We start from the raw sequence: 57,671 nt of genomic DNA on the forward strand, positions 1-57,671 counted from the left end.
TTTCTAGGACGAGTATTCAGTGACATGGCAACTTGATTTAAATAATGCTGATCTGCCTGATTTAAATCAATCCCTTTAGGTAAATATTGCCTAATTAAACCATTCATATTTTCGCATGTGCCTTTTTGCCAAGGTGAATGTGGGTCACAGAAATATACATCTATGCCTAAATCTTCTTCGAGTATTTTATGTTCTGACATCTCGCGTCCACGGTCATAGGTCAACGTTTTACGCAGTTCTGCAGGTAAATATTTCAGAGCTTCAGTTAAAGCCTTGCGCACTGATTCTGCCTTTGCATCAGGTAATGTTGCCAAGATACAGAGCCGTGTATTTCGTTCAATAAGTGTTGCTATCGAACTTTTATTGTCTTTACCTTTAATTAAATCAGCTTCCCAATGACCCGGTATTTTTCTTTCTTGAACTTCGGCTGGGCGCTCATGAATAGTTTTAATATCCTGTAATATAGAATCTTTTTTAGGTTCACCGTTAGCTTTTCGCTTTTTATTTTCATGACGCAGACAGGATAATAAGTCTTTTTTCAACTCACCCTTTGGTAATGCTCGTATCGTTGAATAAATCGTTGTATGGCTTACATTCATTGTTTGATCCAAATCAGGAAATGTCTTTAAACGCTTTGCTATTTGCTGAGGAGACCATAAACAACGGATCGCTTCAACAATAAATTTCCAGAGGATTGAATCGATTTTGAGTTTTCTGTGACCACGTCTACGTCTAGCGAAGGTGTTATCAGAAGCATATCGAGCTTGATAAACGTCATTGATGCTATTTCTTTTAAGCTCACGATAGATCGTACTAGGATGTCTTTTAATGAGTTCAGCAAATTTTCTGGCTGAAAAGCCTTCTTTTCTTGACTCAAGCATTAATGCAGTACGATCTTCAAAGTTAAGATGATGGTATGACAATTTTATATACTCCATAAACCCTTTAAATTAATTAGGTGGTTTATGTCGCACTTCAAGTTTTACTCTGCCAGTTATTGCTAATTATAAAAAGAACCGATTTTACTCATCTGAGTAAAGTTATTGATTAGCGTGCATGGGGCACAAGTACAAAAAGAGCGGAAGATAATGAAAGAAAAAAAGACCTTTAAAACCGGATTCAAAACACTGATGGGGATGCTGTGTGCGGGTGGCCTGATGGCGGCATCAATGACTCAAGCACAGGATAAAGCAGCATTTGTATATATTGGCCCAACCAGTGACCATGGCTGGACCTATTCACATGATCAGGGCCGGATCAAGACTGAAAAAGCGCTGGCCGGCAAATATAAAACCTCCTATATCGAAAATGTTCCAGAAACTGCCGACGCAGAGCGTGTTATCCGTAACCTGGCGCAGCAGGGGAATAAAGTCGTTTTTGCCACCTCATTTGGCTATATGAATGCCATGGAGAAAGTCTCCAAGCAGTTCCCGAATACTGTATTTATGCACGCCACTGGTTATAAGCAGGGCAAAAACCTGGGCGTATATGACGTTCGTACCTATGAGGGTGCCTATATGCTCGGTGTGGTTGCTGGACAGAAAACCAAAAACAATGTTTTAGGTGTCGTGGCATCATTCCCGATTCCTGAAGTGGTGCGCAACATCAATGCTTATACTCTGGGTGCACAAAGCGTGAATCCAAAAGTGAAAACCAAAGTGATCTGGGTCAATTCATGGTTTAACCCAGGCAAGGAACGGGATGCTGCATTGGCATTGATTGCTCAAGGTGCCGATGTGTTGATGCAAAATACTGATTCTCCAGCAGTCGTTCAGGCAGCTGAACAGAAAGGGGTCTATGCATTTGGCTGGGACTCGGACATGAGCAAATTCGGTCCTAAAGCCCATCTGGCGGCTTCTGTACTCCATTGGGAAAAAATCTACACCCCAGTGATGACTCAGGTCAGCAATAAAACATGGAAGCCAAGTGCACTGTGGTATGGGGTAAAACAGAAAGCAGTCGATATTGAGAGCTTCGGACCAATGGTAACCGCAGGTGAGAAAAAGAAAGCACTTGCTGTTCGGGATGCGATCCTGAAAGGTACCTTGCACCCATTTACTGGCCCGCTCTATAAACAGGATGGTTCAATGGTCATTGCTAAAGGTAAAACACTGGATGATGCCACCTTGAGCAAAATGAACTATTACGTAAAAGGTGTAGAAGGTTCACTTCCGAAATAAAAAACAAAATAACAGCCATCACATCATTCTAAACACAGGCTCATGATTCATCTGGCCTTTAGCAAAAGGCAGATGAATCAACCAGCTGCATAAAACAGGGCACTTATGATGAATCCAACACATGATCTGTCTACACCTATGCCCAAGATGAATACAGGTTCAGGCAAGGATATTCCGCGACTGGAGCTGGTCAATATCTGCAAAAGTTACAATTCACTCAAGGCAAATGACCAGATTCATTTGACTGTATATCCTGGACAGATTCACGCTATTTTGGGTGAAAATGGTGCTGGGAAAAGCACCCTGATGAAAATTATTTATGGTGCAGTCAAAGCCAATCAGGGACAAATTCTGTGGAATGGTAAAGAAGTCCGAATAGACAGTCCATCAATGGCAAGAAAACTCGGGATCGGTATGGTCTATCAGCATTTTTCCCTGTTTGAGACCCTGACTGTTGCTGAAAATATTTTATTGGGACTGGATGAAAAAGTAGATTTACCAAACCTGAGCAAGAAAATTATTGCCGTTTCTGAACAGTATGGTTTACCTGTCGATCCTCGAAGGGAAGTTCATTCCTTATCGGTAGGTGAGCGGCAGCGTGTAGAAATTATTCGTTGCCTGTTACAACATCCAGCGCTGATTATTCTGGATGAGCCGACTTCAGTTTTGACACCCCAAGCGGTACGGCAGTTATTTAAAACTCTGCGCATGCTGGCATCTCAGGGAGTTTCTATTTTATATATCAGTCATAAGCTGCATGAAATTAAAGAACTCTGTGATGAAGCCACGATTTTGCGTAATGGAAAAGTCACCGGAAACGTCGATCCACGAGAAAAATCGACCAGTGATTTGGCCCGCCTGATGATTGGCCGTGATTTACCCACTTATATACGTGCAGAATATCAGGGCATACCAGAAACCTGTTTTCAGGTTGAAAATCTTGGCTATCAGTCTGATGATCCTTTTGGTGTGTCCTTACAAAATATCAATCTTAGCGTTCAGGCAGGTGAAATTGTCGGTATTGCCGGTATTTCCGGAAATGGACAGGCTGAACTGCTGTCTTTACTGTCCGGCGAAGCGCTGACCAAAACTGGCAAGCTTTATCTGGAACAACAGGAGATTACTGCATTAACTGCTGGCCAGCGGCGTAATGTGGGACTTGGCTTTGTACCGGAAGAACGTTTAGGTCGTGGTGCCGTCCCCAATATGACATTGGCTCAAAATGCGCTATTGACCGCCTATCGTCAGAAATTCACCCGTTGGGGCTTAATTAAATTCTCAGATATCCAGACTTTTGCTGAAAAAATTATCAAAAAATTTGGGGTTAAGGCCAGTGGTGCGAACGCAGAAGCCCGTTCTTTATCGGGTGGGAATTTGCAAAAATTTATTGTCGGCCGTGAAATTCTGCAGAATCCAAAATTCCTGATCGTGGCTCAGCCCACATGGGGCGTAGATGTAGGTGCTTCCATGTTTATCCGCCAGACGCTGATCGATCTGTCACGTCAAGGGGTCGGTATTTTGGTGATTTCTGAAGAACTGGAAGAACTGTTTGAGATGAGCGATCGCATTTGTGTACTCGCCAATGGCGAGTTGTCGAATCCAGTTCCAACCCAACAAACCAATGCAGAAAGTATTGGCTTACTCATGTCTGGCATTCAACGCCATGAAGCGACCTCGACCACGGCAGAGGAGCAACACGCGCATGCTTAAGACTTTATTAAAACAACAAATGATCTGGGGAGGATGAGCACATGCATTTACTCGAACCACGTGAACATCCGTCACAACTGATGAAATGGCTGTCACCAGTTATTGCCCTGGCAGCCATGCTGGTCGTTGGCAGTATTTTATTTTTAATGTTGGGGATTAGCCCTGCACAGGCCATGTATGTATTTTTTATTGAACCGCTGATGACCTCCTATGGCTGGAGCGAGTTGGCCGTTAAAGCAGGTCCTTTGATTCTGATTGCCCTGGGTTTAGCTGTTGGGTTTCGTGCCAAACTGTTCAATATCGGTGCCGAAGGTCAGCTGATCATGGGTGCCATTTTTGGTGGTGGTATCGCACTGCTGTTCCATGAACAGGCAGGTTGGTGGATTTTACCTCTTATGATTTTTATGGGTGCAATTGGCGGTGCCTTATGGGGCGCAATTCCTGCATTACTGAAAACCCATTTTAATGCCGAAGAAACTCTGACCACCTTGATGATGAACTATGTCGCACTGTTTGTATTGCTCTATCTGGTCAATGGTCCTTGGCGTGATTCAGAGGGCATGAATTTTCCGCAAACTGTCATGTTTAGTGAAAGTGCAACCTTACCGATGATTCTGGAAGGAACACGGGTTAATGCTTCAATCTTTATCATCGCTGTGGCTGTGCTTCTGTTCTGGCTCTTTATGCGTAAAAGTATGACTGCTTTTAAACTGGAAGTCAGCGGACAAGCACCTCTAGCTGCTAAATATGCTGGTTTCTCATCTTCCAAAGCGATCTGGCTGAGTCTGGTGATTTCCGGAATGATGGCGGGGATTGCCGGGATATGTGAAGTAGCAGGCCCAATCGGTCAGCTGAATCCGAGCCTGTCACCGGGTTATGGCTATGCCGCAATTATTGTCGCTTATCTGGGTCGTCTGAATCCGATTGGTATCGTACTTTCCGGATCGTTAATGGCATTGATTTATCTCGGTGGGGAAATGGCACAAATGCAATTACAGCTTCCGGTCGCAATTACCGGGATATTCCAAGGCTTGCTGCTGTTTTTCCTGTTGGGATCGGATGCCTTGATTGAAAACCGTTACCGCTTTGCCAAAAAACGTGTAGTGCCTACAGCTGAACCTGCTTCGGCAAATGCTTAACAAGATCGGAGGAAAAACAATATGGCTATAGAAATGACCGCAATTCTAGCCGGCACAATCGCCGCAGCAACGCCTCTAATCTTTGCCGGTTTAGGTGAGTTGGTGTCACAGCGCACTGGGGTAATTAATTTAGGCGTAGAAGGCATGATGCTGGTCGGTGCCATTGCCGGTTTTGCCTTTGCTGCCCAATATGAAGCCAGTGTATTTAGTGCCTTATTGATCGGTGGGCTGGCAGGTATGCTGATGGCATTGATCTTTGCTTTCTTCACCTTATCACTTAGTACTAATCAGTCGGCCTGTGGTTTGGCTTTAACTATTTTTGGGCTGGGTATTTCTGCATTTTTAGGTCAGAACTATGTCAGCATGGCTCTACCGGGTTTAAGTAGCTGGAATATACCTGTACTGGCAGATATTCCCTTTATTGGTCCAATCCTGTTTCAGCAAAACTATGTGGTCTATCTGTCCATACTGGCATTTTTTGCTGTGTGGTTTGTACTGGCGAAAACCCGTCTGGGCTTGCTGTTAAAAGCAGTAGGAGAGTCACCTGAAAGTGCACATGCCATGGGTTACCACGTACTGGCTATTCGCTACGGCGCTGTCCTGTTTGGCGGCTTGATGGCAGGTATTGGGGGAGCATTCTTATCCACTGTATATACCCCAATGTGGATTGAAAATATGGTCGCAGGTCGGGGCTGGATTGCAATTGCTCTGGTGGTCTTTGCTGTCTGGAAACCATCCCGACTGATGCTGGGTGCTTATTTGTTCGGTGGTGTGACCATTCTGCAGTTTCATGCACAGGCATTGGGGATCAAAGTACCCAATGAGTTTTTAGCAGCTCTGCCTTATCTGGCGACGATTGTAGTACTAGTCGTGATTTCCCGAGACAAGAAACTTTTGAAGATGAATCTGCCAGCGTCATTAGGCAAAACGTTTGTGCCTTAAACCTATCAATTAAAAAGATGATATAGAACAAAATGAAAATATTAGCAGCAGCCTATGTGCTGACCATGAATAGTCAAAATGAATGCATCAAAAATGGGGCGATATTGATTGAGGGAGACCGAATCAAGGCCATAGGAACCAAGACCGAACTTACCCAAAAATATCCCAATGTCATCGTGCGTGATTATCCTGAAGCTCTATTAATGCCAGGCTTAATCAATACGCACTGTCATTCCGGACTATTAAGAGGCACTGCTGAAGGACTGCCAGTATGGGATTGGCTGGAACAGTTTATTGATCCCATGCATCGTGTACTTCAACCTGAAGATGCCAAGGCTGCCTCGTATTTGTGTTATGCAGAAGCATTATTATCCGGTACCACGACCATTGTCGATATGTGGCGCTACATGGATGGTAGTGCAGAAGCCGCACAACAGCTTGGTATCCGTGCTATCTTGGTACCTTATGTCGCCGAGCACCCTGATCATGACTATTTTGAAACCCTAAAAACGAATGAAGCCCTGATTAATCGTTGGCATCAGCAAAGTCATGGCCAAATTCAGGTCTGGGTGGGCTTAGAACATCTGTTTTATGCTGAACCTCATGCACTCAAACGTATTCAAAGCTTATGCCAGGATTATCAGACCGGTTTTCACACCCATAGCAATGAAAGCCAGTTTGATGTCCAGGAAAACTTGCGCCGTCATGGTGTACGTCCAATCCAGACACTGGAACAGCTGGGTCTTTTAGATTTGCCACATACCTTACTTGCACATTGTGTGTGGGCAGATTCTAATGAAATTCAAATTTTGAAAGAACACAATGTTGGAGTTGCCCATAATCCAGTTTCAAACATGAAACTGGCCTCAGGTGCTGCGCCTGTACTGGATATGCTCAAACAGGGGATTGCTGTCGGTTTAGGCACAGATGGAGAAAAAGAAAATAACAATCTGGATATGTTTGAGGAAATGAAGACGGCTTCTTTATTGGCCAAGTTTTCTTCTTTGGATGCAGCAGCCCTAGATGCATGGTCTGTTTGCCAGATGGCCACCTGCTTAGGTGCAAAGGCATTGGGCATGCAGGATCAGATTGGTAGCCTGCAAGTGGGGAAGCTAGCTGACATTATTGCTGTAGATATTGCGACCCCACGTATGACGCCGCTGGTGGATGAAGGCCGATTATTTAATTTATATACTAATCTTGTACATGCTGTTCAGGGACAGGATGTCATTATGACCATGGTTGGCGGTAAAATTGTCACTGAAGGTGGGCAATTGCTGAATGCAGATCTACAAAGTTTAATCGATGAAGTCAATCGGGTTACACCTTTACTCTTTAAACGACGTGATGCATGGATGGCACACAAAGGTAAAGCTATCAATGAATTAAATCGAAATTCAGCTGAGGAAACTGAATAAATACTAGCTTAGCAATGAGCTATATTGCAGACTGTATAAACCAGTAACCCAAATTTAAACCTGTATACCTATCCTAATCGCATCGTCCTATTTTAGTGATTTCAAAGATTCCACATATCATGATGACGCTAAGCAGAAATATTCGAGGAGCAGATTATGCTGCCATTTATGTGGTCGGAGATCTGCATGGTTGCTATCGCCTTCTGATGCAAGAATTGGAAAAAATCCGGTTTAATTTTGAGCAAGATTTGCTGATATGTACCGGTGATCTAGTGGATCGAGGCAGTGAAAATCTGGAATGTATTTCTTTATTAGATCAGCCATGGTTCTCGAGCGTCCGAGGCAATCACGAGGAAATGTGCATCAAAGGGCGTGATGATGTATGGGTTCAGGATATGCATGCACGAAATGGTGGCGAATGGTTCTATCTGTTGTCCACCGAAAAACAGGATGAACTCAGCGAAATCTTCTCTCAGCTTCCATTGGTCATTGAAATTCAACTTGAAGATAAAAAGATTGGCATTTTGCATGCGGATATTGATATCCATGACTGGAATCAGTTTAAGACAAACATTGCCAAAGGCGAACGAAAAATTCCGGGTTTAACTTCAGCTTATACTAATGCGTTATGGGGAAGAGGCCGTATCCGGCATCATTCCAAGCGCTATGGAACCGTTAAAAACATTGATGAGATCTATTTAGGGCATACCATTGTGAAAAAACATATCCGGATTGATAACTGTCACTATATTGATATCGGTTCCTCTTATACGCAGAAGCTGTGTATTGTCAAAATTAAATGAGGATAAGGGCGGTAGTATAAAAGATCTCCTTACGAAGAAATAAAAAGCCATCAATATGATGGCTTGATTAAACGATTAATTAATAGGTTTTATAAGGTAAAAACTTGCCAGACAATACGACATCTACCCGGTCACCGTTCGGGTTTTCCTCACGCTGAATATCCATGCTGAAGTCGATGGCACTCATAATGCCATCACCAAATTCTTCATGGATCAGCTCTTTAATAGTCGAACCATATACATTCACCACTTCATACCAACGGTAAATTAAAGGATCCGTAGGCACACTGGTTGGCAAAGAGCCTTTATAAGGTACAATTTGCAGCCATGCCACCGCCTCATCACTAAGGTCAAAAATCTGACCAACTTTCTCTGCCTGCTGTTTATTAAATGCCATTTGTCCCAGGCAGGCAGCCGTTACCCATTCTTTAGAAAGACTAATTTCCTTGGCGACATCTGCCCATTTAATTGACTTTAAAACTTTCGCTGAAATGATCATGTCAGTTACTTGTTGACGATGGGTAATCATAAAAATCTCCAGATTATTTTTGAAATACATTTATATGAATTTTCATTAATGCAGTTCTCATGCCAACTAGAGGACCAAATTAGTTTTAAATAGAGCGTAAAAAATTGAATGATTTTTAAGTAATTTATGGCACAGCTTTTGCTTCATTTATAACAAGCATGGCAATGGCGCCATAACAAAATTACCTGTTCTGATATTTAAGGCAATGACGCCTAAGGTTTTAAAGACCTTAGGCGTCTTTTTGTTTAAAAACAGGTCCAGATATTAAAAATGAGGACGATGACATGGCATATCTTGCTCCTGCAGAGTTTGCAAAAAAAGTGGTAGATGCGGGTGAATCCAAATTACATATGGCAACCCGTGATGTATTGATTCGTGCCTTTATGGCAGGTGCGATTTTGGCACTGGCAGCGGTATTTGCCATTACCATAGCCGTGCAAACAGGATCACCACTGATTGGTGCGCTCCTGTTTCCAGTTGGTTTTTGTATGTTGTATTTATTAGGCTATGACCTGTTAACTGGGGTATTTGTACTTACACCGTTGGCATGGCTAGATAAACGCCCAGGGGTGACATGGGGACGTATTCTAAAAAACTGGGGCTTGGTATTTGTAGGGAACTTTACAGGTTGTTTAGTCGTCGCGGTGCTCATGGCAGCGGTTTATACCATGGGTTTTGCAGCAGATCCAAACCCAGTCGGCGTGAAAATTGCGCATATTGGCGAGGAGCGGACATTAGGTTATGCCGAATACGGATTCGCCGGCTGGATGACTATTTTTATCCGTGGCATGCTGTGTAACTGGATGGTGTCTTTAGGTGTCATTGGTGCGATGATGTCTACTACCGTGAGTGGCAAATTTATTGCCATGTGGATGCCAATTATGCTGTTCTTTGCCATGGGCTTTGAGCACTCTGTCGTGAACATGTTCCTGTTCCCATTTGCCATGATGATGGGCGGTGACTTCTCGATTGCTGACTACTTCCTATGGAATGAACTGCCGGTTGCTTTAGGTAATCTGGTGGGTGGTTTGGCATTAACAGGTCTGGCACTTTATACCACCCATGTCCGTACTGGTGTTAAAAAAGAATTTTAATATTCACCATTTTATAAAGGGATCATATAGATCCCTTTTTGAGCTTTCAGCATGAAAAAAACATTAAAAGTCAGTATTGGGCAATATTCTACTGCCGGAATTAAACAACAGAACCAGGATTTCCATGGAGTGTATCTGCCCGAAGGACATGTGCTGAAACAGAAAGGTATTGCCTGTGTTATAGCGGATGGAATCGGTAGCAGTAATGTCAGTCATCTTGCAGCAGAAACCGCCGTTGGCAGTTTTTTATCTGATTATTATTCTACCTCAGATGCCTGGAGTACACAGACTTCAGCAGAACGGGTGATCCGCGCGACCAATTCATGGCTTTATGCACAGACTCAACAAAGTCAAGGACGTTTTGATAAAGACCGAGGTTATGTCTGTACCTTATCTGCACTGATTTTAAAACAGCAACAAGCCCATGTTTTTCATGTTGGTGATAGTCGTATTTACCGCATTCGCGATCATGAAATTGAATTACTGACCCATGATCATCGTGTCTGGTTGTCATCCAGAGAGCATTATCTCAGCCGAGCCTTAGGTGCCGATTATCGTATTGAAATTGATTATCGAAATATTGAGCTCAAAGAAAAAGATATTTTTTTACTGATGACCGATGGGGTCTATGAATTTGTCACAGATCAACAATTATTAGATTTAACTTTAATAGATGCAGATTTAAATCAACTTGCCAAAGCATTAGTTGAAAAAGCCTTAGAACAGGGCAGTGATGATAACTTAAGTCTCCAGGTGATCCGTGTAGAACAGTTGCCTGAACTGAATCAGTTTCATATTCAGCAGGATTATGTATTTCCACAACAGCTCAGTAAAGGTGAAGTTTTTGAAGGCTATGTGATTGATAAAATTTTGCACCAAAATCATCGCAGTTGCCTATATTTGGCACACGATACTCAGCAGCAGCCTTTGGTCATAAAAACTTTGGGAGTAGATTTACAGCAAGATAAGCATGCCGTAGAGCAGTTTCAACTCGAAGATTGGGTATCAAAACGTCTGAAGCATGACAACCTAATGCAGTGTTATCCACATAACACTGAGAAAAAATATTTATTCCAATGTTATGAATATTTGCAGGGTGAAACCTTGGCTCAATGGCTGCATCGCCAGGAAAAGCCTTTAAAGCTCGATGATATTTTACCAATTTTGCAACAAACGGCCTTGGCTTTAAATGCAATGCATCGGCTGGAGATGCTGCATCAGGATATACGGCCAAAAAACATCATGGTTTTAAATACAGAAAGTGCCATGAAAATTAAACTGATTGATTATGGTTCAACAGCAGTAAGAGGTCTGGTCGAAATTAATCCTAAAAATGCGAATCGACCACTCGGAACCTTGGCATTTATGGCACCGGAGTATTTTATTGATCATTCGCCATCTGTACATTCAGACCAGTTTTCTTTGGCGGTAATGGCCTATTATTTACTCACCAAACAATTACCTTATGGGACAGATTTAGCTCGCTGTAACAGTTTAAAGCAGCTTAAAAAAGTTCAATATCATTCCATCAGGAAATATCGGCCTGATTTACCTATATGGTTAGATAAAATTTTAGGCCAAGCGCTGAGTATTGAACCGACACATCGTTTTGAGGCCTTGTCTGAACTCATTCATAATCTAACGCATCCTTCCAAAGAATTATTAAACTCTAAACCACCAGCAATCATTGAACGTGATCCTTTACGTTTTTGGCAAATGAGTTGCGCCGTATTAGGGCTATTATTTTTACTGAGTATTGCATGGCCATTTATTTGAAAAGACAGGATCAAACCATGCTTAAAATTAGAGGGATATAGATAAGTTTTTATTCAAACTAGACCATAAGATTAAATGTCAAAAGCACAGCAATCAATCAACAACCAGATAAAACAAGAACCCTATAGTTGTCATTTGAACAGACTTCTAAGATAAGCAGATAACAACAAAAAGCAGGGAACCAAAATGTCTGCTCAAATTTTATCGTCTATCCTGAGTACTGCCATGATATTGGCATTCGCTGGATGTACATCGTCATCCAAGTCTCCGATTACAGACAGTTATGGTTCTCAACCTGAGCTGCCTGAACCCAAATCCAGTTTGTTCCCTGTCGTTAATATCGCACCAGCCAAAGGTTGGCCGGTAAATACCATGCCTACACCGGCTGCGGGATTAAAAGTGCAGGCATTTGCCAAAGGTCTTCAGCATCCACGTTGGCTCTATGTTCTGCCGAATGGAGATGTATTGGTGGCGGAAACCGATGCGCCGCCCAAGCCTGAAGATAGTCAGGGGATTAAGGGTAAAATCATGAAAGTGGTCATGAAAAGGGCGGGATCTTCTCATCCAAGTCCTAACCGTATTAGTCTACTTCGTGATAATAACCATGACGGCGTTGCTGATCAGAAAACAGTATTTTTGCAGAATTTAAACTCACCATTTGGCATGACCCTAGTTGGAAATACACTATATGTAGCGAATACAGATGCTTTAGTAGGTTTTCCTTATCAGCCAGGTATCACTCAAATCGAAGAAAGTGGTCGCAAAGTATTGGCTTTACCGGCAGGTCCCTTAAACCATCATTGGACCAAAAACGTGATTGCCAATCCTGAAGGAACCAAACTCTACATTACAGTTGGCTCCAACAGCAATGTAGCTGAAAATGGCCTAGACCAAGAAAAAGGACGAGCTCTGATCATGGAATTTGATATGGCTAGTTCTAAGGCACGGCCATTTGCAACTGGCTTACGTAATCCTAATGGTATGGATTGGCAGCCTCAAAGTGGAGCATTATGGACGGTAGTCAATGAGCGGGATGAAATCGGGAATGATTTGGTACCTGACTATATGACCTCAGTGAAAGACGGCGCTTTTTATGGCTGGCCTTATAGTTATTATGGTCAACATATAGATACACGGGTAAAACCACAAAATCCCGGACTGGTAGCACGGGCGATTAAACCGGATTATGCATTGGGCAACCACACGGCATCATTAGGTTTGAGTTTTTATAAAGCTGAGTTAATGCCTCAATATCGCGGTGGTGCACTAATTGGTCAGCATGGTTCTTGGAACAGAAAACCACATAGTGGCTATAAAGTAATTTTTGTACCATTTAGTAATGGTCAGCCTTCCGGTACCCCACAAGATGTCCTGACAGGCTTTTTAAGCAAAAATGGAGAGGCATTAGGAAGGCCAGTGGGTGTAACAGTAGATTTATCAGGCGCAATATTGGTTGCTGATGATGTAGGAGATACAATTTGGCGTGTGTCACCAGATGAACAGGTCCGTTAATCAGCAAGAAAAGAGATAGGAATGTTTATATTCAAAAACTTAGATACCAGTATGCTATAGTTTTACTTGAGAAAATATTCAAAAAAAAAATAAAAGCCTTATAGTCTCTCCCAAAACTATAAGGCTTAGCGGCTGTAGTCTCTTCTTTTATCACTTACTATCCCGGTAAGTTCGCTGTCTTGGCGACTTTATTATCGTTATAATGCGATTATTATCAGCTTTCCTTGCTGACTCTTTATGTGAAATATAATGTCAAAAATTTTGACGATAGAAAATAGGGTAATTACTCTAATTTGTGTAAGCAATTTCCTACAAAAAATAACACTTTTATACAAAATAAAACATTATATGAAAATTCTTGTAAATACATTCACTTCTAATACGCTCAAACCAATGTATTTTAATGTTTTTTTATTAATAAATAATTAATACAGTACATCCCCTTTAGGTATCATTGCTTAACCAAATAACTATAATTAACCTCTTCTAAGAAGCCAATTTAACAAATTAATAGCAATCTATATTCTCCATCATTTTCAACAGGAGCTCTATGCACACAGGGTAAAACTTGCTGTGCTGGATGATCAACAGCGAGTCGCCAGAGATTTCCCGTGTCTAAATTGACAGGCTTTACATCAGCTTTAGCCCGATAATGCAGATCGAAGAAATATTCTTCCAGAAACGTCTCAAACTCAGTTTCTGATCCGTCATGTAACTGCTTGAGTTGTTCCCTGATTTCAGGAATCAAGATTTTTTGCTCAACCTGGTCATTGGGCAAAATCTCACTTGCAGCACCGTGATAGGTGCATAAAAATGTATCCGTTTCGATAGGGGAGCGATCCACATGGTAGGAATAGACATCGGTCGAAATAAAATCAAACTCATCATCCCGTTCATAGCATTTCAGCAAATTCAGGCAAGGAGAAGCGCCGTAGTCAGTCAATAGCTGCATATCTTTTAATATGATTTCTCTAGCCACATGACCCTGTTCAGAAAGCTGAAGCGCCAAAAGATCTTCAACAGAAACTTCAGTCATATTTCCTTTTAAATCAAGTTTAGCAACGATTTCTTTAAAATCACCAGACAAATTTCTAGACCAGCAGATGGCATTCGCCTCGCCCAAAAAATCCGAATATACAAGTTCAGAAAAAGTTGAAACCACTCGAACTTGAGGATTGCCAGAAAAGATATTGGTCATTTCAAAATGAAGTCGCTATTTATAAACCGTGCTCAATAATACACTTTGATGTTTAGAAATAAATAATGATCGGCAATATAAACTAGAATCTTAATTTCCTTATTGGAGTATAGATCATTATTTATACATTACACTTGTTAAGATGAATTTAACTCATCTTTTACTGAATTTATATCGTTTTACTCATGTTTGGATTCACGCTTAAATACAGCCATACAGAAATTTGCTTTTTTTATAAAAATTTAGGTGGCATATCTCCATGAGTACAGCATTCCAATGTTCAATTAAACGTATTCGTTTTGATGAGAACTACGAACCAGCAAACAATACACGTCTAACCACCAACTTTGCCAATCTGGCACGTGGTGAAAGCCGTCAGGAGAATCTTCGTCGTACACTTGCGATGATTAACAACCGCTTTAACAGCTTGGCGACTGCCGATAATCCTAGAGGTGATCGTTATTCACTGGAGATCGATATCATCTCTGCTGAAATTGATATTGAGGGCAATGGTCAAACCTTTCCCTTTATTGAAACCTTGAAAAGTACCATTATCGACCATCATACCAATGAACGCATTGAAGGCATGATCGGGAATAGCTTCTCATCTTATGTACGTGATTATGACTTCAGTGTGGTATTGCCATCACTCGGCTGTAAGGCCAATGAAAAACCCGAAGACTTTGGTGACCTGCACGGCAAGCTGTACCAGCATCTTGTGAATTCAGCAGTCTTTAAAGCTGAATTTAATAAACAGCCTGTGATTTGTCTGAGTGTTTCAACCACGAAAACCTATTACCGCAGTGCCAATGTGCATCCTGTTCTAGGCGTGGAATACACCAATGATGAATATTCACGTACTGATGAATATTTCAAAAAAATGGGCTTAAGTGTTCGCTACTTTAAACCTGAAAATGGCAATGCGCCGTTGGCATTCTACTTTGCTGGTGACTTGCTGCATGATTACACCGATTTTGAACTGATCAGTGCGATCAGCACCATGGAAAGCTTCCAGAAAATCTATCGTCCTGAAATTTACAACACCAATTCACCCGCAGGTGTGGTGTATCAGCCTAGCTTGAGCTATGGCGACTATTCATTAACTCGCATTGTCTATGATCGTGTTGAACGTGGGGAACTAGCAGTCAAACAAGGTAAATGGACAGAGGAAAACTTCATTAAGCCATATAAAGACATTCTGGATGAATGGGCTGCCAATTTTAAAGTAGCAACGGCTCAGCAAGACAACGCTGCCTGATAGATCACATATATAAACGAATTTAGAGAAAGAAGATTAGACATGGCACTTTTACAACCTGAAAAGTTACTCCCGACCTCTACAGCAGGCAGCTTGCCAAAACCGTCCTGGCTGGCAGAACCTGAAAAGCTCTGGTCAGCTTGGAAACTTGAAGGTAAAGAACTACTAGAAGCGAAACGTGATGCCTTAAAACTGTCTTTGCATGAACAAGTCCATGCTGGCATTGATATTGTCAGTGATGGTGAACAGACCCGTCAGCACTTTGTGACCACGTTTATCGAGCATCTTGAAGGGGTGGATTTTGAAAAACGTGAAACCATGCGTATCCGTAACCGTTATGATGCCAGCGTACCTTCAGTAGTCGGTGAAGTTTCCCGTAAAAAAGCAGTGTTTGTGGATGATGCAAAATTTTTGCGTAGCCAAACCACGCAGCCGATCAAATGGGCACTGCCTGGCCCAATGACCATGATTGATACGCTGTACGATGGTCACTACAAGAGCCGTGAAAAACTGGCATGGGAATTTGCCAAAATTCTGAATCAGGAAGCACTTGAGTTAGAGGCAGCAGGGGTTGATATCATTCAGTTTGATGAGCCAGCATTCAATGTGTTTTTCGATGAAGTGAATGACTGGGGCGTAGCAACTTTAGAACGTGCGCTTGAAGGTCTGCAATGTGAAACTGCGGTACACATTTGTTATGGTTATGGCATTAAAGCCAATACCGATTGGAAAAAGACCCTCGGTAATGAATGGCGTCAGTACGAAGCAGCCTTCCCTAAACTGCAACAATCTAAAATTGATATCGTGTCACTCGAGTGTCAAAACTCGCGTGTACCGATGGATCTGATTGAGCTGATTCGGGGTAAAAAAGTCATGGTTGGTGCGATTGATGTTGCAACCAATCAAATCGAAACGCCTGAGGAAGTAGCTAATACACTGCGTAAAGCCTTGCAATTTGTGGATGCAGACAAATTGTATCCATCAACCAACTGCGGGATGACACCGTTGTCTCGTCAAGTGGCTCGGGGCAAACTCGAAGCACTAAGTGCAGGGGCAGCGATTGTTCGTCAAGAGCTGGGCGCTTAGCACGAAATGGTCTTCACCAGAGGAGGGTAAATGATCCATAAATTATTTGCCTGACTTTGAGTAAAGGCAGGTTACATATACATTTGAGACAAAAGAGATGATTGAAGCAACTGACTTTAGAAATGCAATGTCCTTGTTAACCACGGCTGTAAATGTGATTACAACCGAAGGTATAGCAGGAACACATGGCTTTACCGCATCTGCCGTTTGTAGTGTGACGGATACACCGCCGACATTGCTGGTGTGTATGAATCAATCTTCTCGCTCGCATGCACATTTTATGAGAAATAACGTGCTGGCAGTAAATGTACTCAGCACGCAGCATGAATACATCTCAAATGCATTTGCATCTAGTAAATTCAGCTCAGAAGAGCGATTTAAGATAGGCGAGTGGACAACTCTTAAGACAGGTGCTCCAATTTTAGAAGATGCTTTGGTGAGCTTTGATTGCCAGATTGAAGAAATTCAAAAAGTGGGTACACACAGTATTTTCTTATGTCGAGTCATCGCGATTAGACGCAGTCAGCAAGAGGAAAGCCTAGTGTACTTCAACCGCGCATATCATCAGGTTGGTCAACTAGAAACTGCGTAAATGTTCATTACTTTAATATTGAATTCTTTTAAAGTGTGTAGTCGAGACCAGAATCCTCAGCCTGGTTTATAAAAATTGGGCTAATCAAAGTTTAGTAATTTGATTTTTAGCTTTAATTTCTTCGGAAAATTTCAAAATTAACTTTGATGAACATCAATATTGGAATTACATATTTAACTGACGTCTACCTAAAGTCTGCTGCACACTTTTTTAGTTTTTTAGCTAAAAGGGTTCAAGATTCAGTTTCATTAAGAATAGGAAATTAATTTTTTTAGTTTCTTTTACTACTAGATTTTAAAATATCTATTTTATCGTAATCTTGAATCAGTACGCCTTTATCTACTAAAAGCTCTTTTACCCTGTTGTTTTAATAAAATACTTTATACTGCTAAAGCCATCTCATGACATGCGGGACAGCTCATGCGTTTCCTCCAATCTATAAGAACAGCGCTTCAGTCCCGACTTTATTTCTTTATTATCTTTCCATCTCTCCTGATTTGGTATTTTATTTTCTATTCAGCAACTCATTTAAGCTGGTCTACCTGCATTTTGATGAGCTGGAACATTACCATTTATGCCTACTTACTTTTTACTATCAAAAAGCTCTGGCCCATAGACCATCACCATATCCTACAACGTGCCATACAACAGGATGCCAGCAAATGGGTCATTCTGGTGCTTGTCATCATCACTTTAGTGATGTGTTTTATTGCCATAATTATTGAAATTCATCATTTACCTAAAGATGCTGCCATCAGAACCGGCCATTTAGGGCTATCCATCCTGACTATTATTTCGGCCTGGTTCCTGATGCACACCATTTTTGCAATTCATTATGCCCATGACTTTTATTTAGCCCTAGAAAAGCATAAACATGGCGGACTGGCTTTTCCAAGTACGCCAAATCCAACCTATCCCGATTTTCTGTATTTTAGCTATATTATTGGCACTTCTGCGCAAACGGCCGATGTATCAATTACCCGCCAACCCATGAGAGTACTCAATACTTTACATTTGCTTCTGGCCTATGGATTCAATACCACGATTTTGGCCATCGCTATTAATGTAACAGCAACCTTTATCAGTACTTGAACACACAGCATTTAATAATAAATAAACTGTAGTGCCAAGACTGTGACTTGTAAATTTCTCAGATGTTCAAATGAGTGCAACTGGAAAAATGCAATCCATGCAATAAAAATTGGTAAATCAGAGCGCTCACCCATTCATGAGCTGCTCTGAACAAGAGTTTATTAAATAAAGAGTTGTTTCTTCAAGCGAAATAAATATACGATCATGATGTTGAGAACAAAAAAGAGACTATACCGTGCGTCATTCTTATCATCTTGAAAAACATTATTTTGAACGGGCGAGCTGGTTGCGCGCAGCTGTACTCGGGGCAAATGACGGAATTATTTCTGTCACCAGTCTGGTGGTGGGAATGGCAGCCAGTGGCGCGTCCTCACATATCTTGTTGGTGACTTGTGTAGCCGGATTAATTTCCGGAGCTGCGTCGATGGCTGCTGGAGAATATATCTCGGTCAAATCCCAGCAGGATATTGAAAAGAATGATCTGAATATGGAGGCACGTGAGCTTAAACGTCATCCAGAACATGAACTGAAAGAACTGGAAAATATTTATATCCAGCGTGGCTTAACCCCTGAGGTGGCCCAGCAAGTTGCCTTGCAGCTCACCGCACACAATGCTTTAGACGCACATGCCCGCGATGAAATTGGTATATCAGAAAACACTTCGGCTCAGCCTTTTCGGGCTGCATTTTCGTCCGCTATCGCTTTTACTATAGGCTCACTATTTCCTCTACTTTCTATTTTGTTACTGCCTGAACAGTACCTGGATAAAGGCGTGATGCTGATCGGTGTGCTTAGCCTCGGGATTATGGGCGCACTGGCAAGTTATACGGGAGGGGTGAGTATCTGGAAAGGTTCGGCTCGAGTCATGCTTTGGGGGGTGATTGCTATGCTATTTAGCTCCTGGATTGGTTCATTATTTAATGTGGCTGTAGCTTAAATATACTCAGGATGTGCTTTTCAAATTCGCACTAGCCAGGGAAACATCCTTTTTAAAATAATAAGTCTAAACAAGGTTGGAACAGTAGCATTGAAAATTTTATGAAGTTCGCAAAGAAAGTATTTTAAGTCATTTTTAAGCTTCAGATTTTAGGCTAAAGCATCTTAAAGTCTTTGAACTAAAAAAATGCTTAAGCTGCTTTCTTTTCCCGGTCTACGCCAGATCAAACCCATCAGCCTTGCACGCTTCAACCTGTTACTTGCCACTTGGCTGGGGCTGGTCTTAAACTTTGCTTTCTATCAGAAAATCCATCAACTGACGCCCTATACCAATCTCAAGGCAGGCGCATTATTGGCGGCTACAGTCCTGGTGGTTATCGGCTTGTACAATCTGGTCTTGCAATGGCTGAACTGGAAATGGAATGCCAAAATACTCGCCAGCGTGTTGATCATTCTGGGCGGTTTTAGTGCTTATTTTGTCAATAGTCTGGGTGTGGTGATTACCCCGGAGCAGATCCAGAATATGCTGCAGACCGATGCCCGTGAAGTCCGTGATCTCTGGTCAATACGACTGGTGATATGGACGCTGGTCTTTGTGGTTTTTCCGCTGTGTATCGTCTGGACGCTAAAAATTCAGCCTGCATCTTTTGGGCGTCAATTGTTGCATAAAAGCCTGAGCAGTGTGCTTTCGGCCGTATTGATCCTAGGACTGTTATTCTGTTTTTATGTCGATTATGCAGCCATCTTCCGCGAGCATCGTGATCTGAAGGGCATGATTTCCCCGCAAAACAGCATTGCGTCCACCGTATCTTATTATAAAAAGAAAGCACCTAAAGCCAATTTGCCTTTAATCACTTATGGTGAAGATGCCCATCTGCTACAGCAGGCTCAAATGCAGAAGCAACCCAAATTGATGGTGCTGGTGGTTGGGGAGACTGCACGTGCCGAGAGTTTTGCTTTAAATGGCTATGCACGTAATACCAATCCTGAACTGGGCGAGTTAGCGGTGATTAATTTTAGTCAGGTCAGTTCCTGTGGTACAGCAACCGCCGTTTCAGTCCCGTGCATGTTTTCGGGCATGTCCCGTCAGCATTATGACGAACAGTTAGCCAGCCACCGTGAAGGTTTACTGGATATCGCTCAGCGTGCCGGTTATCAGGTGACCTGGATCGACAATAATTCTGGCTGTAAAGGGGCCTGTGACCGGGTGCAGCAATATCAGATTCCTGCCCAACTGAAACAGAAGTGGTGTGATGCTGCTGGTGAATGTTTTGATGAAATTCTGGTGGATAGCCTGAAAGATTATCTGGCACATCTGGACAAAAATAACTTGAAACCGCAATTAATCGTGCTACATCAGATGGGCAGTCACGGGCCAGCATATTTCAAGCGTTCCAAAGCGCCGTATCAACCGTTCCAGCCGACCTGTAACAGCAATGCCATTCAGGGCTGCAGTGCTGAAGAATTAAAGAACAGCTATGATAATTCGATTGTCTATACAGATCATGTGCTCGCTCAAATTATCGAGACCCTAAAACATCAAAGCCAGTATCAGACCGGTTTATGGTACGTGTCTGATCACGGAGAATCCACTGGAGAGCATGGTTTATATCTGCATGGCGCACCTTATAGTATGGCACCGACCCAGCAAACCCATGTTCCGATGCTGATGTGGTTCTCAGAGCTCTGGACGCAGCAGAATGCCCAGCAGGTGAGCTGTCTTAAAGCACAGACCAAACAGGCACGCAGTCAGGATCATCTTTTCCCAAGCTTATTGAGTCTGCTGGATATAAAAACGCAAGTGACTGAAGCTAAAAATGATATGCTTGCACAATGCTCATCATCATTAAAGAACAGAGCTTGAAATGCATAAAATACTGATTATCGAAGACGACTTTATGATTGCCGAGTCGACTGAAACCTTGCTCAAGCTGCATCAATTTGATGTGCATTGGGTCAATAATGGCCTGGATGGTTTAAAACAGTTACAGCAGCAGGCCTATGATATTGTCCTGCTGGATCTGGGCCTGCCGATGATGGATGGCATGCAGGTACTCAAACATATCCGGCAGAAGTTCCCCAATTTGCCGGTGCTGATTATCTCTGCCCGGGATCAGTTACAGAACCGGGTCGATGGGCTAAATCAGGGGGCAGATGATTACTTGATTAAACCCTATGAATTTGATGAACTGCTGGCCCGTATTCATGCTTTGATCCGACGCAGTAGTCCCCCAAATACCGGGGCAGAGAGCCATAAAAAGTTATCACACAGTGGTCTGGAACTGGATCTGGAGCAGCATATCGCATGCTTTAACAGTCAGCCGATCGAGTTGTCTAATCGGGAATGGTCGATTCTCACCGCATTACTCACTCATCCCAGCAAAATTTTTTCTAAAAATGATCTAGAAGACAAGCTTTATGACTTCGATAGTGATGTCAGCAGTAATACCGTTGAAGTGTATGTGCATCATCTGCGGGCGAAATTAGGCAAAGACTTCATCCGTACCATACGTGGTCTAGGATATCGCTTAGGATAGAGCCTTATGCAGAAACGTTATTCTTTGCAAAAACGCCTGATTATCTACATTTCGTTGTTTAGCCTGGTACTGGGCTGTATCCTGATTTTTGCTGCCTACCGGATTGCCCTCGAAGAAATTAATGAAGTGCTGGATAAACAGATGCAAAGTCTGGCCGAGCGCATTGCAGAAAATCATCCGCGACCACTACAAAGCCAAATTGATCTGGAAAAACAGTACAGTGAAGAAGATTTGTTTGTAGATATCTGGTCTTACGCAGAGACAGCTACTCCCTTGCATCCACAGAATGTGCTGGTTGCACCGGTCAAAAAAGCTGGTTTTTACAAGCATCAAACGCCGTATGGAACCTGGCTCACCTATATCATTCCAAGTGACCAGTTGCAGATTCAGGTGAGTCAGCAGCAAAATGTCCGGCAGGAGCTGGCGCTGGAACTGGCCGGCAATATGTTTCTGCCTTATGTGCTTTTCTTACCTTTTGCCGTGTTCGGTTTAGGCTGGATGATCCGGAAAAATTTTCAGCCTTTGCATGATTTTAAAACGGAACTGGCCAGCCGTAAGGCGCAAGAATTAAAGCCGATTGAAATGAAAGATTATCCCCTGGAGCTGGAACCGACCATTCAGGAAATGAATCATCTGTTTGGTCGAATTTCCCTGGCCCAACAAGAACAACGTCAATTTGTCGCAGATTCTGCCCATGAATTACGCACGCCACTGACCGCACTCAACTTGCAGCTGCAAATTTTATTGCAGCAGTTTCCGCAGAGCGACTCGCTCCATAATCTGAGTCAGGGCGTTTTGCGCATGCAGCATCTGGTCAACCAGTTATTGAGTCTGGCCAAACAGGATGCCTCCGACAGCTTAACCGAGTCGGCACAAATGCTTTCGCTCAATCAGATGACCGTGGCCTGCATTGAGCAGCTGATTCAGCTGGCCTTACAGAAAGAGATTGATCTGGGCGTAGAACAGCAACAGGAATTGCGAATTCAAGGACAAGCTTCGACCTTGCACTCGATTATTTATAATTTAATTGATAACGCGATTAAATACACTCCGAAAGGCGGCGTGATTAATGTATCGATTTTTCAGCAAGACCAGCAGGCAGTTTTACAGATTGAAGATAGTGGAGCCGGGATTGATCCTACTCAATTCGCCCAGATCCGGCAGCGTTTCTACCGGATTCATAACCATGCCGAAATTGGTAGCGGTTTAGGTTTGTCAATTGTAGATAAAGCCACCGAGCGCTTGGGCGGCACGCTGGAATTTTCGCAAAGTAGCAGTCTTGGCGGCCTGTGTGTACAAGTTAAATTTCCTGTAGTCGAAGCCTAAGTGGATAGGCTTTGATTTTTAGGCATTAAGGCTGTCTGATGTTCATGTGCATGGGATGATTTGCCAGTGGCAGTTTGTGGCTAAACAGCGCATAGCCCATGACATTCATGCACCAAGTAATCCAACCGGTCCACAGGTTATGACTCAGGAAATGCGCACCGCGCATCATTTGTGCCCAGCCCATGGCGAAGCCTAAAATCAGTGCCGCGGTCAGGAAAAAATAAGCCCGCTTGCGGTTAGCAATCCGATAGACAAAATAACCAGCCATCAAGGCAAAACCGCTGGATGCATGTCCGCCGGGAAAACAGTGTCCGGCAGTAGCACTCAAATCCCACAAAATACCCTCATGGGTGGGAATGATCATATCCCAGGGGCAAGCATGCGCCGACTGGGATTTTAAAATACCAATCGAGACCGTGGTCAGCACCACCATGCTAAAGAAATAGCCAAATTCCCAGCGCCGTTGATGCCAGTTCTGCCATTTCAGTGAAGCCAGCCAACCGGCTAACAATGTTATGTACACCAGAATCAGCAGATTTTTGACATAGCGGTGATTGAGCTCGGCCAGTGCCCAGTGTTGCCGCAAGGGAAATTGTCCCTGATCGTCAATGAACGGATAAATCAGCTGTAAATCAATTGCTCCACCTACATCAAAAAAATTCCAGAGCATCAGAAAACTGAAAATCAGCAGCAATATTTGTGTCAGTAAAAACCGGGAATGCTCGGATATCATTTTAAATCTTCCATTTTTCTTGCTGTAGCAGGCGAGGGATCAAATCAAGTAACCCGCTAAAATAAGACCCCAGGTCACGGTAATTAAACTGAGTGCTACAAACTGGGCAGCGCTGCCCATATCCTTGGCATTTTTAGACAGTTCATGCTGCTCCATGGATATACGGTCTACCACCGCCTCAATCGCCGAGTTAAGCAGTTCAACGATTAGCGCCAACAGACACACGGCCATCATCAGTGCTTGCTCAACCCGGCTCACCGGCATGACAAAGCTCAGAGGAATCAAAATCAGGTTGATGAGCAGGATTTGCCTGAAGGCCGCTTCATTTTGAAAAGCTGTTTTAAAGCCGGCCAAGGAATAACGGGTCGCATTCAGAATACGCTGTATTCCCGAGGTGCCTTTATAGGGTGAACGGTAGGAAGACATAGCTGTCATGAGTCAATAAAAGGAAACTCTAATTTAAGATTACAGGCTTAAAACTCTCTTAAAAAAAATGGTCTCTATGTGTTTTTTTAATAAAAATAATATTTAAATTTATGTGCAGAATTAAGAATTTTTTAAGTTTGGAGTTTTATCTTAAGTACTAAATTATTTTTCGTGATGTGATCCACATGACCTGCGGCAGATTCGATCTTGAATCATTCTGTTAAGAACAAGAGAAAGTATTTATGCCTAATTTAACTGCAACAATTATGGATGCTACTTCTGGTATTGGTCAGGCTATTGCAAAGGTTCTGGGCCAAAACGGGGTCAATCTGGTTCTTGTTGGGCAGAATCAACAGATTCTGCAAAGAGTACATGACAATATAGCCCAATGTTATCCACAGCTACAACTGGATTTAATTCATTGCAACTTTGCCGATCAGCAAAGCAGGGAAGAGCTGGTAAAAGCTCTTGCTACGCTGAATAAACCCATTCACTACTACATTAACAACATCAGTATCAGTGATTTCAAGCTATTTACACAGCAGCCACAAGAAATCATGGAACAAATGATGCTGATTAATGCAGTTTATCCAATGCAGCTGATACAAAAGATCCTGCCATTGATATCTATCAGTCCGCCTGGCCAGGTCATTAATATAGGTTCAACCTTTGGCAGTATTGGCTATCCTGGATATGCGAGTTATTGTGCCAGCCAATTTGCCTTGCGTGGTGCAACCGAAGCACTAGCCCGTGAATACAGCAAAAGTTCAATCAGATTCAGATACTTATCATTACGGGTTACCGAAACCAATATTCATCATTCAAATGCAATAGAAATGAATATCATACTGGGAAAAAATATTGACAGTCCCGAATTTGTTGCTGAAGAACTGTATCAGTTTTTACATCGAGATTGTCAGTCGTATCAGGTCGGCTATCCTGAAAAAATTTCGATAGCTGTTAACCAGATTTTACCAGACTTAATATCAGCATCGATTAATAGAGAGTTACCAACGATTTGTGAATGTGCAGAAAAAGTTGCTAGTTTCTAACTGTGATTCACAGACTAAAGAAGCAGGATATTAATATAGTCCCCTTAGAGTGGCAGGTATCAATCCCTCCTTGGATACCTGCTTTTTTTTAGAAAAATACTCAAAAATAAAGCTGTAAATTACAAGTCTTCCAAGTAGAAGATAGCTGAACCTATGATTAGTTGTATTGGATTTCACTTATATATTGATCCGAAGTCCACTTCATACTTTAATATTTATATCAATTTAACTCTAAACAAAAATATTCTTTTTATTGACCAGTTAACTCTTAAAATTAAAAAAACATTCAAAAATTAAAATGCCGGCATTGAGCCAGCATTTTAATTTAAGTGAGCTATTTAACCGGCTATAACACCGCCATCATTGCGCGTAATCACAACAGTTGCTGAACGTGGACGTGCGGTCTTGTTCGAACGATCTGATTGACTTGCAGGCCAGTTACTGGTTGGAGCATCAAAGGTTTTAGAATCTTCACCTGGATGCTGTACATTGATGAAAATGGCCTTATAGTCTGGTGTCATGGTTACCCCTGTGATTTCACACTCTTTTGGACCAGTCAAGAAGCGACGTAAATTTTCATCGGTTACTTGGGCACCCGCAATCGTCGCTTGACCATTAGAGGTTGTTGCTGGACCACCATCACCTACTTGTCCAGGCAGGGCAGCCAGCATCATACAGTTAGTGGTATCTGTATAAGCGCCGTCGTCAGTCTGAATCCAGAGTACGCCGCGAGGATCAAACCACATACCATCTGGTGAAGACAGATCATTATTATCATTTAAGCCCGACAGGTTGATATTGGCATCCATCGATGCTTCAGCACCGAACAGGTAGATATCCCATTCAAAGCTTTCTGATGCAGTGTTTTCTTCCTTAAAGCGAATAATATGGCCATTCACATTACCCTTACCGCCTTCAGGATCTGAGTAATTACGTGGGTTGGCAGCATCAACAGGTTGTGTTGAGCTATTGCCACGGTTACTGTTATTAGTCAGGGTAACGTAGACTTCACCATTCTCCGGGTTAACGGCTACCCATTCAGGACGGTCCATCTTCGTCGCACCAACGGCATCGCCTGCCAAACGTGCAAAAGTTAAAACATCCGCATCAGAGCTAAAAGGATATACCGCATTTTCTGCAGTTAAACCATTTTTACCGTGAGCAAGTTCAATCCATTGACCAGTTCCATCTGCATTGAACTTGGCAACATAGAACTTACCGTTATTCATGTATTTGTCACCAGCACGGTAGCCGGTATTGATATCTTTTGGATCCCATTTTGCATCAGAGACAAATTTGTAAATGTATTCACCACGTGAGTCATCGCCCATGTAGAAGGCAAACTGTTCACCTTCAATCGCACGGCTAGCACGACAGTCTTCGTGAGCAAAACGGCCCAGTGCAGTACGTTTTACCGGATTTGCACTGTTATCAAATGGGTCAATTTCAACAATCCAGCCAAAGGTATTTGGTGCATTACGATAGTCTTGACTTGCAGAGGCTTTGATTACGTTAGCTGACCAGCGGTCGTACATATCTTGTGATTCAACTCCAGCCTGAGCTGTTTCCCATGCATAACGTGAAGATTTATCTAAATAAACAATACGGTCTTGATCATCGCGTTCCGGAACTTTTTGTCCTTGTGCATCTAGAACATAAACAATACTATTTTTCTCATCACGTTTAACTGTACCATCGGCATTTTTTTCAGTTTGATATGAAATATCTAAGCCTAAGCCATAACGTTTAAGTGCGGTTTTCTCAGCTTCACTACGATCTGCATATTGGTCTGTGCCTGAACGCTGGAAATAACCAATAAAGTTTTCCTCGGCAGTTAAATAAGTGCCCCATGGTGTATAACCATTACCACAGTTATTGTGTGTACCACGAGTCTGACGACCGGTAGGAGAGAAAGCAGTGCGGACTAATGGAGAGTTTGTCACCGGCCCAGAAAAATTCATCACTGTTGAAGCCGTAATACGGCGGTTAAATGGTGAGGATTTAACGATTTCTACCGCTTGAGTTTCGGTATTTTTCTTAATATGCACAATTGATACACCGTGTGCATTCACTTCACGGATGACTTCATCTTCTGGACGACGACCATCAACTTTTGTTGGTCCTTGAGGATGTAAAAAAGTTTGATTGATATATTCATGGTTCATCACCAGCAGGCCATGCTCAGATGCATTCTCGTCATAACGGCCAGTCTTAGTGCTTAAACCAAAATAGCTCATACCATCGTGGCAGTCACCAGAACGGAACTGAAAGCTTGGTCCGTTCGGAATATTGTTATCGTCCCAGTCAGAGTAGATAGGATGAATTGAATCTCCCATTGCATATAGGACAGTGGCTGTATAGCCTTCAGGAACCGTAACCCAGTCATCTAGGTTTTTTTTCACTGGGCTAAAACTTAATTTTTCTGGACGAGCATTGTTGTCTGTTGGCGGATTCGGATTGCTCTCATCGTCCCCAATATTGCCATTTTCATTGTCATCGCTACACGCAGTCAGGCTAGAAGCCAGTGCCAATGCTGCAGCCCCACTTGCAGTCTTTGCAATCAAGTCACGACGTGACATAGATTGTTCTAGAATATCCCGAAAATGATGATTATCTGAAGTGTTATTGTCCAGTTCCTGATTTTCATCATAAGGTAGGTAATCTGTCATTGTTTTATTCCCACAACTAAGGTTTGGTTGTTTTAAAGTCAGAAATAAACTAGCAGTTAAATATGACTAAAAGGTGAAGCTTTTATTTCAAAATAATTAAACAAAACATTAATTTATATGAATAAATTAATATAAAAAAGCCCCCAGTAAGGAGGCATTTTTCTTAATTAGCTATTTTTTAGATGCCGCTTTTCCAGAAATTTTCCGGCCATTAAACCTAGCTCAAACAGCAGCCACATGGGTATAGCCAGCATGATCATGGACAGGGCATCAGGGGGCGTTACAAACATGGCCACAAAAAAACACCCCACCACAATAAAGCGTCTTTTTTCTACCAAGGTCTGTGTGCTTACCACACCGATCAGAATCAATAACAGGGTAATAATCGGAATTTCAAAGGTAAATCCAAACACCAGAAAAAGTTTTAAACAGAAGGCCAGATAACTATTAATGTCAGTCATGGGCGCGACGGTTTCAGGCGATACACTGATAAAAAAATGCAGGATAGACGGTAAAGCCACCAGATAGGCAAAAGCGATACCCGCATAAAACAGGACAATGCTGCCAATCAGGAGCGGCAAAGCCAGACTTTTTTCTTTTTCATATAGTGCCGGCTTAACGAAGGCCCAAAGTTGATACAAGATAAAAGGCATGGCGATCAGCAGGGCAACAAAAAAGTTCAATTTAAACGGTGCCATAAATGTCGCAGTTACATCGGTGGCAATCATGGTGGAACTTGCCGGTAACTGGGCGCGTAAAGGCTCGGATAAAAGCTGATAAGTATGCGTCGCAAATGGTAGCAGACAGAAAAACAGTCCGATCAATATTCCTACAATCTTGAAAAGATGCTTGCGCAGAATCACTAAGTGTCGGGTAATCGGCATTTCTTCTAGATGAACTTTCTGGGGATCGCTGCTGGCTTGAGTCGACGGTAAAATATTCATACGGCCACCTTCATGTCAGGATATTTTTTTTCTTGCTTGGCGACCTGCCTAGCCGGAGTTAAATGAACCGGGGAAAGCGGTTGATTGACCAGTTCATAACTTGACTGAGTTTTCAGTACCGGCTGTTCTGAAATTTTTGTGACCGGCTCAATTGGTGCATTGAGATCAGCCATTTGTGCCTGCATTTTGGCTTCCAGTTCCTGAATACGTTTCAGCTCGGATTGCATTTGCTCACGTAGTTCAGACAGACGCAATTCACGGTCAAGATCATTTTGTATATTGCTGACGGTTCTTTTTATCTTGGTAGACCATTTACCTATAAAACGAACTGCCTCAGGTAGCTTATCTGGTCCGAGCACTAGAAGTGCAATTACCCCAAAGGCTAGCAGCTCAGTCATTCCAATATTGAGCATGACGATACCTTAACTTTTGATTGAACTCTCGCTGACTTTAACTTCAGCATCAATAGTGCGGGGCTGTTGAATTTTTGCTGCTTCAGCCTCTTCTTCACGCACAGATTTTTTAAAGTCCTTGATTGCACCGCCAACATCTTTGCCCAGATTTTTGAGTTTAGACGTGCCAAAAAGTAAAATTACGACGATTGCAAAAATAAGTACGTGCCAAATCGATAATCCTGCCATGTTGTCCTCATTACATCTTTTTTAAATTTATGGGCTTATCTCAACATGAATAAATGACAAATCCATGACGTTTTGATGGCAGTTTGGAGACAGGAAGCAAGAGGGGAGTTCGCAATGAGTTGTGCTGTTTATTTTTTTAAATTTTTCTGGTTTATAAACTTAGTAAAGTTAATATTTTAAGAAATGAAAAAAAGTAAACATCCCCAGACCTCTATCATGTCAAAGTAGAGGTCCGGGGAAAATTAATAGCGAATCCCTAATTTTTTCAATTTTGAAATTAAGGTCGTTGGATTAATTGCAAGTAATTTGGCAGCACCATCTTCACCAAAAATTTTTCCTTCACAATGCTGGACAGCCCGTTGCAGGTTTTTAATTTCCAATTGTTTAAGGTCATCAATAGTAAGAATATCTGAATTACCATTCTCCACGAGTACATTGCTTTCTTTTGTTTGAGAAACAGGCTGACCATCTTGTTCCAGTAAATACTGAAATGACACAGCACCATGGCGAGCAGTAATCATGGCACGTTCCAATACATTCTGTAATTCACGGATATTACCTGGCCAATTATAGCGCTGCAGTTCCTGAATATGTTTCTGGCTAAAAGAGAGATAAGGTACTTTACGCTGCTCACAGATCAGCTTAGTAAAATGACTAACCAGAAGTGGAATGTCTTCTTTACGTTCACGTAGAGCAGGCGAGAAGATTGGGAATACATTCAGACGGAAATAGAGATCTTCACGGAAACGCTTCTGTCGGACTTCTACCTTGAGATCACGGTTAGTTGCCGCAATAATCCGCACATTTACTTTGCGCGTCCGTTCCTCACCAACCCGTTCAAAAGTGCCTTCCTGTAATACACGAAGTAACTTGCTTTGTAGCTCTAATGGAAGTTCACCAATTTCATCTAAAAACAATGTGCCTTGATCTGCCAGTTCAAAACGTCCAGCACGATCACGTATGGCACCGGTAAAGGCACCTTTGACATGACCAAAAAATTCACTTTCAAATAACTCGGGCGGAATGGCAGCACAATTGACCCGGATTAATGGCTGTTGGCTACGATGACTGGATTGATGGATAGCACGGGCGATCAATTCCTTACCTGTACCGGACTCTCCATAAATCATCACGTTCGCATCTGTTTGAGCAACGACTTTGATTTTTTCAATAATTTCCCGGATTGAACTGCTATTTCCGACAATTTCGTGATACTGGTTTTCTTGCAGGATTTCTTCCTGCAAATATTCATTTTGCTGCTCTAAACGACTTTTCAGGCTTTGTAATTCACTTAATGCTTGAGTCAATTTAGCCTCAGTATTCAGTCTCTCGGAAATATCACGGAATACCACGACTGCACCAATAATCTCACTATCACGGATCACGGGTGTACTGGTGAATTCAACCGGGAAATAACTACCATCTACCCGCCAAAAAATTTCCTGAATCCCTTCGTGTACAACACCATCATGTACGGCAGCATAAATGGGGCATTGTTCTACTGGATAATGACGGCCATCTTCATGAGTATGGTGGTGAATCTGATGGATATTCTTGCCGATAACATCTTCGGGCTTCAGTCCCAACATCTTGGCACCGACCGGATTGATAAAAGTACATAGTCCTTGCTGGTTAATACTATAAATTCCGTCACCCACAGAGCTGAGCAGTAAATGTTTGCCGCTATCTGAATCAATAAACAGTTCTTGTAAAGCTTGCCATTCTAATAGTCCGGCACGAATGGTTTTGTCCGCATTTTTATTAAATTGGCGTAGTTCCAGGTCTTTGACATCAACTAGGGACCAGATCAAGTAATCGTGTTGCTGGTAAGGCAAGTGGATTGCATGTACATCCAGCTGGATTTTCTCGCCATGATGGTCGAAAGCATAAATCTCATTATTCCATGCTTGACCCTTATTAAGAATTTCTTCGGTAAAAGCGATGAGATGCGGTAGTTGGGTAAAGTGGCCAAAAATTGAAGTCACAGATTTGTTCAGCAAGTTATGGCGTTCATAACGTAGTAAACGGGCAGCAGCAATATTGAAATCAATAAAGCGGTTTTCTCTTGGGTCAATGACAATAAGGGCTTGAGCTGTATGCTCAAAGGCTAAAGGACGTAAAGACTCTTCAGAATTTCCCCAACCCGAAATAAAGTCTGCTGCCATAATATGAAAATTCGTAGTTATAGATATGAAATTTCATAGTAATACGATTTTTCATAATTGGAAAGAAAAAATTCGATTTAAATTTCAGTGTTTAAAATAAAATAATTAAATAAAAACAGCTATTTAATATCTATATTTTATTCAATCTCCAGTATTGGCATGACTTTCGCAATATCTAGGATAACCAATTCGGTTCATTTAATTCATCTGAAAACGGAGTGCATTATGCCTAAGGTAGATATCGAACAATATAAAGATGGCGACTTCCTGGTCGACTATGAAGAAAAGGTATTTGAGGATGTAAAAGCACAACCTGGCGAAAAAGCATTAGTAACATTCCATACAGTGGCTTTTGAAGGTTCGATTGGTTTGGTTAATGTGTTACAGGCTAAACGTTTATTACGTAAAGGATTTGAAACCAAAATCCTGCTATATGGTCCAGGTGTGCAATTAGGGGTACAACGTGGTTTCCCGACTTTAGGCGCTGAAGCATTTCCAGGACATCTGGCAGTCAACAACCAGATCAAAGCATTCATGGAAGAAGGTGGCGAAGTTTATGCTTGCCGTTTTGCTTTACAGGCGCTGTATGGTCAAACCGAAAAAGCCCTGATTCCAGGAATCCGTGCCATTAATCCATTGGATGTGATGGATCTTAAACTGCTCATGCGTCGTGACAATGCACTAATTATCGATACTTGGACAGTGTAATTCAAAGATTAGGAAAAATAGGAGAGTAAAGCCATGAGTCGAATTGTAAAGGCCGCAGCAGTCCAGTGCAGTCCAGTTCTTTATAGTCAGGCAGGAACAGTGCAAAAGGTCTGTGAGCTGATTGCTGAGCTTGGACAGCAAGGTGTGGAGTTTGCAGTATTTCCCGAGACCGTGGTCCCTTATTACCCTTATTTTTCCTTTGTTCAGCCGCCGTTTGCGATGGGTAAAGAACATCTCAAGTTATTAAGTGAATCTGTAATTGTACCTTCAGAAGCGACTGACCTAATTGGTGCTGCATGCCGTGCAGCGCAAATGGTGGTTTCGATTGGCGTAAATGAGCGTGTGGGCGGAACGATTTACAACGCACAACTGCTTTTTGATATGGATGGCAGCATCATTCAGCATCGTCGCAAAATTACACCGACCTATCATGAACGTATGGTTTGGGGGCAGGGTGATGGTAGTGGTTTATGTGCCATTGATTCGGCTGTTGGACGCATTGGTTCATTGGCTTGCTGGGAGCATTACAACCCATTGGCACGTTTTGCGCTTATGGCTGATGGCGAACAGATCCATGCGGCTATGTTCCCTGGATCATTGGTCGGACAAGTTTTTGCCGACCAGATATCAGCAACCATCCAGCATCATGCACTGGAATCAGGTTGTTTTGTGGTGAATGCCACCGCATGGCTGACACCGGAACAGCAACAACAGATTATGCAGGACACCGGCTGTGAAAAAGGTCCAATCTCAGGTGGCTGCTTTACTGCGATTGTTTCACCTGAAGGCAAATTTTTAGCTGCACCTTTAACGGAAGGTGAGGGCTATGTGATTGCTGATTTGGACTTTAGCCTGATCGATAAACGCAAGCGCATGATGGATTCCGTTGGACATTACAGTCGCCCTGAATTACTGAGCCTGTTGATTGATCGTCGCAAAAACCAGGTTTTACATGAATATCCAGAATCTCAATCAACAACACAAGAAAAAATCAGCAACTTTACAACGCCAACAGAAGCGCCGCTGAGTAAAGTGTAGAAGTCAAATTTGAAAATGAATTAAATATTAAGTGTAAGGAGTGTCGCCATGTCAGCAGTTGAATTACTCAGTGACCTGCAATGCAACGGCCTGAAATGGGAAGGTGAAGTTGGTCTGGCCCGTAAAGGTGGTGCTGGCCCAAGCGACCATAAAGCACTCAGCCTGAATGGACAAACCATGATGATTCCTGTGCTGAATCTGGCAGCTCAAGATTCTCCTTATACTGCACAGCAGGACAAAGAATCGGACAATGTGATTGTCTTTAAGAACAAAATCCCGGTAGCCACACTGACAGCGCCAAAACGTCCAAAGTTTTATGACCTGAAAACTGCAGATGGTATTTCTTATGAACAGATTGCCACCTTGCATAGCCATGATGTTCTGGCAACAACGGTATTACAGCATTGTATTCGCATGAATGATAAGGCAACTGCCTGCCAGTTCTGCTCAATTGATCAATCCCTCAAAGATGGCCGGACGCTCATCCGAAAACGACCTGAACAGCTGGCCGAAGTGGCTAAAGCCGCTGTCGAGCTGGATGGTATTAGCCAGATGATATTAACGACAGGAACACCAAGCACTTCGGATCGTGGCGCTGAAATTTTATTTGACTCTGTTACTGCAATTCGTGTGGCTGTCGATTTACCTATTCAGGTGCAATGTGAACCACCTGATGATTTTAGCTGGTTTGCCAAGTTAAAAAATGCAGGGGCAGTATCGATCGGCATGCACTTAGAAGCTGTCAGTGATCGCGTACGACAAAAGATCATGCCGGGCAAAGCCGAGGTCTCACTGGATAAATATTTTGCAGCATTTAAGGCTGCAGTGGAGGTCTTTGGTCGGGGTCAGGTCAGTACTTATATTCTGGCTGGACTTGGAGATACTCGAGAAGAAATTCTGGACATGACTGCCAAACTGACTGAAATAGGCGTCTATCCATTTGTGGTGCCATTTGTCCCGATTCAAGGTACGCCACTTGAGCATCATCCGAAACCTGAACCAGGCTTTATGCAGACGCTTTACCCAGAAATAGGTGCCCAGCTTAAACAGCATCATTTGAAGTCTGAAGATACTCAGGCGGGATGTGCCAAATGTGGTGCCTGCTCATCACTTAAAGCGTATGAATAGGAGGATCGCTATGTATTTAGATGATGATCTTTCACAAAACACATGGCTACAGGCAGTTAACCAGGAACTGCAACATTATCTGGCAAATGAATTTATCAGTGCGGATATCGTGATCAAAATCGTTAGCGAAGACTGGGAACGTCGCCAGTATTACCGTCTACGTGAATCAACATTTCGTGATGAACAACAAATCCTGAAAGAAGATCGTGATGAATACGATTTTAAAGCGTTCGGTATTGTTGCGATTGGCCAGATGTTTGGTGAACCGGATCGGGTTGTTGGTGCGGTACGGATTTTTCCTGAAGGCAAACAGACCTGGTGGGGAGGTCGACTCTGTGTCGATCCCTTATATCGCCACCATCGTGCCATTGGCAAAGCCTTAATCAATGCGGCGGTTTCAACTGCAAAAAATCTGGGATGCCAGCGTTTTCTCGCGACGGTACAGCAACAAAATGAAGCGTATTTCCAGAAGCTGCATTGGCACAGTGAGCAAAACATTCAGGTTGCCCATATTCCTCATGTGTTGATGCAAGCAGACTTAGCGCACTATCCATTGCTCAATATCAGTCAGGCTTACATGCAGCATTTATCTGCAATGCAGGAGGTATAAATGAACCAGTCAGAACTTGAACGGTTGCTTGACTACCTCAGACATACACCTGCCATGCAGGCCAAAATGAATATTGGTCAAGGGATTAAAGTCGTCCAGCCAAAAATTGAAAAGATGACAGATCTATATGCTTTGCCGGGAGATGATACCGCCGCAATCGCAACAGATCATGGTTATATGTTGCATGCCTGTGAAGGCATGATTCCGAGTTTTGTAGGAAGCAACCCTTATTTCGCTGGCTGGTCAGCAGTCATGGCCAATATTAGCGATGTTGCAGCGATGGGAGGCCGAGCTACCTCTGTTGTAAATAGCTTCTGGCATCGCAGTACTGAACAGGCTCAAGAACTCATGCGGGGTATGCAAGATGCCTGTCAAAAATATGCGGTGCTATTAGTAGGTGGACATACCCATATTGATCCTAATTTTCAGCCAGCACTTTCAGTTGCTATTCAGGGTGAGGCTAAGCAGCTTCTTTCGGTCATGCATGTACAACCGCAACAAAACATCTTGTTGGCGCTAAACCTGAAAGGGCAGTTCCATCCCAACACAACGTACTGGAAATGTTTTGAAGGCGTGGATGGACAAAAGTTGCAGGCAGAGCTGGACATCCTGCCTCAACTAGCAGAACAGGGATTGGCTTATGCAGCACGTGATATCAGCAATGCCGGCATTCTTGGCAGCCTGCTGATGTTGCTGGAAGCATCTGGCTGTGGTGCAGATATTCAGCTTGACCAGATTGCCAAACTTCAAGATGTCGACTGGCAGCATTGGTTACAAATTTTCCCAAGCTATGGCTTTTTACTGACTGCTGACGATGAAGAATGTGAAGAGATTATTGAACTGTTTGCTGCACAGGATCTGCATTGTGCAGTCATTGGACAAGTGAATGCTTCAGGCAAAGTCACTGTTTCTAATCAAGGGTCAAAAGCTGAATTCTGGGATTTTCAACAGCAGCTTTTTACTAGCCTGTGCTATGCAGAACAGATTCAAGATTTTCAAAGATATCAACACAATTTTAGACAACGGGAGCTCAGCTTATGCCCAGCGTAAATTTCACGGTGAAATGGCCAAATGGTCAAAGCAGTAATTTCTATTCACCAAGCACCATTGTTTATGAATATTTTCAGAAAGGTCAGCAATGGGCAGGTCAGGAATTTTTAAACCAGGCTGATCAAGCCCTACATGCTGCTTCAGAACGGGTACGTGCGCGTTATGGTTTTGCCTGTAGCTCAGCAATGGATACGCTCAATCGCATTCAGCAACAGGCCCAATCATATTTAGTAAAGCCTGAGGATACGATCGAGATCACAGATATCTATAACATCGACTAGAGGAAATCACTATGTTGCAATCCATCACATTAAAGTCACATTATGATGTCGTCATTGTCGGTGGTGGTCAGGCCGGACTCTCAGTCAGCCATTATCTCAAACAGGCGAAAATCGATCATGTGGTCTTGGAAAAAGAAGATTGTCTGACCCATAGCTGGCGTAAAAAACGTTGGGACAATTTTACTTTGGTCACGCCAAACTGGCAGTGTTTATTGCCTGACCATCCTTATCATGGCAATGATCCAGATGGATTTATGAAGCGGGATGAAATTGTTGAATATCTGGATGGCTTTATACAAAACCTGAGTCCACCTGCAATTTTAAATGTCACTGTTGAACAGATTAGTAAGATTGCAGAACAGCATTTTCATATTCAGACCAGCATAGGTAAAACGACAGCGAATCAGGTCGTAATTGCAGCGGGTGGCTATCACACTCCAATTTACCCAAAACTTAGTTCTGAGTTGCCAGAACATGTCTATATGATTCATTCAGAGCAGTATTTTAATCCAGAGCAACTGCCTGAAGGGAATGTATTGGTCGTGGGTTCGGGGCAGTCGGGTGCGCAGATTGCAGAAGACCTTCATCTGGCTGGAAAAAAAGTCTATCTATCTATTGGTGATGCGCCGCGTTGTGCACGTTTTTATCGTGGCAAGGATGTGGTGAAATGGCTATTTGAAATGGGTTATTACGAGACCACTGTTAAAGACCATCGCTATAGTGAACAGGTACGTAATAGTACCAACCATTATGTGACTGGTCGTGATGGTGGTCGGGATATCGACCTGCGTAAATTTGCACTCGAAGGCATGCAGTTGTTCGGACGTTTTTCTGACTTTGAGAACGGTGCACTTAAATTCCAGCCAAATCTTGTACAAAACCTGGATAATGCTGATACCACCTATAACCGTATTAATGCATCAATTGATGCCTTTATTGAGCAAAATTCGATTGAAACAGCTGAGCCTGCCAGTGTATATACGCCAGTTTGGAAGCCAGAAATAGAGCGGACAGAAATTAACTTAGCTGAAGAAAATATTACTGCAATCATCTGGTGTATCGGCTTTAGACCTGATTACTCCTGGATTGATCTGGACATATTTGAAAACAGTGGCTATCCAAAACATGATCGTGGGATCACAGTTGACCCAGATGTCAGCTTTATTGGCTTGCCATGGTTATATACCTGGGGATCGGGGCGTTTCCTTGGCATTGATCAGGATGCTCAATATTTGTCTGAGCATCTCATTCAACGCCATAAAATGTTCAAAGAAAAATATGCGGAAATGATTGCTTAAAAGTAGTCACTAAATGTTGGAATTCGACCGCATTATTTAATGCGGTCATTTTATTTTTAGGAGTGATTAAAACCAATTGATATTAGGTCTAACAATATTGAATAAAATATAAACATCCATCTTTTTAGATATACCGTGTAATTCAGAAAACGTTTATTAGTTAATTATTCGCTATATAGCGAAATATAGACAACATAAACCCTAATATTCGCCATATAGCAAATATAAAATAAATATAGTAAGATATTCGCCATATAGCAAACTTACATATAGTGGTTAGCAATATTTCGCTAAATGACGAACAGATGGGGGTGGTTTTATGGCTAGTCGTGCAGAGATTGGAGTAAAAATACGTGAAGCAAGGCGGAAATTAGACTACACACAACAAATGATGGCAAAAAAATCTGGAGTCAATAAATCTACCATTTCTGAAATAGAAAATGGTCGTTTCACAGGCTCATTTGATATTTTTGAACGTCTAATAGATGCGGTTGGATTACAGTTTGAAGTCACGCCCAAAAAACGAAATCTGCCAAATTGGAATGACATCGACACTCTATTTAGTGAAGAAGATTGATGGACAACTTTCAATTACCCACAGAAATCAAGTCTATTGAAATATTTACAGATAATTTCAAACAAGGCTTGCTGACGCATAGTGGTCATTACTGCTATCAACCCATACAAGAACAAAGATTTGTATCTCTTACAATGACTTTACCTGATATGCAGGGATATTCACATGGGGCATTACATCCTATTTTTTCCCAAAATTTACCAGAGGGGCATAATCGCCATTTTATTGCCAGTAAACTTGCTCGATATGCCAATGTAAATGAAATGTATTTATTGGCTCTGCAAGAAGCTAATGGTATTGGCATGTTGTCCTATAAAAGTGAATTGCAATTACCAGAAGTAGAAATAGTAAGCCTGGATGAAATTCTTAATTACAATAGCCAAGTTCCACTTTTTCCAAAATTATTAGAAAAATACTATTTACGAAACTCTTTAGCTGGAGTTCAGCCCAAAGTTAGCATTCCCAATGTGACTAGTATAACGGAGCGCACTGTTCAACAAAAAGACCTGATTGTTAAGTCTTATGATGCAGACTTTGATTTGCTTACGGTAAATGAATTTGTCTGTATGGAAGCTGCTCGTCATTGTGGTTTGCAACCACCAAAAACATATCTATCAGCCAATTTAGAAACCTACATTATTGAGCGTTTTGATAAAGCTGCTGATGGAACCAAGTTAGGCTACGAGGATTTTACGACTCTTCTCAAAAGATCTAATGACCCGAATGAGAAGTACAAGGGTAGCTACGAAAACTTGCTTAAAGCCACCTACCTATACACTCGAAGTGAAGCAGAAGTCACAAAAATGTATAAGTACATTGTTTTCAATTGCCTGATCGGGAACGGTGACGCTCACCTTAAAAACTTTGCTCTGCAATATACGCCAGATATGAGCGATATCTTTGTATCACCACCTTTCGATATCACACATACACTCATATATAAAAATATTGATAATCAACTCGCGCTTAAAATAAATGGCAGCAAGCAATTCCCAACTAAAGCAGAGCTGTTGAAATTGGCTGAAAGTCCTGAATTTCGCATTAGAAATGCCAAAGAAATTATAGAGTATTTCAGTGACCAAATTGCTAACTATTTAAAGTTATCCAATGAAATTGAATACTTAGATGGATTGCGAGAATCTATTGAGCAGAATCTATCAAAGGTAATGAGCACTCATTCAATCAAGCCTGTATATAGACATGATAAAAAGAAAAAGTACAAATAATCCATTCTAGAATAATTTACAACCGTAGTAGCTACTATTATTGAGAGATGCCCCCCAGAGACGTGGGGTTTATTTTCCATTCAATGATATAGAATAAACCCGAACAGACTGGTCATATCGGTAACAGGCTGACATTTATTGAGGGAGGGAAGTCTTGACTTAGGTATTCCTTGGCAGTTTGGCGGGATCAGAGATAGTAATATTGCGGTTTTGAGATTAGTAGATATAAGTAACACCAGAATGGATTTCTCAGATTTACAGTAGAAATTCTTTTAAAAAGCTTGAATACCAAGATGCAATTCGCAAGGAAGGTGAAGATTTTGCGATTGAATACAAAAGAAAAGCTTTGGTCGCTAATGTATAAAAATCGATGAAAATTTGATAAATCGAAGATTTTATTTGATAAAACTAGTAATGATTTTTTCCTAAGTGAGTTTTATTTCATTATTAGCTTTATTTTTTCGCAATTTCATTTTTAGCTTTAATTTCTACTGAAAATTTCAAAATTAATTTTTATGAACAACATATATAGAGATAGGCTATCTGCATAACATTATATTTAACATAATATACATTATACGCAATACTATTAATAATACGATTATCTATGTTGTTGCTCAAGCAACTTATATTTTTAAAGTACTTCAAACTCAATCCGACGGTTTTTCTTTCGACCTTCAGCTGTGGTATTTTCCGCTACAGGTTTACTTGCACCTAAACCATCAGTACTGAGCAAATGTGCTGGAATATTTTTTTTGATTAAATAAGTCTTTACTGCTTCTGCACGTTGCTGACTCAATTGCAGATTTTGATGAGCATTGCCTGAACTATCCGTATGTCCAATAATCCGTATTTTTTTAGCACCCACCTTGTTTAAAGCAATGACCATTTCATCCAGGATCTGTGCACCTGAAAATGCTAATACCGCACTACCAGATTCAAACTCAATGATTCGATTCTTTAATGCTGCATCAATGATCTGCTGTTCAGCCTGATTGACTGAAAGCTGGGTATTTAAGCGGTAACTTGCTGGCGTTAATCCCTGAAATTTTGCTGTAGTTTCCTGAATTTCATAGGGATTTGATACTTTACCTGTGAGCTGAATATCAGTACCTTTTACTGTTAATTTACCGTTTTTGACCTTTTTCAGGTCTTCATGAATTACTGTACTGACTGTATTTGACCAGTCTGCTGGTGCGGTGACCTGACGGATCTGGATGCGGTCCACCACATTTTTCTGCCCATAAGTTGTATATAATTTACTCAGTATTTCCTGTTTGGTAATCTCAGTGGGTACAGCACCTTCAATAATGATCGGTTGCGCACACACTGAAAAACTCAACAGAAAAGATATTAAGAGATTGATTTTATATATTTTTTTTAATTTTAAGTATTTGTTTTTTATTTTCATTTTATGCTTCTACAAATGTTTGTTTAAATAACTTGATTCCTTGAGCCAGACTCATCTGACGCTCACTTAAGGACTGTTCCAAGGCTGCCAAACCTGCATTATTTTCCAGATACTGGTCAATCCAGACTGCATGAATCAAGGATACCCAGTGTTGACTATCTAAATTTTCGGTAAAAATATCGCTTAAAGCCTGTATATCTGCACCTTTAAAACCAAATAATAAAATAGGCTGTTCTTTATGTAATATACCAATCAACAGTTCTGTATGATGATATTGCACAAACTGGACAATCAGGCTGACCCAAAATGCTGCAATTTCATAGCAATAACTCATATTATGAATAGGTAAAATCAGTACTTTATTCAAGCGACTAGTACCTTGCTGAACAATCGGTTGCAGTAATAAACCCAATCCAATCAGGCTCTGTGCCAGCTGATAGGTACTCAGATTCATCAGCTTAGCAAATGAATGAATTGTATGATGTTGATAAAATTCCTGCGCTTCTTCTTGGCTGGGCACCAGAATCTGGTTGCTCAGCTTGCTTAGTTTATCCAGCAAAATATCAGTATCACGAATGGAACGCATTACCCGGTTACATTGATAAAGCTCAACCAGAGCCGATTTGTAGCACAATGGCGAATACATGATATTTTCAAATGGCTGTTCATGCTCAATCAGATGACTGAGCATCATTGGAAACTGCCGCCCTGAACTGTCTTCACTGGCAATTAAGTTAGCCAGCAAAAACAGTTTTTCTTGTGGATTGGCAATAAAGAAATCCAGCGCGGGTAATTGCGCATAGGTCTGCTTGAAATCTGCCTTCTGCATGGCAAACTCCAATGCTTCCGTAATCCATTGATCAATCAGTTGAATAAGCTGATATTGTCCACGTGACTTGAGAAAATCGCCACGTGCTGGACATTTACCATAATAAAGTGGTGTGGTTTTTAACTCATGCATTACTCACCTCCACCATTTTCTTTAACTTGAAATGAATCCTCATCATGGTACAGCTGCTCCCGTATTAGCTAATGCCGTGGCCGGATTGTGTACCGATACAGGAACACTTTGCGCAGCCACGACACGTACCGATTTATTGGAAACGACCTGATCCATCAGTTGCAGGTTGGCATAGTTTGGCTGTCCGCCAATAGAACTGGCATTCTGGCCACTGACCAGACGGAAGTTTACTTTTACCAGGAGTTCCGGGTCTTCCTTGCTCTTCCAGACCATCTCAAAGTTGCTGCCTTTCTGGGTACGTTGTGCACTTTCAATCAGACGGTTAATGCCATATTCGCCCGGTTCATCAAAAATGGTATGCGTTTTCCCTTCAAGATCCACTAGGGTAATGCGTGCGCCTGGAATCGCGCCCGGATTTGGCCAGACAAAGTTCACCCATTGCTGTATGCCATTTTCAAACAGCATGCGTTGCCCATCGATATCAAAGGTATAAGCTAAAAGCTGAGGATTTTCCAATGGATAGAACTGGAAATTGGACTGGCTTGCAGCAGGAGCTTTACCCTGCCCCTGTTTTAGTTCGCCTGTTGCAACCCCATGAGCAGGTGCGACATAAGTCTGAAAATTTGCTACAAAAGCCGGGTTCAGACTGATTCCCAGATCCTGCCAGGTTTTGGAGGTCAAGGTATAGCCACGTCGGATCACCAGTGGATCCAGATGTTCTTTCACAAAGCGTGCAATACTGCCACTTTCACCAAAAATCTGGTTAATTTCATTGGAAGTGGCCTGTAAGGTTGCCTGACTGCTAAATGGATATTTTTGAGCCAGATTCTGGCTAAATGGCTGATAAGATTGCATGGTCCAGAGCTTGTTTATTTCAGCTTGTGCAGGAACCAGCAGTCCCTCAAAGGATTGGGTTAATGGTGCAACCAGAAGTTTTTGTAACAGTTGCTGATCCAGCTCTGTCGTCCCCGCCGCCATTTTCTCTGCCACAAATTTTTGGCTGGTGTTAAAAATGGAGTTCTGTTCATGAATGGTCTGTTTGACCAGAGCCATACTGGCAGGACCAATATCACCTGAGCTTTTTAGATCATTGAACTGGCTACGGATTTTTGCCATTGACTGCATGTAACCATCCAGAAGCGATTGATTCTGCAGATCATCGCGCTGACGTACCATCTGATAGAACATCTGGAACTCACGTGCAATCACACCATGCCCTAACGGGCTATTGGCCTGTTGCACTTGCTTCGCTTCATCACGATTCAGCACTTTGCGCTTAAACCAGGCAATAAAGCCTTTTTGCGGCACTGCCAGTTCTGCCTGAACCATCGGATTATCCCAGCTGGTCTCTTGGGCCACACGTTGGATCAAGATACGGATTGGAGAATGTTCCGGTTCGCCCAAGAGATCCATCTGCTTGATCTGCTGATTGAAATCGCCTGCTTTGGCATAATGAATCGCGTTCAGGAATTTACGCCATTCTGCAATATATTCTTTCTTATAGAGCTCAGTCAGTTGACGACGGATCTGCTCAGGACTACCACTAAAGCTGAGATCATCAGATTGCGTGGTATTCAGCACCCAGTCCCGACTATCGGTTGTGCTGCTCGCTGCCTGCTCGATGGCTTCCTGTACATAACCTTTCCATGCCGGATAGGTATAAATTCCCGGCAAAGCATAGCTTCCCAACATGGCATTCTGGTTGGTTTCACCCAGAATCTGTTTGACTGTCATTGCGGGGAAACGCACGGCCGCACGACTCTTGATTTCATTATAGACACGGTCACGTGCAGAAATACCGGTGGTAATCGCTGTCAATATCTGACGGGTCTGATCCACCAATACTGCATCAGAATTCAACTGAGGGAAACTGTTTCGTCCTGACAATGTAATGGCATAACCCAGAATCTGCTCGGCTTTCTGGAGCATTTCACCCCGCGGTATTTCACCGCGGTTTTGTTCCAGCCATGTGCGCCAAAAACGTGTCAGCTGATCACTTAAATGACTGGAATCCATATACTGGCGATTGCTCAGCATCAGATAGGTTTTTAAGGCATTATAAGCATCCTGAGGATTCTGGTCTGAAGGTTCAGAAGCAATCTGGCGGCCTTGCGCCACATGATTCATTTTCACCTGAATATAATTTTCTTTTAGCACCGCTTCATTTGCCTTAACACGTTGCAGATACTGTGCAATCTGCTGCTGGGTAGGCTGAAGCACTAGCTGTTCAATACCCTTAAGGTATTCAGTTTCCAGTTTTTCTCGAATCTGGTTACCCTGATATAAACCAAAGCTGTATTTCAGTGGACGGTCATGATCAAACTGATCCAGTTGCTGCAGATGCCCCTGTAAAATCATTAAGGCATCCAGTTGATGGCTCAGTGAACGGTTTGCTTGTGCCTGTATCTGCACCACTTTGTTCAGGTCGGCCTGAACTTCGGCAATGAGCTGTTGGTTATTGCGATATGACCATAACCATAAACTGAGGACAATCGATACCCCAAGAATTGCACCGATAAAGGCCATAAAACGCTGCCGCTTTTTCGCAGGATTAATATGCTGACGTACCAGATGCTTGTCTTTCAGGATCACATTGGAAAACAGGCCTTTCAGGAAATAACCGTGATTCTGGGAAACCGACTGTTTCGGCAAACCAATGTCACTGTCCTCACTGTGGATTAGGTGAAAATCATCCGCGATCTGTTCCGTCATTGGACTTTCAATCACGCCATCCTGTAAGGCGCTGGTAAAGTAAAAGCCACGGAAAATAGGTTTAAACTGGTACGGATTTTCCTGGAACAGTGTAGAAATAAAGGTTTTTAGCACCGGTTTCAGGCTCTTAAATTCCAGTGGAAAAGTCATTACACTTGGAGAAATATGCTGTGAGTGCCGACGGCTCAAATGCGTTGTACTGACACTTTTCAGACCATCGTACAAAATGTTGTAATGCTTCTCAAACAGCTCCAGCGCCTGCTCGCTGGAATTTGCCGCATATGGTAAAGTCGCCCCCCAAACCTGATCAAATTCCTGTGCATCATAACAGTCAAAAAATTCGGTAAATCCGGCAATCAGGTCCATTTTGGAAAAGACCAGATACACGGGAGCAAAGACTTCCAGACGTTCGGTTAGATCCTGAATACGGGCACGCAGATTTTTGGCTAATCTAATGGATTTTTCCGGACTCTGGCTGACCAGCTCGGCAATACTGACAATGACAATCAGGCCATTCACGGGTGCCTTTGAACGATTTTTCTTGAGAATATTCAGGAAACCGAGCCATTCGGAATGGTCCTCAGCATAGACCGAATAACGCCCTGCCGTATCTAGTAAGACCCCTTCGGTCGAAAAAAACCAGTCACAGTTACGGGTCCCGCTTAAGCCGGAAGACACCATCTGTTGATGATGTTCTTCAAATGGAAAACGTAAACCGGAATGGTAAATGGCCGAGCTTTTACCAGCTGCCGGATTGCCAATCACCATATACCAAGGCAGTTCATACAGTGCCGTATTCCCCTTACGATCTCCAAGTCTGGACTTGCGGATCAGTTGAATTGACTCCTTCATCTGCTGCTGGATCAACTGCAGTTCTTCTTTATTCTTATGTTTGTTCTGTTCAGTTTCGGTTGTACTGGCAATAGCCTCGGAAAGTTCCTCGCCTTTTTTGGCATGCTGATAATGCTGGATCAGTGTATAAATCCCCCAGACTACCAGGATCAGACTATAAACCGTCACCAGCATCCAGAACACACGGTCCGATACAGTGTTTTTCATGGAAATAATCACCACGAAAAATGACAATGCCATCATCACTTTTGGATTGGTCACATACTGCCAGACATATCCCAAGATCGTATAAAATAATGTATTCACTGTAATCTCTTATATTTCTTTATTATCTTTCAGGTTTTTAAAATTTTTCAGGCCGCATTCTGTTCTAGTTCCTCAACCATATTGACAGGTTGACAGACAAAAAATGTCTGAGGATGCTGCACCGTATAGGCCAATGTAATGACATCATCATTCATTTGCATGCACAAAAATATCCCAAACAAGGCTTTCATCTCTACCGTACTGCCCAGATAAGAATGGCAATACAGGCCGTGATGCAGTTCTATCCCAGCTGTACCTAAATACTGCTGAATTTTTTTAGAGGTATTGATCTGTAATGGATCATCCAGCAATAGTACAAATGCGGCTTCCTGCTGCAACTGTTCAGCAAAATTTGGACATTGTTGCTGTAAATATTCACTAATATTTTTGACATGCTTTAAGGTTTTAATTGATTTAATTTCCATTAAATCTTCAATGTTTAACTGTGGAGCAGACAGGCATATACTCGCGGCATATTCTCCCGGCAGATATTGTTCCGACTGCCATAACTGCTGTTCCAGCCACTCCTGATCAATTTCAGACTGTACTGCAATCACCAGACTGACCTGTTCATGTTGCTGCTGAATATCATTGAGCAGATTGATCCAGAGTGCATAAGTATTGTGATGATCGACATAATGGAACTCGACATGAATCTGGCGCTGCACAATTTCATATTGCTGTTCTAGCTGTTCAATCAGCGCCTGTTGTGCTTGATCTGGCCAGATATGGATCAATGCTGCTGGCAGCAGAATATGCAGATTCAACTTATTTAATCGTGCCACCTGCTCAAATGAGGGTTCTATTTCATTCTCTTCATCAAACTGTTCATTGATCCAGCCCGGATGCATACGGTATTCATAAGCGGTTTCTGCATCATAGAACATCGCTGACTTTCTCAGATGTGTGGCAATGTGATACAGACTTTCAGCATGTTGCTCCATCTGCTGCTGGATCAGCAAACTGATTCGTTGCAGCCGCATGCTGTGCAGAGTGTCACCCTCTTCTGCTTCGGTTAACAATTCATCCAGATGTCGGATGCGATAAGAAAGGATCGGCAGTCCATAGTGATTGACCAGGGTTTCATCCAGTTCCGGGCTTTTGAATGCCTGCATTGCGTCAATAATTTCATGATTTTCACCAAAGCTATGGATTGCTGCGGATGAATAGATTTTTAAAGTCTGCTCTTCAACCGGTTTATCTTTATTTTTCTCCAGTTCACTTTGCTGTTGTAGCTGTTTTTCTTGATTTTCAGCGGCTTCTAACTTTTCTGCTTTAGCTGTCTGATAAGCTTTCAGCGATGTATAAATCAACCATGGGGAAAGCAATAACAAGCCGGAAAAAACCGGCAGCAGAATAAAAAACTGCAGCATCTCCATAGCCGTCGGATCATACTGCACATCGCGCCAGTAGTAGATCACCAAAGCGCTTGTCAGCAGGATGAGTGCCAGAATGGTTGCAACAATGGTCTTGATCAAGCTGCTCTCCCCATCAGGCTATAACAGGTTTCCTGATTATCTGCAGCGGCTTTTGGCATCAGAAAAGCACCTTGTCCCAGCCCGGCACTTTGATCACCGAGCCGAATTGGACAGATTTCAGCCTTGCTTAATACCAGACGCAGATCCACCATCAAGGTTGGGCTGCACCAGGTTGAAATCATCTGCTTAAGTTTTTCGCTATATTTTTGCTGCGGCAGAAAATCTAGATAGTCCTGACGACTCAAAGGACCAATCACGATTTCAATTTTTTCATCAATTTGGGTCAGCACTTCGCCACAGAAAGTATTGATTCCCAGTGATGCAGGATTTGATCCGCCCAGTGATGCTTTTTGCGCAGTATCCAGCTTAAACTGCTCAGGTAAATATTCCCTGATCTGAACCTGATGCCTGAACATGCAACCCAGCATAGTTTTCAGCACATAAGCACTATTATTTTGCCCCTGCATCAGACCGGAAAATTCAGCAAAATAATCATCCAGATGCTGTTGCTGATGTTGTTTACGCACATAGCCATTGAGCGCATGCAGAATCTCCAGATAATGATTTTCCTGCTCAATTTCATAACGTACTGGCAGATGATAGTGAATCGAGGCTTCGATATATTGCGCGGTCAGTTTATGGTTAAATAAACCGAGAAAATGCAGGGTTTCCTCGCGCTGCTGACGCGGGCTTTGCTTGATACGGTAGGTATAGGTATAAGGCAATACTCCCTGTGTCCCGGTCAGACCAATCATCGGACTGGTCAGCTGAATTTTCTGATCTGTCCATTGCAGAGACTCAATTTCGGATTTGGGGAAATTCAGATTCAGCGAGCTAGCAAAACTAAAACTCTTGCTCCAGTCTTGTGAGTGTTGCTGCTCCGGATAATGACGCAGCAGACGTGTTGCCTGCACCAGTTCAAAGCGGGTGGACTGCTGATACAGCTGTTCTACTACAGAAGCTTTTTGCCACCAACGTTCTGCACGCATTGGTATACCTCCTGTTCTGTTGCTGCATCAATCACAATCATTTCCACATAACTGTTCATTTGCACTTTCAGATTAAAAATATGATTGAGCAATTGGGCAAAGATATACAGACTCGAGCCTCGGAATGCTTCACTCTCGATTTTGACCTGCGCACGAACCCCACGAACAAACAAAGGAAATGGTTTGTGTTCTAGTAATTTCTGACTAAGTGAAAAATCAATCGATTGAATTGCGGCAATGATCTGCTGGTTTTCCTTGGAAGCCGGCAGGTTATACAGCTCCAGCAATTCCTTCAGATGTGTGATTGCATCGCCTTTCATCAAGGACAGATTATTCAAGGAAAGATGGGAAATGATGCGCCATTGTTCTTTCTGGCTCTGCTTGAATCGATAAGGTAAAGATGGGCGCTTTAACAATAGTCCGCGTCGAGCCAGCTGATTGTCATTTAAGCTGAGCGCATTCTGATCCTTATTATAGCTTTCATAAGGCAGATCGCGGTTACAGCATAGCAACTGGGTACTGATAAAATCAGAGGAAGTATTCTGCGGTTCCAGACTTCGAGAAACCACAGAAAATTTCAGGTCATTCTTTTGCGTACTGGCAATTTCTGGTTGCAGATGATAATAAAATTGTGCGCCGTCATGCCGGTAATGACTCATGGCAAAAAACGGTAAAACCTGATGGGCAACCTGTTCTTTATCACTGTTTTCACGAATCAGGTTCATCTCGGAGACCGCATACACCTGATAATATTCAGGATGATGCGCATCTGAAATGAGTGGATATTCCAGTCGCTGATGATTGATTTTCTGCGGTTCGGCCTGTTTCTCAAACAGGTTAACCACTGGCGTCACGAACAGCTTGAAATTGGCGAGATTCAGTTCTGAATAATTGCGAATCGCAGCCTGATCATTCAGGTTCATTTTAAAGTGAATATGCAACTCAAAATTCGAGGTATCTGCTTCGATCTGATGGAGAAAATCCAGATTCAGGTTCAGGAAACTGAACTTGTCCGGAAAGCAGAAATATTCCAGTAATAGTCGATAGGCTTGATGGGTGTGCTGATCAACTGGCAATATACTCTCCTCCTCGCTAAAGCCTGATAGCTCGAAGGGATTTGAAATCTTGATTTCCTGGCCATTTACCTTTAACGAAAACTGGGTTTCTGTCTTAAAAACCTGATCCAGCATCTGTAAAGGGAAACTGGAAATCGCATCCAGATAAATCGGTAGCTTATGCTTTTGTAGTAAGTTCAACTGATGATTAAAAATTTCAAAGCCCAACACGAGCGTCGCATTACGGTTCAGATGAATGTGCGCCGAAGGATGGGTTTTAAAATGGACTGATTTCAATGCAATTGGCAGTAAAGCCACCTCCTGCAACGTCCGGTATTCACACTGCACACCACGCACACTTTTGGATTTAAGTGAAGTATGTTTCGGGATCAAACGTACATCAGTCAGTTGTTTGATTTTATTCGCATCTCCAAAACTGACCATCGAACAGGCTGGAAACGGCTTTAGATACTGGGGAAACATCACCGCAAAAATCGAACGGGTAAATATTTCATAGCTGTCATATAGCTTTTTATCAATCCGTGCCGAGATCAATGAAAATGCCTGAATCAGGCGCTCAATATGCGGGTCGTCAATCTGTTCCTGATTTAAAGACAGACGTTGGGCAATTTTTGGATATTTATTGGCAAATTCACGGGACTGCTGGCTAAATTCCTGCAGCTGTTTTTCGTAATAAGGTAATAATTCTTCAATCGCGCTCATTCTTATTATGATCTTGGCAAAATAACATATTGTTGTGTGGTCGGTTTTAATAAAGCATCAAAAACTACAGGCTCGTATAAAGGATGGATATTTAAATAGGCCTGAATACTTAAGCACAGGCTACCCATATTGTTTTCATCTAGCAACATTTCCACCCGGACATGCTTAAGCCGTGGTTCATGTGCTGAAATAGAAGCTTCAATCGAGCGACAAATCTTGTCACGATCCATCGGATTTGCAGTCGATAAGCCCACAAAATCAATAATCCCAAATTGCAAAATGGACTTTTTGACCAGCACATAATCATCAATCACATGGTTCAGCATGACCATACGGCTGTTCAACAGATCTTCCAGATCTGCCGCAACGGCTTCACGTAACTGCTGAATCGACATGCCCTGTGCACGGGTTTCATCTTGTGGCAGCAGTCGATCAAACAAGGTCGAACGAAATCCATAAGTATAAAGCTGATCCAGATTCATGTGTTTCCATCATCCATTTGATATTTATTCATTCAGATAGAGGCCTGCAGGTGCAAGCCTCTAAATTCAGAAGCATTAAGCAGCGTAAGATGCCGTATTATTGGATAATGACCATTTCTTGGTTACAGCACCTTTCTGTGTACCGTTGATATCTTGCTGGTTATAAGTCCACTCAACCGCAGCATATTTCAGGCCAAACGCTTCAGTCGGTACGCCTTCTGCATTCACGCTTGGCATGACTTGAGAAATCAGAACGTGTTTCAGTTTGATCTGTAAGTACTTGATACGCTTGTCGCCGTTGGCACGGTAGAAGTCAATCTGAACTTCATCAAAGGTATAACCCGCAGAACATGCTTCCCAAAGTTTCGGGCTGGTAGCATCCAGATCTTTGACAAAAATCATGTCAGAATGTTCTACACGCTCGGCGGTATGACCACCCACACTTGAAGACGTCGCAGATTTAGGCTGGCGAATATTATGGGACCAAGAGTTTACTTCAAGCCAACTTTTATGTTCAGAATCGCGTGATTCACCATCGACTTTATATTTGCCGCGAAATTGGACGTATATGTCTTTCATTGTTATTTTTATCCTGTTTTATAATCAATAATAGAAAATGCAACCGACCTAATTGCTCGATTGCGGCAGTTCAGTGACAAGTCGCAGGGATACTGATAACTCATCAAGCTGAAAATGTGGTCTTAAGAAGACCACTGATTTGTAGTGACCAGGTTCAGCTGGATTTTCTACAACCTTGATTGACGCTTCACGCAAAGGATATTGCGCCTTTGATTCCTGAGAAGCGCCGTCATCCAGTAATACATATTGAGATAACCAGTCATTCAGGAAGGCTTCAACATTGCCTGCAGAAGCAAAACTTCCCACCTTGTCACGCATCATCGCTTTTAAATAATGTGCGATACGTGAAACTGCCATGATGTACTGAATCTGGATCGATAAAGCAGAATTGGCATTCGCGGCATCATTGTCATATTTTTTCGGCTTCTGAGTCGATTGAGCACCAAAAAACGCGGCATAATCGGTATTTTTGCAATGCACTAGTGGTATAAAACCAAGATCACTCAGCTCTTTCTCGCGTCGGTCCGTAATCGCAATTTCGGTTGGACATTTGAATACCACGTCACCGTCATGCGTTTTAAAGGTATGTACAGGAAGTCCTTCAACCAGGCCGCCGCCTTCGACACCACGAATCGCAGCACACCAGCCATGCATATCAAAAGCATTGGTTAAGCGGGTAGCAAAAGCATAAGCTGCATTCATCCACAGATATTCGTGATGATCTTCACCCGATACTTCTTCTACATAGTTAAAACCTTCGGTCGCTGTTCCTTCTTTCGGATGATATGGCAGACGTCCTAATACACGTGGCATGGTCAATGCAACATAGCGTGCATCATCACTTTCACGGAATGAACGCCACTGTACATATTCAGCAGTTTCAAAAATCTTGGACACATCACGTGGACGATCGATATCGGTAAATGATTCCAGCCCGAACATGCTTGAGCTGGCTGCAGAAATAAATGGTGCATGCGCTGCTGCTGCCACATGTGAAATCTGTTCCAGCAAATACATGTCTGATGGCGTCCGATCAAACTCGAAATCACCAATCAAGGTAGCATAAGGTGCTCCACCAAAAGAGCCATATTCTTCTTCATAGATTTTCTTGAATAAGGTGCTTTGATCAAAATCAGTGGCACTTTGGAAATCCTTAATCAATTCCTTTTTGGTAGTATTCAACATCCGGATTTTAATCAAAGAGTTGGATGGAGTTTCCTGACAGAAATAATATAAGCCACGCCAGGTTGATTCAATCTTCTGGAATGCTTCATGATGCATGATCTTGCTCAGCTGGGTTGAAATCAGGGCATCGATTTCAGCAATACGCTTGTCCAGTGCAAGGGTCATGTTATCGGATACAGTAATTGTTCCTGCCATGACTTCACGTGCCAGTTCACCAATCAGACTTTTGGCACGGTCATGCTCTTCATCCGTACGCGCGATACGGCTACGTTCGACGATAGAGTCAAGTAATGAGTATTCTTCAACATTCAGGTGTTCAGCAGTTGCTGCATTTAAATTACTCATGCTCCGCCTCCACACTCATCTTGCGGATCTGATCAGTACTTTTTAGGACTTCATCCAAGAGATCTTCCAAACGTTCATTATTGGAAATTTTATTACGTAAATCTGTTAAACGTTCACGTGCTTCAACCAGTCGTCGCAATGGATCAACCTGCTGCACGACCTGTTCTGGCTTAAAGTTATCCATGGAATTAAAGGTCAGATCCACAGACATCTTGCTGCCCTCTTCGGTCAGGGTATTTTCAACCTGAAAATTGGCCCGTGGCGCCAGTGACTCCATCACTTCATCAATATTGTCTAAATCTACATTGATAAATTTCTTGTCTTTTAGCTTGGTTTTTTCCATTTCAGATGCTGCTGAAAAATCTCCCAGCACGCCGACCACAAAGGGCAACTCCTTGACTTCGCGGGTATCCCCAACTTCCACATCGTAAGTCAATTGCACACGCGGTGGACGAATCCGCTGTAATTTCTTCTGTACACTTTCACGCTTAGCCATATTGCTGATTCCTATGAATTATTTTTTATTAGTTATTTCGAAGTGCACCAAATGGATTGGAGCTAGACTGGACATTAGGGAGGACGACCGGCTCTGTTTTTTTGGCGACAATATTCCTGCTCGACGTTTCTTTTGTTTGACTCCGTACAGGAGCATTTATACGTGTTTTAGCCGAGCTGTTTTTTTTATTTGCCGTGGTCACCGTTTTTTTCTTGTTGCCTGAATCCTTCTCTGCACGTAGAGGCATAACCGTGACGGGTTGGGATAAACGTACATTGTCATTAAAAACTTTGGTAATAGCGTAGGTTTCTTCATTCAGCGGACGGATTTCTGTAGTGCGCATATAGTTCAGGGCATGATTAGAAATCGCAACACCAGCAAGGAAGCTAATATCTGTTAGTTGACGTGTAATGTAATTTTCACGACTTAACTGATCTACTGCTTGAAGTGCTTTCAGATGCAGACCACGATCCAGATAAAGTTGAGCAATATCGGCTTTGATTTTATGCTGTAAATTAAAATCTTTCCGAGTGGCTTTGGCACAAAGCTGTTCATACTGTTGCAGGATTTCTGGATCAGTATCTCCTTCGGCCAGTGGATGAACTTTAAGACATGATTTTTTTAGGGTTGCAGCATGCGTCTGCATCAGACTCATCGTGCAGACAGCCAGCATCAGCACGAGTATGTAACTCATATTTTTTTTCAAAATTAGCCTCAAACTTTTCTTTTTCTGGTTGTTTAATTTTTTACTTGAAATGACTTTTCTGTATTTATTATTTAAAAATCATCTTGCGAATTTAACAAAAAATGATCACACTAAGTCAACAACAAAAATTGACTTTTGTAAAATATTTTTTAACAGTCTCTAAAAAATGTTAAAGATTATATGACTTTTATTCTTTTAAAAACATATAAATATTAGGGTAAAATTGATCAGAAGAACTGATTCAATTGCAGTCATGCAAATAAATAACAACAACAGCACAATCCTATCTTTCAAACCTTAAAAAGATTGTGCCTTGTAAGAATAAATAATGAGAAATACATGAATAATCTGAAAATTTTAATTACTAAATTATCTGATCATGCACGTTTATGTCTTGAGAAATCTGCCAACACCTGTATTCATCAGCAAAATTACGAAATCGAAATTGAACATTTTTTTCTCGAATTACTCTCGCATAACCAGCTAAATGATGTCCAGTTATTGCTTAAAAACTATAAACTTTCTAAAGAAGCTCTGCTAGATGATCTAAATAAAAGTTTATTTCAGCTTAACAAAGGCAATTCGCGCACCCCTATTTTTGCCACGTCAATTATCCGCTTACTTGAGCAGGCATGGCTGCTGGCCTCCGCTGAAAAAGAACCCGTCATTCGTAGTGGTCATCTGCTTGTGGCTTTACTGACTGCGTCTGAACTGTCTCAAATTGCGATGCGTTCATCCGCAATTTTTGAGCTGATTCCAATTGATACAATGAAGCATCAGTTCCTGGATTTGTGCCAGGACAGTATTGAAAATGTGTCAGCTCAATTAGTAACGTCTCAGCCAGTAGCTCATCAAAATGCTAAAACGACTGCAAAGAAAACTCCTGCGCTGGATCAATACACCATCAATCTGACGCAGAAAGCTATTCAAGGAAAAATTGATCCAGTCATTGGGCGTGAATTTGAAATTCGTCTGATGCTGGATATTTTGATGCGCCGTCGTCAGAACAATCCGATTTTGACAGGTGAGCCGGGAGTCGGCAAGACGGCTGTAGTGGAAGGATTGGCTCTCAAAATTGCCCAGCAACAGGTCCCTGATGCCCTGAAAAATGTGCAATTACATGTGCTGGACATGGGGCTGTTACAGGCAGGCGCCAGTGTCAAAGGTGAATTTGAGAACCGACTGAAACAAGTAATTCAGGAAGTACAAAGTGTTGCCTATCCAATCATCCTGTTTATTGATGAAGCGCATACCCTGATTGGTGCGGGTGGCCAGGCCGGTCAGAATGATGCTGCGAATTTACTCAAGCCAGCACTTGCACGAGGTGAATTACGTACTATTGCTGCAACCACGTGGACGGAATACAAACAGTATTTTGAAAAAGATGCAGCGCTCAGCCGCCGTTTTCAGGTCGTCAAAGTTGAGGAGCCGACAGAAGCAGTCGCGATTGATATGCTGCGCGGCATGATTCCAGTAATGGTTCAGCATTTTAATTTGCAGATTGATGATGAAGCGATTATTGCTGCGGTACATGCGTCGCATCGCTATATTAGTGGACGTCAGTTACCCGATAAAGCAATTAGTGTCTTAGACACTGCCGCCGCACGCGTTGCACTGACTCAGAATACTCAACCGGCACAACTCGATCAACTGCAGGCACAATTGCATAATCTGGAACTGGAGCATAAATTACTCACTCAAGAAAACCAGAACCTGCCCATTCATCATGAACGACTTAATGATCTTTCAGTAAAAATTGTAGTGCTTCAGCACAGCATCCAATGTCTGGAAGATCAATGGCAACATGAATTGCACCTTGTTCAGCAGATCCGGCAGTTTCAGGCACAAGACCAGGATGAAAAATCCAGTCAAAAAATTGCGGCGTTACGTGCAGAACTAGTTGAAGTACAGCAAAAAAATCCACTGGTCTTTGAACGCGTCAATGTCAGCATCATTCATGAAATCATTTCGGATTGGACGGGTATTCCAGTGGGTAAAATGGTTAATGATGAAATCAGGCAGGTATTAGAGCTTGAAAACCGTCTGGCACAGCGTGTGATGGGGCAAGATTATGCCCTGCAGCAACTGGTACAAGGCATTAAAACTTCTAAAGCCAGACTGGAAGATCCGAATAAACCCCAAGGTGTGTTCCTACTGATTGGTCCAAGTGGTGTTGGAAAAACTGAAACTGCCCTCGCCCTGGCAAATGAATTGTATGGTGGTGAATCACATCTGATTACTATCAGTATGTCAGAATATCAGGAAGCCCATACTGTTTCTTCATTAAAAGGTGCGCCTCCAGGCTATGTCGGTTATGGTCAAGGTGGCGTGCTGACTGAAGCTGTTCGCCGCAATCCATATAGCGTGGTGTTGCTGGATGAAATTGAAAAAGCGCATCGTGATGTACAGGAATTATTCTATCAGGTCTTTGACAAAGGTATGCTAGAAGATGGTGAAGGACGGCTGATTGATTTTAAAAATACCATAATTTTACTGACCTCCAATGTTGGTTCATCTGCCATCATGCAGGCCTGTCTGAACCATCAACCTGAACACTGGCCAAGTGCAAAGGAGCTGATCGAACAGCTTAAACCTATTTTATATCAGCAGTTTAAACCGGCGTTCTTGGGACGTATGCAGATCGTACCGTACTTCCCGTTACATGATGATCTGCTACTCAAAATTATTAAACATAAACTCGGTAAAATTATTCAGCGTGTTCAAATGCAATATAAAACCGAAGTCACTTATAGCGGCGATCTGTTAGAACTGATTTTAAGCCGTTGTACAGAAGTGGATAGCGGTGCACGTAATGTTGACCATATTCTTAATACCAGTGTATTGCCTGCTTTAGCCACCGAAATTTTAATGGCACTCAGTGAAGAAAAAGTGCCTGAGAAAATTCAGATTGAGGTTGAAAATGATGAGATTACTTATCTTTTAGATCAACAGCAACCCAAAGCGAAAACCAAACGCACCCGAAAAAAGAAAACGGATGCCGTATAAAGCCAGATTTAAAAATTAAAGAAAAAGAATAAGTTTCAGGTGAAGAATGACCCTAGATATTGAACAACTGCTTGCCCCCATCTCTGATCATCGGCCATGTGGGGAGGATTGCTCATTTTCAAATGACTTTCATGCCATTAAAAAGGCCAGAACTCAAGATGATCCTTTGCTAGATCAAGGTGACTGGATCTCTGAGCCACGTCAGGCAGACTGGCAGTTTGTACTGAATAAATCGGTTGAGCTGTTAAGTGATAAAACCAAAGACCTGCGACTTTACACCTGGTTAGCTGAAGCTTGGGCAAGAACTCACGGATTTGAAGGAATTTCCCGTGGCCTGGAACTGAGCCATCGAAGTATTCAGCAATATTGGCCGGATTTACATCCTTTAATTGAGGAAGATGATTTAGATCAGCGCCTGGGTTTACTGCAAGGCTTAATCAGCCAGATTCCGGCATTAATGAAACAGGTTCCCGTGGTCAGTCAGGCACCGTTTTATCATTTGGGAAATTATGAGGCATTTTTACATCAACAAAATATCCGGCTGCGTCAAAGTCAGCAGGATGAAGGTCATGAATCTCTAACTGGCAATGATGAACTTCACAACTTCGAGCAATTGCTACAGGCAACCTCCCGTTCTGTACAAATCCAAAACTACCAGCAGGTTTTGGATATTCATCAGCACTGGCAGCAACTCAAAAAAAACCTAGATGA

General features: G+C 42.3%; 50 protein-coding genes (1 of these 50 running past the window's edge). 29 read left to right on the top strand and 21 right to left on the bottom strand.

Going from position 1 to position 57,671, the window contains the following annotated elements; genetic code table 11:
- On the bottom strand, positions 1-938 hold a 938-nt coding region (locus ACTJIX_RS11070), incomplete at its 3' end, for an IS30-like element ISAba125 family transposase (RefSeq protein WP_079396101.1).
- Between the two features lie 150 nt (positions 939-1,088).
- On the opposite strand from ACTJIX_RS11070, the gene ACTJIX_RS11075 reads away from it, so the two are divergent.
- From ACTJIX_RS11075 to ACTJIX_RS11100, 6 genes are all read left to right on the top strand, one after another.
- Positions 1,089-2,180 carry a BMP family ABC transporter substrate-binding protein gene (locus ACTJIX_RS11075; RefSeq protein WP_286832621.1) on the top strand — a complete coding sequence of 364 codons (1,092 nt, stop codon included), beginning with the start codon at positions 1,089-1,091 and terminating at the stop codon, positions 2,178-2,180.
- A gap of 105 nt (positions 2,181-2,285) precedes the next feature.
- Positions 2,286-3,890, top strand: coding sequence for an ABC transporter ATP-binding protein (locus ACTJIX_RS11080; RefSeq protein WP_440611451.1), 1,605 nt, complete (start codon positions 2,286-2,288; stop codon positions 3,888-3,890).
- 41 nt (positions 3,891-3,931) lie between these two features.
- Positions 3,932-5,029, top strand: a complete 1,098-nt coding sequence (locus tag ACTJIX_RS11085; RefSeq protein WP_004809347.1) for an ABC transporter permease — start codon at positions 3,932-3,934, stop codon at positions 5,027-5,029.
- 21 nt (positions 5,030-5,050) lie between these two features.
- On the top strand, positions 5,051-5,971 hold the full coding sequence (locus ACTJIX_RS11090) for an ABC transporter permease (protein ID WP_004809345.1): 921 nt from the start codon (positions 5,051-5,053) through the stop codon (positions 5,969-5,971).
- 32 nt (positions 5,972-6,003) lie between these two features.
- Complete coding sequence (locus ACTJIX_RS11095; protein WP_004809343.1) at positions 6,004-7,389, top strand: amidohydrolase family protein; 1,386 nt, start codon at positions 6,004-6,006, stop codon at positions 7,387-7,389.
- Positions 7,390-7,508: 119 nt separating this feature from the next.
- Complete coding sequence (locus ACTJIX_RS11100; protein ID WP_004809342.1) at positions 7,509-8,192, top strand: metallophosphoesterase; 684 nt, start codon at positions 7,509-7,511, stop codon at positions 8,190-8,192.
- Between the two features lie 79 nt (positions 8,193-8,271).
- Here the strand turns inward: ACTJIX_RS11100 and cynS are convergent, their stop codons facing one another.
- A complete protein-coding gene (gene cynS / locus ACTJIX_RS11105; protein ID WP_440611452.1) occupies positions 8,272-8,721 on the bottom strand; it encodes a cyanase in 450 nt (149 codons plus the stop codon).
- Positions 8,722-9,005: 284 nt separating this feature from the next.
- Between cynS and ACTJIX_RS11110 the strand changes: the two genes are divergently transcribed.
- The 3 genes from ACTJIX_RS11110 (at position 9,006) to ACTJIX_RS11120 (ending at position 13,103) form a co-directional block, all read left to right on the top strand.
- Entirely contained in the window at positions 9,006-9,815 is an 810-nt protein-coding gene (locus ACTJIX_RS11110) for a formate/nitrite transporter family protein (RefSeq protein ID WP_008303564.1), read from the top strand.
- Between the two features lie 51 nt (positions 9,816-9,866).
- Positions 9,867-11,591 (top strand): protein kinase domain-containing protein, encoded by a 1,725-nt coding sequence (locus ACTJIX_RS11115; protein ID WP_440611453.1) that lies wholly within the window; start codon positions 9,867-9,869, stop codon positions 11,589-11,591.
- A 186-nt stretch (positions 11,592-11,777) separates the two neighbouring features.
- A complete protein-coding gene (locus ACTJIX_RS11120; protein WP_440611454.1) occupies positions 11,778-13,103 on the top strand; it encodes a PQQ-dependent sugar dehydrogenase in 1,326 nt (441 codons plus the stop codon).
- 499 nt (positions 13,104-13,602) lie between these two features.
- Here ACTJIX_RS11120 and ACTJIX_RS11125 read toward each other — a convergent pair whose 3' ends face one another.
- On the bottom strand, positions 13,603-14,301 hold the full coding sequence (locus ACTJIX_RS11125; protein ID WP_103800124.1) for a DUF1826 domain-containing protein: 699 nt from the start codon (positions 14,299-14,301) through the stop codon (positions 13,603-13,605).
- A gap of 259 nt (positions 14,302-14,560) precedes the next feature.
- On the opposite strand from ACTJIX_RS11125, the gene ACTJIX_RS11130 reads away from it, so the two are divergent.
- The 8 genes from ACTJIX_RS11130 (at position 14,561) to ACTJIX_RS11165 (ending at position 23,128) form a co-directional block, all read left to right on the top strand.
- Positions 14,561-15,559, top strand: coding sequence for a putative oxygenase MesX (locus ACTJIX_RS11130; protein WP_103800125.1), 999 nt, complete (start codon positions 14,561-14,563; stop codon positions 15,557-15,559).
- A 42-nt stretch (positions 15,560-15,601) separates the two neighbouring features.
- Positions 15,602-16,645 carry a methionine synthase gene (locus ACTJIX_RS11135; protein WP_103800126.1) on the top strand — a complete coding sequence of 348 codons (1,044 nt, stop codon included), beginning with the start codon at positions 15,602-15,604 and terminating at the stop codon, positions 16,643-16,645.
- Positions 16,646-16,742: 97 nt separating this feature from the next.
- Positions 16,743-17,237 carry a flavin reductase gene (locus tag ACTJIX_RS11140; RefSeq protein ID WP_005222049.1) on the top strand — a complete coding sequence of 165 codons (495 nt, stop codon included), beginning with the start codon at positions 16,743-16,745 and terminating at the stop codon, positions 17,235-17,237.
- Between the two features lie 420 nt (positions 17,238-17,657).
- Positions 17,658-18,329: a DUF1345 domain-containing protein gene (locus ACTJIX_RS11145; protein WP_440611455.1), complete on the top strand. Its 672-nt coding sequence runs from the start codon at positions 17,658-17,660 to the stop codon at positions 18,327-18,329.
- Between the two features lie 235 nt (positions 18,330-18,564).
- On the top strand, positions 18,565-19,266 hold the full coding sequence (locus ACTJIX_RS11150) for a VIT1/CCC1 transporter family protein (RefSeq protein ID WP_440611456.1): 702 nt from the start codon (positions 18,565-18,567) through the stop codon (positions 19,264-19,266).
- A 186-nt stretch (positions 19,267-19,452) separates the two neighbouring features.
- The gene (locus tag ACTJIX_RS11155; protein ID WP_440611457.1) at positions 19,453-21,129 is read left to right on the top strand and encodes a phosphoethanolamine transferase; all 1,677 of its coding nucleotides are present in this window, start codon (positions 19,453-19,455) and stop codon (positions 21,127-21,129) included.
- Between the two features lies 1 nt (position 21,130).
- Positions 21,131-21,802, top strand: a complete 672-nt coding sequence (locus ACTJIX_RS11160; protein WP_071320297.1) for a response regulator transcription factor — start codon at positions 21,131-21,133, stop codon at positions 21,800-21,802.
- A 6-nt stretch (positions 21,803-21,808) separates the two neighbouring features.
- Positions 21,809-23,128: an ATP-binding protein gene (locus tag ACTJIX_RS11165; protein ID WP_440611458.1), complete on the top strand. Its 1,320-nt coding sequence runs from the start codon at positions 21,809-21,811 to the stop codon at positions 23,126-23,128.
- A gap of 25 nt (positions 23,129-23,153) precedes the next feature.
- Here the strand turns inward: ACTJIX_RS11165 and ACTJIX_RS11170 are convergent, their stop codons facing one another.
- On the bottom strand, positions 23,154-23,861 hold the full coding sequence (locus tag ACTJIX_RS11170; RefSeq protein WP_440611459.1) for a phosphatase PAP2 family protein: 708 nt from the start codon (positions 23,859-23,861) through the stop codon (positions 23,154-23,156).
- Between the two features lie 39 nt (positions 23,862-23,900).
- Positions 23,901-24,287: a diacylglycerol kinase gene (locus ACTJIX_RS11175; protein ID WP_440611460.1), complete on the bottom strand. Its 387-nt coding sequence runs from the start codon at positions 24,285-24,287 to the stop codon at positions 23,901-23,903.
- 242 nt (positions 24,288-24,529) lie between these two features.
- Between ACTJIX_RS11175 and ACTJIX_RS11180 the strand changes: the two genes are divergently transcribed.
- A complete protein-coding gene (locus ACTJIX_RS11180; RefSeq protein ID WP_440611461.1) occupies positions 24,530-25,339 on the top strand; it encodes an SDR family NAD(P)-dependent oxidoreductase in 810 nt (269 codons plus the stop codon).
- A gap of 338 nt (positions 25,340-25,677) precedes the next feature.
- On the opposite strand, the gene ACTJIX_RS11185 is transcribed toward ACTJIX_RS11180, so the two are convergent.
- The 5 genes from ACTJIX_RS11185 to ACTJIX_RS11205 form a co-directional block, all read right to left on the bottom strand.
- The gene (locus ACTJIX_RS11185) at positions 25,678-28,008 is read right to left on the bottom strand and encodes a PhoX family protein (RefSeq protein WP_440611462.1); all 2,331 of its coding nucleotides are present in this window, start codon (positions 28,006-28,008) and stop codon (positions 25,678-25,680) included.
- A 167-nt stretch (positions 28,009-28,175) separates the two neighbouring features.
- Positions 28,176-28,952: a twin-arginine translocase subunit TatC gene (gene tatC, locus ACTJIX_RS11190; protein WP_076753522.1), complete on the bottom strand. Its 777-nt coding sequence runs from the start codon at positions 28,950-28,952 to the stop codon at positions 28,176-28,178.
- A complete protein-coding gene (gene tatB, locus ACTJIX_RS11195) occupies positions 28,949-29,365 on the bottom strand; it encodes a Sec-independent protein translocase protein TatB (protein WP_004894727.1) in 417 nt (138 codons plus the stop codon). The genes tatC and tatB overlap by 4 nt, the downstream gene beginning before the upstream one ends.
- Before the next feature lie 9 nt (positions 29,366-29,374).
- Positions 29,375-29,593: a Sec-independent protein translocase subunit TatA gene (locus ACTJIX_RS11200; RefSeq protein WP_004894723.1), complete on the bottom strand. Its 219-nt coding sequence runs from the start codon at positions 29,591-29,593 to the stop codon at positions 29,375-29,377.
- A 242-nt stretch (positions 29,594-29,835) separates the two neighbouring features.
- Positions 29,836-31,758, bottom strand: coding sequence for a sigma 54-interacting transcriptional regulator (locus ACTJIX_RS11205; RefSeq protein WP_440611463.1), 1,923 nt, complete (start codon positions 31,756-31,758; stop codon positions 29,836-29,838).
- 225 nt (positions 31,759-31,983) lie between these two features.
- On the opposite strand from ACTJIX_RS11205, the gene ACTJIX_RS11210 reads away from it, so the two are divergent.
- From ACTJIX_RS11210 to ACTJIX_RS11250, 9 genes are all read left to right on the top strand, one after another.
- Positions 31,984-32,466, top strand: a complete 483-nt coding sequence (locus tag ACTJIX_RS11210) for an MSMEG_0572/Sll0783 family nitrogen starvation response protein (protein ID WP_004679574.1) — start codon at positions 31,984-31,986, stop codon at positions 32,464-32,466.
- Positions 32,467-32,499: 33 nt separating this feature from the next.
- The gene (locus ACTJIX_RS11215; RefSeq protein ID WP_108675973.1) at positions 32,500-33,504 is read left to right on the top strand and encodes a Nit6803 family nitrilase; all 1,005 of its coding nucleotides are present in this window, start codon (positions 32,500-32,502) and stop codon (positions 33,502-33,504) included.
- 48 nt (positions 33,505-33,552) lie between these two features.
- A complete protein-coding gene (locus ACTJIX_RS11220; RefSeq protein ID WP_314295812.1) occupies positions 33,553-34,632 on the top strand; it encodes an MSMEG_0568 family radical SAM protein in 1,080 nt (359 codons plus the stop codon).
- Between the two features lie 10 nt (positions 34,633-34,642).
- Entirely contained in the window at positions 34,643-35,242 is a 600-nt protein-coding gene (locus ACTJIX_RS11225; protein ID WP_314295813.1) for an MSMEG_0567/Sll0786 family nitrogen starvation N-acetyltransferase, read from the top strand.
- On the top strand, positions 35,243-36,292 hold the full coding sequence (locus ACTJIX_RS11230) for a sll0787 family AIR synthase-like protein (RefSeq protein WP_314295814.1): 1,050 nt from the start codon (positions 35,243-35,245) through the stop codon (positions 36,290-36,292).
- Positions 36,280-36,573 (top strand): MSMEG_0570 family nitrogen starvation response protein, encoded by a 294-nt coding sequence (locus ACTJIX_RS11235; RefSeq protein ID WP_314295815.1) that lies wholly within the window; start codon positions 36,280-36,282, stop codon positions 36,571-36,573. The genes ACTJIX_RS11230 and ACTJIX_RS11235 overlap by 13 nt, the downstream gene beginning before the upstream one ends.
- A gap of 11 nt (positions 36,574-36,584) precedes the next feature.
- A complete protein-coding gene (locus ACTJIX_RS11240) occupies positions 36,585-37,871 on the top strand; it encodes an MSMEG_0569 family flavin-dependent oxidoreductase (RefSeq protein ID WP_440611464.1) in 1,287 nt (428 codons plus the stop codon).
- A 319-nt stretch (positions 37,872-38,190) separates the two neighbouring features.
- The gene (locus ACTJIX_RS11245) at positions 38,191-38,448 is read left to right on the top strand and encodes a helix-turn-helix transcriptional regulator (RefSeq protein WP_004894712.1); all 258 of its coding nucleotides are present in this window, start codon (positions 38,191-38,193) and stop codon (positions 38,446-38,448) included.
- On the top strand, positions 38,448-39,674 hold the full coding sequence (locus tag ACTJIX_RS11250) for a type II toxin-antitoxin system HipA family toxin (protein ID WP_440611465.1): 1,227 nt from the start codon (positions 38,448-38,450) through the stop codon (positions 39,672-39,674). Before ACTJIX_RS11245 ends, ACTJIX_RS11250 begins: the two co-directional genes overlap by 1 nt.
- Positions 39,675-40,308: 634 nt before the next feature.
- Here the strand turns inward: ACTJIX_RS11250 and ACTJIX_RS11255 are convergent.
- From ACTJIX_RS11255 to ACTJIX_RS11305, 11 genes are all read right to left on the bottom strand, one after another.
- Entirely contained in the window at positions 40,309-41,085 is a 777-nt protein-coding gene (locus ACTJIX_RS11255; RefSeq protein ID WP_410487203.1) for an OmpA family protein, read from the bottom strand.
- Position 41,086: 1 nt separating this feature from the next.
- A complete protein-coding gene (gene tagF / locus ACTJIX_RS11260) occupies positions 41,087-42,046 on the bottom strand; it encodes a type VI secretion system-associated protein TagF (RefSeq protein ID WP_163171365.1) in 960 nt (319 codons plus the stop codon).
- Positions 42,047-42,088: 42 nt separating this feature from the next.
- Complete coding sequence (tssM, locus tag ACTJIX_RS11265; RefSeq protein ID WP_440611466.1) at positions 42,089-45,916, bottom strand: type VI secretion system membrane subunit TssM; 3,828 nt, start codon at positions 45,914-45,916, stop codon at positions 42,089-42,091.
- 47 nt (positions 45,917-45,963) lie between these two features.
- Complete coding sequence (locus ACTJIX_RS11270; RefSeq protein WP_286861716.1) at positions 45,964-47,394, bottom strand: hypothetical protein; 1,431 nt, start codon at positions 47,392-47,394, stop codon at positions 45,964-45,966.
- Positions 47,391-48,383: a type VI secretion system baseplate subunit TssG gene (gene tssG, locus ACTJIX_RS11275; RefSeq protein ID WP_440611467.1), complete on the bottom strand. Its 993-nt coding sequence runs from the start codon at positions 48,381-48,383 to the stop codon at positions 47,391-47,393. The genes ACTJIX_RS11270 and tssG overlap by 4 nt, the downstream gene beginning before the upstream one ends.
- The gene (gene tssF, locus ACTJIX_RS11280) at positions 48,347-50,161 is read right to left on the bottom strand and encodes a type VI secretion system baseplate subunit TssF (protein ID WP_440611468.1); all 1,815 of its coding nucleotides are present in this window, start codon (positions 50,159-50,161) and stop codon (positions 48,347-48,349) included. The genes tssG and tssF overlap by 37 nt, the downstream gene beginning before the upstream one ends.
- A 5-nt stretch (positions 50,162-50,166) precedes the next feature.
- Entirely contained in the window at positions 50,167-50,643 is a 477-nt protein-coding gene (gene tssE, locus ACTJIX_RS11285; protein ID WP_004894639.1) for a type VI secretion system baseplate subunit TssE, read from the bottom strand.
- 75 nt (positions 50,644-50,718) lie between these two features.
- Positions 50,719-51,222 carry an Hcp family type VI secretion system effector gene (locus ACTJIX_RS11290; protein ID WP_004894635.1) on the bottom strand — a complete coding sequence of 168 codons (504 nt, stop codon included), beginning with the start codon at positions 51,220-51,222 and terminating at the stop codon, positions 50,719-50,721.
- A 48-nt stretch (positions 51,223-51,270) separates the two neighbouring features.
- Positions 51,271-52,752, bottom strand: a complete 1,482-nt coding sequence (gene tssC / locus ACTJIX_RS11295; protein WP_004894632.1) for a type VI secretion system contractile sheath large subunit — start codon at positions 52,750-52,752, stop codon at positions 51,271-51,273.
- Positions 52,745-53,248 carry a type VI secretion system contractile sheath small subunit gene (gene tssB / locus ACTJIX_RS11300; protein ID WP_440611469.1) on the bottom strand — a complete coding sequence of 168 codons (504 nt, stop codon included), beginning with the start codon at positions 53,246-53,248 and terminating at the stop codon, positions 52,745-52,747. Before tssB ends, tssC begins: the two co-directional genes overlap by 8 nt.
- 28 nt (positions 53,249-53,276) lie before the next feature.
- Positions 53,277-53,942, bottom strand: coding sequence for a hypothetical protein (locus ACTJIX_RS11305; RefSeq protein WP_228127685.1), 666 nt, complete (start codon positions 53,940-53,942; stop codon positions 53,277-53,279).
- A gap of 351 nt (positions 53,943-54,293) precedes the next feature.
- Here ACTJIX_RS11305 and tssH point away from each other — a divergent pair, with 351 nt between their 5' ends.
- Both tssH and tssA read left to right on the top strand, forming a co-directional pair.
- Positions 54,294-56,960, top strand: coding sequence for a type VI secretion system ATPase TssH (gene tssH, locus ACTJIX_RS11310; RefSeq protein ID WP_004894622.1), 2,667 nt, complete (start codon positions 54,294-54,296; stop codon positions 56,958-56,960).
- Between the two features lie 46 nt (positions 56,961-57,006).
- Positions 57,007-57,671, top strand: partial view of a type VI secretion system protein TssA gene (gene tssA / locus ACTJIX_RS11315; RefSeq protein ID WP_004894619.1) — the 5' portion only. The gene runs 442 nt beyond the window's last position; only the first 665 of its 1,107 coding nucleotides appear in the window; its start codon is at positions 57,007-57,009; its stop codon lies beyond the right edge, outside the window.

Origin of the sequence: Acinetobacter sp. 22323 (assembly GCF_052044895.1) — a bacterium.
Lineage (GTDB): Bacteria > Pseudomonadota > Gammaproteobacteria > Pseudomonadales > Moraxellaceae > Acinetobacter > Acinetobacter schindleri.

Excerpts from the sequence above, each read along its gene's own strand:
- ACTJIX_RS11075 (WP_286832621.1), top strand. The coding sequence starts at position 1,089 with ATGAAAGAAAAAAAGACCTTTAAAACCGGATTCAAAACACTGATGGGG.
- ACTJIX_RS11080 (WP_440611451.1), top strand. The coding sequence starts at position 2,286 with ATGATGAATCCAACACATGATCTGTCTACACCTATGCCCAAGATGAAT.
- ACTJIX_RS11085 (WP_004809347.1), top strand. The coding sequence starts at position 3,932 with ATGCATTTACTCGAACCACGTGAACATCCGTCACAACTGATGAAATGG.
- ACTJIX_RS11090 (WP_004809345.1), top strand. The coding sequence starts at position 5,051 with ATGGCTATAGAAATGACCGCAATTCTAGCCGGCACAATCGCCGCAGCA.
- ACTJIX_RS11095 (WP_004809343.1), top strand. The coding sequence starts at position 6,004 with ATGAAAATATTAGCAGCAGCCTATGTGCTGACCATGAATAGTCAAAAT.
- ACTJIX_RS11100 (WP_004809342.1), top strand. The coding sequence starts at position 7,509 with ATGATGACGCTAAGCAGAAATATTCGAGGAGCAGATTATGCTGCCATT.
- cynS (WP_440611452.1), bottom strand. The coding sequence starts at position 8,721 with ATGATTACCCATCGTCAACAAGTAACTGACATGATCATTTCAGCGAAA.
- ACTJIX_RS11110 (WP_008303564.1), top strand. The coding sequence starts at position 9,006 with ATGGCATATCTTGCTCCTGCAGAGTTTGCAAAAAAAGTGGTAGATGCG.
- ACTJIX_RS11115 (WP_440611453.1), top strand. The coding sequence starts at position 9,867 with ATGAAAAAAACATTAAAAGTCAGTATTGGGCAATATTCTACTGCCGGA.
- ACTJIX_RS11120 (WP_440611454.1), top strand. The coding sequence starts at position 11,778 with ATGTCTGCTCAAATTTTATCGTCTATCCTGAGTACTGCCATGATATTG.
- ACTJIX_RS11125 (WP_103800124.1), bottom strand. The coding sequence starts at position 14,301 with ATGACCAATATCTTTTCTGGCAATCCTCAAGTTCGAGTGGTTTCAACT.
- ACTJIX_RS11130 (WP_103800125.1), top strand. The coding sequence starts at position 14,561 with ATGAGTACAGCATTCCAATGTTCAATTAAACGTATTCGTTTTGATGAG.
- ACTJIX_RS11135 (WP_103800126.1), top strand. The coding sequence starts at position 15,602 with ATGGCACTTTTACAACCTGAAAAGTTACTCCCGACCTCTACAGCAGGC.
- ACTJIX_RS11140 (WP_005222049.1), top strand. The coding sequence starts at position 16,743 with ATGATTGAAGCAACTGACTTTAGAAATGCAATGTCCTTGTTAACCACG.
- ACTJIX_RS11145 (WP_440611455.1), top strand. The coding sequence starts at position 17,658 with ATGCGTTTCCTCCAATCTATAAGAACAGCGCTTCAGTCCCGACTTTAT.
- ACTJIX_RS11155 (WP_440611457.1), top strand. The coding sequence starts at position 19,453 with ATGCTTAAGCTGCTTTCTTTTCCCGGTCTACGCCAGATCAAACCCATC.
- ACTJIX_RS11160 (WP_071320297.1), top strand. The coding sequence starts at position 21,131 with ATGCATAAAATACTGATTATCGAAGACGACTTTATGATTGCCGAGTCG.
- ACTJIX_RS11165 (WP_440611458.1), top strand. The coding sequence starts at position 21,809 with ATGCAGAAACGTTATTCTTTGCAAAAACGCCTGATTATCTACATTTCG.
- ACTJIX_RS11170 (WP_440611459.1), bottom strand. The coding sequence starts at position 23,861 with ATGATATCCGAGCATTCCCGGTTTTTACTGACACAAATATTGCTGCTG.
- ACTJIX_RS11175 (WP_440611460.1), bottom strand. The coding sequence starts at position 24,287 with ATGTCTTCCTACCGTTCACCCTATAAAGGCACCTCGGGAATACAGCGT.
- ACTJIX_RS11180 (WP_440611461.1), top strand. The coding sequence starts at position 24,530 with ATGCCTAATTTAACTGCAACAATTATGGATGCTACTTCTGGTATTGGT.
- ACTJIX_RS11185 (WP_440611462.1), bottom strand. The coding sequence starts at position 28,008 with ATGACAGATTACCTACCTTATGATGAAAATCAGGAACTGGACAATAAC.
- tatC (WP_076753522.1), bottom strand. The coding sequence starts at position 28,952 with ATGAATATTTTACCGTCGACTCAAGCCAGCAGCGATCCCCAGAAAGTT.
- tatB (WP_004894727.1), bottom strand. The coding sequence starts at position 29,365 with ATGCTCAATATTGGAATGACTGAGCTGCTAGCCTTTGGGGTAATTGCA.
- ACTJIX_RS11200 (WP_004894723.1), bottom strand. The coding sequence starts at position 29,593 with ATGGCAGGATTATCGATTTGGCACGTACTTATTTTTGCAATCGTCGTA.
- ACTJIX_RS11205 (WP_440611463.1), bottom strand. The coding sequence starts at position 31,758 with ATGGCAGCAGACTTTATTTCGGGTTGGGGAAATTCTGAAGAGTCTTTA.
- ACTJIX_RS11210 (WP_004679574.1), top strand. The coding sequence starts at position 31,984 with ATGCCTAAGGTAGATATCGAACAATATAAAGATGGCGACTTCCTGGTC.
- ACTJIX_RS11215 (WP_108675973.1), top strand. The coding sequence starts at position 32,500 with ATGAGTCGAATTGTAAAGGCCGCAGCAGTCCAGTGCAGTCCAGTTCTT.
- ACTJIX_RS11220 (WP_314295812.1), top strand. The coding sequence starts at position 33,553 with ATGTCAGCAGTTGAATTACTCAGTGACCTGCAATGCAACGGCCTGAAA.
- ACTJIX_RS11225 (WP_314295813.1), top strand. The coding sequence starts at position 34,643 with ATGTATTTAGATGATGATCTTTCACAAAACACATGGCTACAGGCAGTT.
- ACTJIX_RS11230 (WP_314295814.1), top strand. The coding sequence starts at position 35,243 with ATGAACCAGTCAGAACTTGAACGGTTGCTTGACTACCTCAGACATACA.
- ACTJIX_RS11235 (WP_314295815.1), top strand. The coding sequence starts at position 36,280 with ATGCCCAGCGTAAATTTCACGGTGAAATGGCCAAATGGTCAAAGCAGT.
- ACTJIX_RS11240 (WP_440611464.1), top strand. The coding sequence starts at position 36,585 with ATGTTGCAATCCATCACATTAAAGTCACATTATGATGTCGTCATTGTC.
- ACTJIX_RS11245 (WP_004894712.1), top strand. The coding sequence starts at position 38,191 with ATGGCTAGTCGTGCAGAGATTGGAGTAAAAATACGTGAAGCAAGGCGG.
- ACTJIX_RS11250 (WP_440611465.1), top strand. The coding sequence starts at position 38,448 with ATGGACAACTTTCAATTACCCACAGAAATCAAGTCTATTGAAATATTT.
- ACTJIX_RS11255 (WP_410487203.1), bottom strand. The coding sequence starts at position 41,085 with ATGAAAATAAAAAACAAATACTTAAAATTAAAAAAAATATATAAAATC.
- tagF (WP_163171365.1), bottom strand. The coding sequence starts at position 42,046 with ATGCATGAGTTAAAAACCACACCACTTTATTATGGTAAATGTCCAGCA.
- tssG (WP_440611467.1), bottom strand. The coding sequence starts at position 48,383 with ATGCGTGCAGAACGTTGGTGGCAAAAAGCTTCTGTAGTAGAACAGCTG.
- tssF (WP_440611468.1), bottom strand. The coding sequence starts at position 50,161 with ATGAGCGCGATTGAAGAATTATTACCTTATTACGAAAAACAGCTGCAG.
- tssE (WP_004894639.1), bottom strand. The coding sequence starts at position 50,643 with ATGAATCTGGATCAGCTTTATACTTATGGATTTCGTTCGACCTTGTTT.
- ACTJIX_RS11290 (WP_004894635.1), bottom strand. The coding sequence starts at position 51,222 with ATGAAAGACATATACGTCCAATTTCGCGGCAAATATAAAGTCGATGGT.
- tssC (WP_004894632.1), bottom strand. The coding sequence starts at position 52,752 with ATGAGTAATTTAAATGCAGCAACTGCTGAACACCTGAATGTTGAAGAA.
- tssB (WP_440611469.1), bottom strand. The coding sequence starts at position 53,248 with ATGGCTAAGCGTGAAAGTGTACAGAAGAAATTACAGCGGATTCGTCCA.
- ACTJIX_RS11305 (WP_228127685.1), bottom strand. The coding sequence starts at position 53,942 with ATGAGTTACATACTCGTGCTGATGCTGGCTGTCTGCACGATGAGTCTG.
- tssH (WP_004894622.1), top strand. The coding sequence starts at position 54,294 with ATGAATAATCTGAAAATTTTAATTACTAAATTATCTGATCATGCACGT.